General features: G+C 70.2%; 64 protein-coding genes (1 of these 64 running past the window's edge). 54 read left to right on the top strand and 10 right to left on the bottom strand.

Annotation, left to right across the window (positions count from 1 at the left end; genetic code table 11):
• From rpsJ to truA, 31 genes are all read left to right on the top strand, one after another.
• On the top strand, positions 1–56 hold the 3' end of the coding sequence (gene rpsJ / locus ACWGDX_RS25005) for a 30S ribosomal protein S10 (protein ID WP_003948644.1). The gene continues 253 nt to the left of window position 1, outside the view; 56 of the gene's 309 nt are visible here — the last part of the coding sequence; its start codon lies off the left edge, out of view; its stop codon occupies positions 54–56.
• Positions 57–70: 14 nt separating this feature from the next.
• Positions 71–715: a 50S ribosomal protein L3 gene (gene rplC / locus ACWGDX_RS25000; RefSeq protein ID WP_093600075.1), complete on the top strand. Its 645-nt coding sequence runs from the start codon at positions 71–73 to the stop codon at positions 713–715.
• Between the two features lie 7 nt (positions 716–722).
• Positions 723–1,397: a 50S ribosomal protein L4 gene (gene rplD, locus ACWGDX_RS24995; RefSeq protein ID WP_382856410.1), complete on the top strand. Its 675-nt coding sequence runs from the start codon at positions 723–725 to the stop codon at positions 1,395–1,397.
• Positions 1,397–1,714 (top strand): 50S ribosomal protein L23, encoded by a 318-nt coding sequence (gene rplW, locus ACWGDX_RS24990; RefSeq protein WP_066943608.1) that lies wholly within the window; start codon positions 1,397–1,399, stop codon positions 1,712–1,714. The genes rplD and rplW overlap by 1 nt, the downstream gene beginning before the upstream one ends.
• Positions 1,715–1,761: 47 nt before the next feature.
• Positions 1,762–2,598 carry a 50S ribosomal protein L2 gene (gene rplB, locus ACWGDX_RS24985; protein ID WP_093600081.1) on the top strand — a complete coding sequence of 279 codons (837 nt, stop codon included), beginning with the start codon at positions 1,762–1,764 and terminating at the stop codon, positions 2,596–2,598.
• A 14-nt stretch (positions 2,599–2,612) separates the two neighbouring features.
• Entirely contained in the window at positions 2,613–2,894 is a 282-nt protein-coding gene (gene rpsS, locus ACWGDX_RS24980) for a 30S ribosomal protein S19 (RefSeq protein ID WP_030351437.1), read from the top strand.
• A gap of 41 nt (positions 2,895–2,935) precedes the next feature.
• Positions 2,936–3,283 (top strand): 50S ribosomal protein L22, encoded by a 348-nt coding sequence (gene rplV / locus ACWGDX_RS24975; protein WP_004571827.1) that lies wholly within the window; start codon positions 2,936–2,938, stop codon positions 3,281–3,283.
• Positions 3,283–4,128, top strand: a complete 846-nt coding sequence (gene rpsC / locus ACWGDX_RS24970) for a 30S ribosomal protein S3 (protein WP_363080955.1) — start codon at positions 3,283–3,285, stop codon at positions 4,126–4,128. The genes rplV and rpsC overlap by 1 nt, the downstream gene beginning before the upstream one ends.
• A 5-nt stretch (positions 4,129–4,133) precedes the next feature.
• Positions 4,134–4,553, top strand: coding sequence for a 50S ribosomal protein L16 (gene rplP, locus ACWGDX_RS24965; RefSeq protein WP_046504633.1), 420 nt, complete (start codon positions 4,134–4,136; stop codon positions 4,551–4,553).
• On the top strand, positions 4,553–4,777 hold the full coding sequence (rpmC, locus tag ACWGDX_RS24960) for a 50S ribosomal protein L29 (protein WP_046504635.1): 225 nt from the start codon (positions 4,553–4,555) through the stop codon (positions 4,775–4,777). The genes rplP and rpmC overlap by 1 nt, the downstream gene beginning before the upstream one ends.
• Positions 4,777–5,061 carry a 30S ribosomal protein S17 gene (gene rpsQ / locus ACWGDX_RS24955; protein ID WP_453628919.1) on the top strand — a complete coding sequence of 95 codons (285 nt, stop codon included), beginning with the start codon at positions 4,777–4,779 and terminating at the stop codon, positions 5,059–5,061. Before rpmC ends, rpsQ begins: the two co-directional genes overlap by 1 nt.
• Positions 5,062–5,171: 110 nt before the next feature.
• The gene (gene rplN / locus ACWGDX_RS24950) at positions 5,172–5,540 is read left to right on the top strand and encodes a 50S ribosomal protein L14 (RefSeq protein ID WP_003974257.1); all 369 of its coding nucleotides are present in this window, start codon (positions 5,172–5,174) and stop codon (positions 5,538–5,540) included.
• Positions 5,541–5,542: 2 nt separating this feature from the next.
• Complete coding sequence (gene rplX / locus ACWGDX_RS24945) at positions 5,543–5,866, top strand: 50S ribosomal protein L24 (RefSeq protein ID WP_066943600.1); 324 nt, start codon at positions 5,543–5,545, stop codon at positions 5,864–5,866.
• Positions 5,866–6,426 (top strand): 50S ribosomal protein L5, encoded by a 561-nt coding sequence (gene rplE, locus ACWGDX_RS24940; protein WP_046504645.1) that lies wholly within the window; start codon positions 5,866–5,868, stop codon positions 6,424–6,426. Before rplX ends, rplE begins: the two co-directional genes overlap by 1 nt.
• A 2-nt stretch (positions 6,427–6,428) precedes the next feature.
• Complete coding sequence (locus ACWGDX_RS24935) at positions 6,429–6,614, top strand: type Z 30S ribosomal protein S14 (RefSeq protein ID WP_003948630.1); 186 nt, start codon at positions 6,429–6,431, stop codon at positions 6,612–6,614.
• Positions 6,615–6,851: 237 nt separating this feature from the next.
• Positions 6,852–7,250, top strand: a complete 399-nt coding sequence (rpsH, locus tag ACWGDX_RS24930) for a 30S ribosomal protein S8 (protein ID WP_382856419.1) — start codon at positions 6,852–6,854, stop codon at positions 7,248–7,250.
• A 21-nt stretch (positions 7,251–7,271) separates the two neighbouring features.
• Positions 7,272–7,811, top strand: a complete 540-nt coding sequence (rplF, locus tag ACWGDX_RS24925; RefSeq protein WP_382856422.1) for a 50S ribosomal protein L6 — start codon at positions 7,272–7,274, stop codon at positions 7,809–7,811.
• A 3-nt stretch (positions 7,812–7,814) separates the two neighbouring features.
• Positions 7,815–8,198, top strand: a complete 384-nt coding sequence (gene rplR / locus ACWGDX_RS24920) for a 50S ribosomal protein L18 (protein ID WP_453628916.1) — start codon at positions 7,815–7,817, stop codon at positions 8,196–8,198.
• Positions 8,199–8,244: 46 nt separating this feature from the next.
• Positions 8,245–8,850: a 30S ribosomal protein S5 gene (gene rpsE / locus ACWGDX_RS24915; protein ID WP_066943594.1), complete on the top strand. Its 606-nt coding sequence runs from the start codon at positions 8,245–8,247 to the stop codon at positions 8,848–8,850.
• Complete coding sequence (rpmD, locus tag ACWGDX_RS24910; protein WP_024491595.1) at positions 8,850–9,032, top strand: 50S ribosomal protein L30; 183 nt, start codon at positions 8,850–8,852, stop codon at positions 9,030–9,032. The genes rpsE and rpmD overlap by 1 nt, the downstream gene beginning before the upstream one ends.
• 1 nt (position 9,033) lies before the next feature.
• Entirely contained in the window at positions 9,034–9,489 is a 456-nt protein-coding gene (gene rplO / locus ACWGDX_RS24905) for a 50S ribosomal protein L15 (RefSeq protein WP_453628914.1), read from the top strand.
• Between the two features lie 180 nt (positions 9,490–9,669).
• Positions 9,670–10,989, top strand: a complete 1,320-nt coding sequence (gene secY, locus ACWGDX_RS24900) for a preprotein translocase subunit SecY (RefSeq protein WP_382856428.1) — start codon at positions 9,670–9,672, stop codon at positions 10,987–10,989.
• On the top strand, positions 10,989–11,648 hold the full coding sequence (locus ACWGDX_RS24895; protein WP_363080962.1) for an adenylate kinase: 660 nt from the start codon (positions 10,989–10,991) through the stop codon (positions 11,646–11,648). The genes secY and ACWGDX_RS24895 overlap by 1 nt, the downstream gene beginning before the upstream one ends.
• A 162-nt stretch (positions 11,649–11,810) precedes the next feature.
• Positions 11,811–12,647, top strand: coding sequence for a type I methionyl aminopeptidase (gene map / locus ACWGDX_RS24890; RefSeq protein WP_453628911.1), 837 nt, complete (start codon positions 11,811–11,813; stop codon positions 12,645–12,647).
• 212 nt (positions 12,648–12,859) lie between these two features.
• Positions 12,860–13,081, top strand: a complete 222-nt coding sequence (gene infA, locus ACWGDX_RS24885) for a translation initiation factor IF-1 (protein WP_003956442.1) — start codon at positions 12,860–12,862, stop codon at positions 13,079–13,081.
• Between the two features lie 67 nt (positions 13,082–13,148).
• Positions 13,149–13,262: a 50S ribosomal protein L36 gene (gene rpmJ / locus ACWGDX_RS24880; RefSeq protein ID WP_003956441.1), complete on the top strand. Its 114-nt coding sequence runs from the start codon at positions 13,149–13,151 to the stop codon at positions 13,260–13,262.
• Between the two features lie 199 nt (positions 13,263–13,461).
• On the top strand, positions 13,462–13,842 hold the full coding sequence (rpsM, locus tag ACWGDX_RS24875) for a 30S ribosomal protein S13 (protein ID WP_363080964.1): 381 nt from the start codon (positions 13,462–13,464) through the stop codon (positions 13,840–13,842).
• Positions 13,843–13,909: 67 nt separating this feature from the next.
• Positions 13,910–14,314, top strand: a complete 405-nt coding sequence (gene rpsK, locus ACWGDX_RS24870; protein WP_003956432.1) for a 30S ribosomal protein S11 — start codon at positions 13,910–13,912, stop codon at positions 14,312–14,314.
• A 159-nt stretch (positions 14,315–14,473) separates the two neighbouring features.
• Positions 14,474–15,496: a DNA-directed RNA polymerase subunit alpha gene (locus tag ACWGDX_RS24865; RefSeq protein WP_146481858.1), complete on the top strand. Its 1,023-nt coding sequence runs from the start codon at positions 14,474–14,476 to the stop codon at positions 15,494–15,496.
• 128 nt (positions 15,497–15,624) lie between these two features.
• Complete coding sequence (gene rplQ, locus ACWGDX_RS24860; protein WP_453628908.1) at positions 15,625–16,143, top strand: 50S ribosomal protein L17; 519 nt, start codon at positions 15,625–15,627, stop codon at positions 16,141–16,143.
• 82 nt (positions 16,144–16,225) lie between these two features.
• Positions 16,226–17,089, top strand: a complete 864-nt coding sequence (gene truA, locus ACWGDX_RS24855; protein WP_453628906.1) for a tRNA pseudouridine(38-40) synthase TruA — start codon at positions 16,226–16,228, stop codon at positions 17,087–17,089.
• Positions 17,090–17,180: 91 nt separating this feature from the next.
• Here truA and ACWGDX_RS24850 read toward each other — a convergent pair whose 3' ends face one another.
• Together ACWGDX_RS24850 and ACWGDX_RS24845 are read right to left on the bottom strand one after the other, a co-directional pair.
• Positions 17,181–20,264 (bottom strand): glycosyltransferase family 2 protein, encoded by a 3,084-nt coding sequence (locus ACWGDX_RS24850; RefSeq protein ID WP_453628905.1) that lies wholly within the window; start codon positions 20,262–20,264, stop codon positions 17,181–17,183.
• Positions 20,265–20,414: 150 nt separating this feature from the next.
• Entirely contained in the window at positions 20,415–21,311 is an 897-nt protein-coding gene (locus tag ACWGDX_RS24845) for a hypothetical protein (RefSeq protein ID WP_453628903.1), read from the bottom strand.
• 137 nt (positions 21,312–21,448) lie between these two features.
• Here ACWGDX_RS24845 and ACWGDX_RS24840 point away from each other — a divergent pair, with 137 nt between their 5' ends.
• The 4 genes from ACWGDX_RS24840 (at position 21,449) to glmM (ending at position 25,958) form a co-directional block, all read left to right on the top strand.
• Positions 21,449–23,068, top strand: a complete 1,620-nt coding sequence (locus ACWGDX_RS24840; protein ID WP_453628901.1) for an ABC-F family ATP-binding cassette domain-containing protein — start codon at positions 21,449–21,451, stop codon at positions 23,066–23,068.
• Positions 23,069–23,394: 326 nt separating this feature from the next.
• The gene (gene rplM / locus ACWGDX_RS24835; protein WP_363080971.1) at positions 23,395–23,838 is read left to right on the top strand and encodes a 50S ribosomal protein L13; all 444 of its coding nucleotides are present in this window, start codon (positions 23,395–23,397) and stop codon (positions 23,836–23,838) included.
• 42 nt (positions 23,839–23,880) lie between these two features.
• Complete coding sequence (rpsI, locus tag ACWGDX_RS24830; protein ID WP_363080972.1) at positions 23,881–24,408, top strand: 30S ribosomal protein S9; 528 nt, start codon at positions 23,881–23,883, stop codon at positions 24,406–24,408.
• Between the two features lie 191 nt (positions 24,409–24,599).
• Positions 24,600–25,958 (top strand): phosphoglucosamine mutase, encoded by a 1,359-nt coding sequence (gene glmM, locus ACWGDX_RS24825; protein ID WP_363080973.1) that lies wholly within the window; start codon positions 24,600–24,602, stop codon positions 25,956–25,958.
• Positions 25,959–26,142: 184 nt separating this feature from the next.
• Here glmM and ACWGDX_RS24820 read toward each other — a convergent pair whose 3' ends face one another.
• From ACWGDX_RS24820 to coaA, 3 genes are all read right to left on the bottom strand, one after another.
• On the bottom strand, positions 26,143–29,175 hold the full coding sequence (locus ACWGDX_RS24820) for an RING finger family 4 domain-containing protein (protein WP_453628898.1): 3,033 nt from the start codon (positions 29,173–29,175) through the stop codon (positions 26,143–26,145).
• A gap of 234 nt (positions 29,176–29,409) precedes the next feature.
• Positions 29,410–30,435, bottom strand: a complete 1,026-nt coding sequence (locus ACWGDX_RS24815) for a DUF389 domain-containing protein (protein ID WP_453628896.1) — start codon at positions 30,433–30,435, stop codon at positions 29,410–29,412.
• 97 nt (positions 30,436–30,532) lie between these two features.
• A complete protein-coding gene (gene coaA / locus ACWGDX_RS24810) occupies positions 30,533–31,528 on the bottom strand; it encodes a type I pantothenate kinase (protein ID WP_453628894.1) in 996 nt (331 codons plus the stop codon).
• A gap of 164 nt (positions 31,529–31,692) precedes the next feature.
• Here coaA and glmS point away from each other — a divergent pair, with 164 nt between their 5' ends.
• The 7 genes from glmS (at position 31,693) to ACWGDX_RS24775 (ending at position 39,789) form a co-directional block, all read left to right on the top strand.
• Positions 31,693–33,540, top strand: a complete 1,848-nt coding sequence (gene glmS, locus ACWGDX_RS24805; RefSeq protein ID WP_365903725.1) for a glutamine--fructose-6-phosphate transaminase (isomerizing) — start codon at positions 31,693–31,695, stop codon at positions 33,538–33,540.
• Between the two features lie 124 nt (positions 33,541–33,664).
• A complete protein-coding gene (locus ACWGDX_RS24800; RefSeq protein ID WP_363082536.1) occupies positions 33,665–34,033 on the top strand; it encodes a holo-ACP synthase in 369 nt (122 codons plus the stop codon).
• A gap of 4 nt (positions 34,034–34,037) precedes the next feature.
• Positions 34,038–35,600, top strand: coding sequence for an NAD(P)H-hydrate dehydratase (locus ACWGDX_RS24795; RefSeq protein ID WP_453628893.1), 1,563 nt, complete (start codon positions 34,038–34,040; stop codon positions 35,598–35,600).
• Positions 35,601–35,900: 300 nt separating this feature from the next.
• Positions 35,901–37,094, top strand: a complete 1,194-nt coding sequence (gene alr, locus ACWGDX_RS24790) for an alanine racemase (RefSeq protein ID WP_453628891.1) — start codon at positions 35,901–35,903, stop codon at positions 37,092–37,094.
• Positions 37,095–37,258: 164 nt separating this feature from the next.
• Positions 37,259–38,689 (top strand): alpha/beta fold hydrolase, encoded by a 1,431-nt coding sequence (locus ACWGDX_RS24785; RefSeq protein WP_453628960.1) that lies wholly within the window; start codon positions 37,259–37,261, stop codon positions 38,687–38,689.
• Positions 38,661–39,365: a tRNA (adenosine(37)-N6)-threonylcarbamoyltransferase complex ATPase subunit type 1 TsaE gene (gene tsaE / locus ACWGDX_RS24780; RefSeq protein ID WP_453628889.1), complete on the top strand. Its 705-nt coding sequence runs from the start codon at positions 38,661–38,663 to the stop codon at positions 39,363–39,365. Before ACWGDX_RS24785 ends, tsaE begins: the two co-directional genes overlap by 29 nt.
• Positions 39,366–39,657: 292 nt before the next feature.
• A complete protein-coding gene (locus ACWGDX_RS24775; RefSeq protein WP_453628887.1) occupies positions 39,658–39,789 on the top strand; it encodes a hypothetical protein in 132 nt (43 codons plus the stop codon).
• A gap of 107 nt (positions 39,790–39,896) precedes the next feature.
• Here the strand turns inward: ACWGDX_RS24775 and ACWGDX_RS24770 are convergent, their stop codons facing one another.
• Positions 39,897–40,460, bottom strand: a complete 564-nt coding sequence (locus ACWGDX_RS24770; protein ID WP_363082531.1) for a hypothetical protein — start codon at positions 40,458–40,460, stop codon at positions 39,897–39,899.
• A 103-nt stretch (positions 40,461–40,563) separates the two neighbouring features.
• Here ACWGDX_RS24770 and tsaB point away from each other — a divergent pair, with 103 nt between their 5' ends.
• The 5 genes from tsaB to ACWGDX_RS24745 all read left to right on the top strand — a co-directional run bounded on the left by tsaB (position 40,564) and on the right by ACWGDX_RS24745 (position 43,868).
• Positions 40,564–41,310: a tRNA (adenosine(37)-N6)-threonylcarbamoyltransferase complex dimerization subunit type 1 TsaB gene (gene tsaB, locus ACWGDX_RS24765; RefSeq protein WP_453628885.1), complete on the top strand. Its 747-nt coding sequence runs from the start codon at positions 40,564–40,566 to the stop codon at positions 41,308–41,310.
• A gap of 140 nt (positions 41,311–41,450) precedes the next feature.
• On the top strand, positions 41,451–41,945 hold the full coding sequence (rimI, locus tag ACWGDX_RS24760; RefSeq protein ID WP_453628958.1) for a ribosomal protein S18-alanine N-acetyltransferase: 495 nt from the start codon (positions 41,451–41,453) through the stop codon (positions 41,943–41,945).
• A complete protein-coding gene (gene tsaD / locus ACWGDX_RS24755) occupies positions 41,938–43,080 on the top strand; it encodes a tRNA (adenosine(37)-N6)-threonylcarbamoyltransferase complex transferase subunit TsaD (protein ID WP_453628883.1) in 1,143 nt (380 codons plus the stop codon). The genes rimI and tsaD overlap by 8 nt, the downstream gene beginning before the upstream one ends.
• A 7-nt stretch (positions 43,081–43,087) precedes the next feature.
• Positions 43,088–43,339, top strand: a complete 252-nt coding sequence (locus tag ACWGDX_RS24750) for a hypothetical protein (protein ID WP_363082528.1) — start codon at positions 43,088–43,090, stop codon at positions 43,337–43,339.
• Between the two features lie 172 nt (positions 43,340–43,511).
• Positions 43,512–43,868, top strand: a complete 357-nt coding sequence (locus ACWGDX_RS24745) for a YciI family protein (RefSeq protein WP_453628882.1) — start codon at positions 43,512–43,514, stop codon at positions 43,866–43,868.
• A gap of 32 nt (positions 43,869–43,900) precedes the next feature.
• On the opposite strand, the gene ACWGDX_RS24740 is transcribed toward ACWGDX_RS24745, so the two are convergent.
• Positions 43,901–44,611 (bottom strand): NADPH-dependent F420 reductase, encoded by a 711-nt coding sequence (locus ACWGDX_RS24740; protein ID WP_453628880.1) that lies wholly within the window; start codon positions 44,609–44,611, stop codon positions 43,901–43,903.
• 101 nt (positions 44,612–44,712) lie between these two features.
• On the opposite strand from ACWGDX_RS24740, the gene ACWGDX_RS24735 reads away from it, so the two are divergent.
• Complete coding sequence (locus ACWGDX_RS24735) at positions 44,713–45,123, top strand: winged helix-turn-helix transcriptional regulator (protein WP_453628878.1); 411 nt, start codon at positions 44,713–44,715, stop codon at positions 45,121–45,123.
• A 1,192-nt stretch (positions 45,124–46,315) separates the two neighbouring features.
• On the opposite strand, the gene ACWGDX_RS24730 is transcribed toward ACWGDX_RS24735, so the two are convergent.
• Positions 46,316–46,957: a pyridoxine/pyridoxamine 5'-phosphate oxidase gene (locus tag ACWGDX_RS24730; RefSeq protein ID WP_453628956.1), complete on the bottom strand. Its 642-nt coding sequence runs from the start codon at positions 46,955–46,957 to the stop codon at positions 46,316–46,318.
• 437 nt (positions 46,958–47,394) lie between these two features.
• Between ACWGDX_RS24730 and ACWGDX_RS24725 the strand changes: the two genes are divergently transcribed.
• Positions 47,395–48,429 (top strand): ArsR/SmtB family transcription factor, encoded by a 1,035-nt coding sequence (locus ACWGDX_RS24725; RefSeq protein ID WP_453628876.1) that lies wholly within the window; start codon positions 47,395–47,397, stop codon positions 48,427–48,429.
• 119 nt (positions 48,430–48,548) lie between these two features.
• On the opposite strand, the gene ACWGDX_RS24720 is transcribed toward ACWGDX_RS24725, so the two are convergent.
• Entirely contained in the window at positions 48,549–49,058 is a 510-nt protein-coding gene (locus ACWGDX_RS24720) for a potassium channel family protein (RefSeq protein ID WP_453628875.1), read from the bottom strand.
• On the opposite strand from ACWGDX_RS24720, the gene ACWGDX_RS24715 reads away from it, so the two are divergent.
• Together ACWGDX_RS24715 and ACWGDX_RS24710 are read left to right on the top strand one after the other, a co-directional pair.
• Positions 49,057–49,851, top strand: a complete 795-nt coding sequence (locus ACWGDX_RS24715; RefSeq protein WP_453628873.1) for a hypothetical protein — start codon at positions 49,057–49,059, stop codon at positions 49,849–49,851. The genes ACWGDX_RS24720 and ACWGDX_RS24715 overlap by 2 nt on opposite strands.
• 87 nt (positions 49,852–49,938) lie before the next feature.
• On the top strand, positions 49,939–50,304 hold the full coding sequence (locus ACWGDX_RS24710; RefSeq protein ID WP_363085065.1) for a hypothetical protein: 366 nt from the start codon (positions 49,939–49,941) through the stop codon (positions 50,302–50,304).
• 19 nt (positions 50,305–50,323) lie between these two features.
• Here the strand turns inward: ACWGDX_RS24710 and ACWGDX_RS24705 are convergent, their stop codons facing one another.
• Positions 50,324–51,622: a class I SAM-dependent methyltransferase gene (locus ACWGDX_RS24705; RefSeq protein WP_453628871.1), complete on the bottom strand. Its 1,299-nt coding sequence runs from the start codon at positions 51,620–51,622 to the stop codon at positions 50,324–50,326.
• A gap of 233 nt (positions 51,623–51,855) precedes the next feature.
• Between ACWGDX_RS24705 and ACWGDX_RS24700 the strand changes: the two genes are divergently transcribed.
• From ACWGDX_RS24700 to groES, 3 genes are all read left to right on the top strand, one after another.
• Positions 51,856–52,767 (top strand): polysaccharide deacetylase family protein, encoded by a 912-nt coding sequence (locus ACWGDX_RS24700; RefSeq protein ID WP_453628954.1) that lies wholly within the window; start codon positions 51,856–51,858, stop codon positions 52,765–52,767.
• 16 nt (positions 52,768–52,783) lie between these two features.
• On the top strand, positions 52,784–53,203 hold the full coding sequence (locus ACWGDX_RS24695; protein ID WP_453628869.1) for a hypothetical protein: 420 nt from the start codon (positions 52,784–52,786) through the stop codon (positions 53,201–53,203).
• Positions 53,204–53,672: 469 nt separating this feature from the next.
• Positions 53,673–53,981 carry a co-chaperone GroES gene (groES, locus tag ACWGDX_RS24690; protein ID WP_023539274.1) on the top strand — a complete coding sequence of 103 codons (309 nt, stop codon included), beginning with the start codon at positions 53,673–53,675 and terminating at the stop codon, positions 53,979–53,981.
• Positions 53,982–54,047: the final 66 nt, after the last annotated feature.

Below are 54,047 nucleotides of genomic sequence, written 5' to 3'. Positions count from 1 at the left end.
ACTCGTTGATGCGCCTGGACCTTCCGGCCGGCGTCGACATCGAGATCAAGCTCTGAGAGGCGCGGAAGAGATGGCAAAGCAGATCAAGGGTGTCCTGGGCGAGAAGCTCGGCATGACCCAGGTCTGGGACGAGAACAACCGTGTCGTCCCGGTGACCGTCGTCAAGGCCGGGCCCTGTGTCGTTACCCAGGTCCGTACGAATGACTCCGACGGCTACGAGTCGGTCCAGATCGCCTTCGGCGAGATCGACCCGCGCAAGGTGAACAAGCCCCTCAAGGGCCACTTCGCCAAGGCCGACGTGACCCCGCGCCGCCACCTGGTGGAGCTGCGCACCTCCGACGCCGGCGAGTACACGCTCGGCCAGGAGGTCACCGCCGCCGTGTTCGAGTCCGGCGTCAAGGTCGACGTCACGGGCAAGAGCAAGGGCAAGGGCTTCGCCGGTGTCATGAAGCGTCACAACTTCAAGGGCCTCGGCGCCGGTCACGGCACCCAGCGCAAGCACCGCTCTCCCGGCTCCATCGGTGGCTGCGCCACCCCGGGCCGTGTGTTCAAGGGCATGCGGATGGCCGGCCGTATGGGCAACGAGCGCGTGACCACCCAGAACCTGACCGTTCATGCCGTTGACGCGGAAAAGGGCCTGATCCTGATCAAGGGTGCGGTTCCTGGTCCGAACGGCGGCCTCGTCCTGGTCCGTACCGCGGCCAAGGGGGCCTGAGGTAACGATGAGCACCATTGACATCCTTTCGCCTGCGGGCGACAAGGCCGGGACCGTCGAGCTCCCCGCGGAGATCTTCGACGCCAAGGTCAGCATTCCGCTGATCCACCAGGTCGTCGTCGCCCAGCTGGCCGCTGCCCGACAGGGCACGCACAAGACCAAGACCCGCGGCGAAGTCCGTGGTGGTGGCAAGAAGCCGTACCGCCAGAAGGGCACCGGCCGCGCCCGTCAGGGCTCGACCCGCGCTCCGCAGTTCGCCGGCGGTGGCGTCGTTCACGGCCCCCAGCCGCGTGACTACTCGCAGCGGACCCCGAAGAAGATGAAGGCCGCCGCCCTGCGCGGTGCCCTCACCGACCGGGCCCGTCACTCCCGTATCCACGTCGTCTCCGGCGTGGTCGACGGCGATGTGTCCACGAAGGCCGCCAAGACGCTGTTCGGCAAGATCTCGGAGCGCAAGAACCTGCTCCTGGTCGTCGAGCGCGCCGACGAGGCCGCGTGGCTGTCCGCCCGCAACCTGCCCCAGGTCCACATCCTGGCGCCGGGCCAGCTGAACACGTACGACGTGCTCGTCTCCGACGACGTGGTCTTCACCCAGGCCGCCTTCGAGTCCTTCGTGTCCGGCCCCTCAAAGGCCGCAGCCGACGCCGACGGCGCCGACGACACCGAAGGGAGCGAAGCCTGATGGCCGAGGTCACCAGCAAGACCTACACGGACCCGCGCGACATCCTCGTCAAGCCCGTGGTCTCCGAGAAGAGCTACGCGCTGCTCGACGAGAACAAGTACACGTTCATCGTCGCGCCCCACGCCAACAAGACCCAGATCAAGCAGGCCGTGGAAGCGGTCTTCTCGGTCAAGGTCGCCGGGGTCAACACGATCAACCGCCAGGGCAAGCGCAAGCGCACCCGCACCGGTTTCGGCAAGCGTGCCAACACCAAGCGCGCCATCGTGACCCTCGCTGAGGGCGACCGTATCGACATCTTCGGCGGCCCGGCCTCCTGACGGAGGCTGGATCGTTCAGAAGTCCGGAATCTTCCGAGGACTGAGAAATGGGTATCCGCAAGTACAAGCCGACGACCCCGGGCCGTCGTGGCTCCAGCGTCGCCGACTTTGTCGAGATCACGCGGTCCACGCCGGAGAAGTCGCTGGTCCGCCCGCTGCACAGCAAGGGCGGCCGTAACAACGCCGGTCGTGTGACCGTTCGCCACCAGGGCGGTGGCCACAAGCGCGCCTACCGTGTGATCGACTTCCGTCGGCACGACAAGGACGGCGTGCCCGCCAAGGTCGCGCACATCGAGTACGACCCCAACCGCACCGCGCGCATCGCGCTGCTGCACTACGCCGACGGCGAGAAGCGCTACATCATCGCGCCGCGCGGCCTGGCGCAGGGCGCCCGTGTCGAGAACGGCCCGGCCGCCGACATCAAGCCCGGCAACAACCTGGCGCTGCGCAACATCCCGGTCGGTACGACCATCCACGCCATCGAGCTGCGGCCCGGCGGCGGCGCGAAGTTCGCCCGCTCCGCGGGTGCCTCCGTGCAGCTGCTGGCGAAGGAGGGCTCCATGGCCCACCTTCGTATGCCGTCCGGTGAGATCCGGCTGGTCGACGTCCGCTGCCGCGCCACCATCGGCGAGGTCGGCAACGCCGAGCAGTCGAACATCAACTGGGGCAAGGCCGGCCGTATGCGCTGGAAGGGCGTCCGCCCGACCGTCCGCGGTGTGGCCATGAACCCGGTCGACCACCCGCACGGTGGTGGTGAGGGCAAGACCTCCGGTGGTCGCCACCCGGTCAGCCCGTGGGGTCAGAAGGAGGGTCGTACTCGTTCTCCCAAGAAGGCGAGCAACAAGTACATCGTCCGCCGCCGCAAGACGAACAAGAAGCGCTAGGAGCGGGTTTTCAGATGCCGCGCAGTCTCAAGAAGGGGCCCTTCGTCGACGACCACCTGATCAAGAAGGTGGACGTCCAGAACGAAGCAGGCACCAAGAACGTCATCAAGACCTGGTCCCGTCGCTCGATGATCGTCCCGGCCATGCTGGGCCACACGATCGCGGTGCACAACGGCAAGATCCATGTCCCGGTGTTCGTCACCGAGTCCATGGTCGGCCACAAGCTCGGTGAGTTCTCGCCGACTCGCACCTTCCGCGGCCACGTCAAGGACGACCGGAAGTCGAAGCGCCGCTAACGCGGGGTGGAACGACTATGACTTACACCGAAGGGACAACCATGGAAGCCAGGGCCCAGGCGCGGTACATCCGCGTCACGCCCATGAAGGCCCGCCGCGTGGTGGACCTCATTCGTGGCATGGATGCCACGGAGGCTCAGGCGGTCCTGCGTTTCGCCCCGCAGGCCGCGAGCGTGCCGGTCGGCAAGGTGCTGGACAGCGCCATTGCCAACGCCGCGCACAACTACGACCACACCGACGCCTCTTCGCTGGTCATCAGCGAGGCGTACGTGGACGAAGGTCCGACCCTGAAGCGGTTCCGTCCGCGTGCCCAGGGCCGTGCCTACCGGATCCGTAAGCGGACCAGCCACATCACCGTGGTCGTCAGCAGCAAGGAAGGAACCCGGTAATGGGCCAGAAGGTTAACCCGCATGGGTTCCGGCTCGGTATCACCACGGACTTCAAGTCCCGTTGGTACGCCGACAAGCTGTACAAGGACTACGTCAAGGAAGACGTCGCCATTCGTCGCATGATGACGAAGGGCATGGAGCGGGCCGGTATCTCGAAGGTCGAGATCGAGCGCACCCGTGACCGCGTCCGCGTGGACATCCACACCGCTCGTCCGGGCATCGTCATCGGCCGCCGCGGCGCCGAGGCCGACCGTATCCGCGGCGAGCTGGAGAAGCTGACCGGCAAGCAGGTCCAGCTCAACATCCTTGAGGTCAAGAACCCCGAGGTGGACGCTCAGCTCGTGGCCCAGGCCGTGGCCGAGCAGCTCTCCTCGCGTGTCTCCTTCCGTCGCGCCATGCGCAAGAGCATGCAGTCGACGATGAAGGCCGGCGCCAAGGGCATCAAGATCCAGTGCGGTGGCCGTCTCGGCGGCGCCGAGATGTCCCGCTCGGAGTTCTACCGCGAGGGCCGTGTGCCCCTGCACACGCTCCGTGCGAACGTCGACTACGGCTTCTTCGAGGCCAAGACCACCTTCGGCCGTATCGGTGTGAAGGTCTGGATCTACAAGGGCGACGTCAAGAACATCGCCGAGGTGCGCGCCGAGAACGCCGCGGCCCGCGCCGGCAACCGTCCGGCCCGTGGCGGCGGCAACGACCGTCCCGCCGGCCGCGGTGGCCGTGGTGGCGAGCGTGGCGGCCGTGGCCGCAAGCCGCAGAACCCGGCAGGCGAGGCCCCCAAGGCCGACGCCACCGCCGCTCCGGCCGCTGAGGCGACGTCCTCTTCTACCGGTGGAACGGAGGCCTGACCGACATGCTGATCCCCCGTAGGGTCAAGCACCGCAAGCAGCACCACCCCAAGCGCAGTGGTATGTCCAAGGGCGGCACCCAGGTCTCGTTCGGCGAGTACGGCATCCAGGCGCTGACCCCGGCCTATGTGACGAACCGTCAGATCGAGGCCGCTCGTATCGCGATGACCCGCCACATCAAGCGTGGCGGCAAGGTCTGGATCAACATCTACCCGGACCGTCCGCTCACCAAGAAGCCCGCCGAGACCCGCATGGGTTCCGGTAAGGGTTCCCCCGAGTGGTGGATCGCGAACGTCAAGCCCGGCCGGGTGATGTTCGAGCTGTCCTACCCGAACGAGAAGATTGCGCGTGAGGCGCTTACCCGCGCTGCTCACAAGCTTCCGATGAAGTGCCGGATCGTTCGGCGCGAGGCAGGTGAGGCGTGATGGCGGCCGTGACCAAGGCGTCCGAACTGCGCGAGCTGGGCGACGAGGAGCTGGTCAACAAGCTCCGCGAGGCCAAGGAAGAGCTGTTCAATCTCCGCTTCCAGGCGGCGACCGGTCAGCTCGAGAATCACGGGCGGCTCAAGCTCGTCCGTAAGGACATCGCGCGGATCTACACCCTGATGCGTGAGCGCGAGCTGGGCATCGAGACGGTGGAGAGCGCCTGATGACTGAGAACAACATGAACGAGACCACGACCGACCGCGGATTCCGCAAGACCCGCGAGGGCCTGGTCGTCAGCGACAAGATGGACAAGACCGTCGTCGTCGCTGTCGAGGACCGCGTCAAGCACGCGCTGTACGGCAAGGTCATCCGCCGTACGAACAAGCTCAAGGCGCACGACGAGCAGAACGCCGCCGGCATCGGCGACCGCGTCCTCCTGATGGAGACCCGGCCGCTGTCCGCCACGAAGCGGTGGCGCATCGTCGAGATCCTCGAAAAGGCCAAGTAAACCCCTCCGAGGGGGAGTTCCCCCTCGGAACAGTTCCGCCAGGCTCGGTGGGGCTCCGCCAGTCACTCGCGGAGCCCCGCCGGGAACCGGCAGACGATCAGGAGATAGACGTGATCCAGCAGGAGTCGCGACTGCGTGTCGCCGACAACACGGGTGCGAAGGAAATTCTCACCATCCGTGTTCTCGGTGGCTCGGGTCGCCGCTACGCGGGCATCGGTGATGTCATCGTCGCCACCGTGAAGGACGCGATCCCCGGTGGCAACGTGAAGAAGGGTGACGTCGTCAAGGCGGTCATCGTTCGCACCGTCAAGGAGCGCCGCCGTCCGGACGGCTCGTACATCCGCTTCGACGAGAACGCCGCCGTCATTCTGAAGAACGACGGTGACCCTCGTGGCACCCGTATCTTCGGCCCGGTGGGCCGTGAGCTGCGCGAGAAGAAGTTCATGAAGATCATCTCGCTCGCTCCGGAGGTGCTGTAAGCATGAAGATCAAGAAGGGCGATCTGGTCCAGGTCATCACCGGCAAGGACAAGGGCAAGCAGGGCAAGGTCATCGTGGCCTACCCCCGCGAGGACCGTGTTCTGGTCGAGGGTGTCAACCGGGTCAAGAAGCACACCAAGGCCGGTCAGACGGCCCGCGGTTCGCAGACCGGCGGCATCGTCACCACCGAGGCCCCCGTCCATGTCAGCAATGTGCAGCTCGTCGTGGAGAAGGACGGCAAGAAGGTCGTCACCCGCGTCGGCTACCGCTTTGACGACGAGGGCAACAAGATCCGCGTTGCCAAGCGGACCGGTGAGGACATCTGATGACTGCGACCACTACCGCGCCGCGTCTGAAGCTGCGCTACCGCGAGCAGATCGCCGGCAAGCTGCGTGAGGAGTTCTCGTACGAGAACGTCATGCAGATCCCTGGCCTCGTCAAGATCGTGGTCAACATGGGTGTGGGCGACGCCGCCCGCGACTCCAAGCTGATCGAGGGTGCCATCAAGGACCTCACCACGATCACCGGCCAGAAGCCGTCGGTCACCAAGGCGCGCAAGTCCATCGCGCAGTTCAAGCTGCGTGAGGGCCAGCCGATCGGCTGCCACGTCACCCTCCGCGGTGACCGCATGTGGGAGTTCCTGGACCGTACGCTGTCGCTCGCGCTGCCGCGTATCCGTGACTTCCGCGGTCTGTCGCCGAAGCAGTTCGACGGCCGTGGCAACTACACCTTCGGTCTCACGGAGCAGGTCATGTTCCACGAGATCGACCAGGACAAGATCGACCGGGTCCGGGGCATGGACATCACCGTGGTCACCACGGCGACCAACGACGACGAGGGTCGTGCCCTCCTTCGTCACCTCGGCTTCCCGTTCAAGGAGAACTGACCGTGGCGAAGAAGGCTCTGATCGCTAAGGCCGCCCGCAAGCCGAAGTTCGGCGTGCGCGGTTACACCCGCTGCCAGCGCTGCGGCCGTCCCCACTCCGTCTACCGCAAGTTCGGCCTGTGCCGCGTGTGCCTTCGTGAGATGGCCCACCGCGGCGAGCTGCCGGGCGTGACCAAGAGCTCCTGGTAGTTCCCGTACGGGCACTGCCCTGAAGCTCTCGGTAAGCAGTTGGCCGGTGAGCGCCCTCCCCGAAATGCCGTAGGCTTGCGGGGTTGGGCGCCCGCTGTCCATCAGTTGCACGCGGGCCGAGCCCGCTCAGTAATGCTTACTACGCCGTAGGTCCCCGCACCGCACCCGTCCCGGCTCGACCGGGGAGAGGGATGGCGCATACAGGAAACCCCGGCGAGAGAGGCCGAAGGCCAATTCATGACCATGACTGATCCCATCGCAGACATGCTCACGCGTCTGCGCAACGCGAACTCGGCGTACCACGACGATGTCGTGATGCCGCACAGCAAGATCAAGTCGCATATCGCGGAGATCCTCCAGCAGGAGGGCTTCATCACCGGCTGGAAGGTCGAGGACGCCGAGGTCGGCAAGAGCCTCGTCCTGGAGCTGAAGTTCGGCCCGAACCGCGAGCGCTCGATCGCCGGCATCAAGCGCATCTCCAAGCCGGGTCTGCGTGTGTACGCGAAGTCCACCAATCTGCCGAAGGTCCTGGGCGGCCTGGGCGTGGCGATCATCTCCACGTCCCACGGTCTCCTGACCGGCCAGCAGGCCAGCAAGAAGGGCGTGGGTGGGGAAGTCCTCGCCTACGTCTGGTAGTCGGGAACGGAGGAAAAGCTCATGTCGCGAATCGGCAAGCTCCCCATCCAGGTTCCCGCTGGTGTGGACGTCACCATCGATGGCCGTACGGTCGCGGTGAAGGGCCCCAAGGGCTCCCTCTCGCACACCGTTGCCGCGCCGATCGAGGTCACCAAGGGCGAGGACGGCATCCTCACGGTGCTGCGCCCGAACGACGAGCGTCAGAACAAGGCCCTGCACGGCCTGTCCCGCACGCTGGTGGCGAACATGATCACCGGCGTGACCCAGGGATACGTCAAGGCGCTCGAAATCAGCGGTGTCGGTTACCGCGTCCAGGCGAAGGGCTCCAACCTGGAGTTCGCCCTGGGCTACAGCCACCCGATCCTCATCGAGGCGCCCGAAGGCATCACCTTCAAGGTCGAGTCGCCCACGAAGTTCTCCGTCGAGGGCATCGACAAGCAGAAGGTCGGCGAGGTCGCGGCGAACATCCGCAAGCTGCGGAAGCCCGACCCGTACAAGGCCAAGGGCGTCAAGTACGCCGGCGAGGTCATCCGCCGCAAGGTCGGAAAGGCTGGTAAGTAAGCCATGGCATACGGTGTGAAGATCGCCAAGGGCAAGGCCTACAAGGCCGCTGCCATCAAGCGCCGCCACATTCGCGTCCGCAAGAAGGTCTCGGGCACGCAGGAGCGCCCGCGCCTCGTCGTGACGCGTTCCAACCGCCACATGGTGGCTCAGGTCATCGACGACATCGCGGGCCACACGCTCGCGTCGGCGTCGACCCTGGACACCTCGATCCGTGGCGCCGAAGGTGACAAGAGCGCCCAGGCCAAGCAGGTCGGGTCGCTGGTCGCCGAGCGCGCCAAGGCGGCCGGTGTCGAGGCCGTCGTGTTCGACCGTGGTGGCAACCAGTACGCCGGGCGGATTGCCGCTCTGGCTGACGCCGCCCGCGAGGCCGGGCTGAAGTTCTAGGCCCCGGTTCCGGAGCTAGCGGACGTAACAGAGAGAGGTATATCCAATGGCTGGACCCCAGCGCCGCGGAAGCGGTGCCGGTGGCGGCGAGCGGCGGGACCGGAAGGGCCGTGACGGCGGTTCGGCTGCCGCCGAGAAGACCGCGTACGTCGAGCGTGTCGTCGCGATCAACCGCGTCGCCAAGGTCGTGAAGGGTGGTCGTCGCTTCAGCTTCACCGCGCTGGTCGTGGTGGGCGACGGTGACGGCACCGTGGGTGTCGGTTACGGCAAGGCCAAGGAGGTGCCGGCCGCCATCGCCAAGGGTGTTGAGGAGGCCAAGAAGCACTTCTTCAAGGTCCCCCGTATCCAGGGCACCATCCCGCACCCGATCCAGGGCGAGAAGGCCGCGGGCGTCGTCCTGCTCAAGCCGGCTTCCCCCGGTACCGGCGTGATCGCCGGTGGCCCGGTGCGTGCCGTGCTGGAGTGCGCGGGCGTCCACGACATCCTGTCGAAGTCGCTCGGCTCCGACAACGCGATCAACATCGTGCACGCGACGGTGGCGGCCCTCCAGGGCCTCCAGCGCCCCGAGGAGATCGCGGCCCGCCGCGGTCTGCCCCTTGAGGACGTCGCCCCCGCGGCTCTGCTGCGTGCGCGTGCGGGAGCGGGTGCGTAATGGCCCGTCTCAAGATCACGCAGACGAAGTCGTACATCGGCAGCAAGCAGAACCACCGCGACACCCTGCGTTCGCTCGGGCTCAAGCGCCTGCACGACGTGGTTGTCAAGGAGGACCGCCCCGAGTTCCGCGGCATGGCCAACACCGTGCGGCACCTCGTGACGGTTGAGGAGGTCGACTGACATGGCGGAGAACAACCCGCTGAAGGTCCACAACCTCCGTCCTGCCCCGGGTGCCAAGACCGCCAAGACCCGTGTGGGTCGTGGTGAGGCGTCCAAGGGTAAGACCGCTGGTCGTGGTACCAAGGGCACCAAGGCCCGTTACCAGGTTCCGGAGCGCTTCGAGGGCGGGCAGATGCCCCTCCACATGCGTCTTCCGAAACTCAAGGGCTTCAAGAACCCGTTCCGCACCGAGTACCAGGTCGTGAACCTGGACAAGCTCTCCGCGCTCTATCCCGAGGGCGGCGAGGTCACGGTGGCCGATCTGGTCTCCAAGGGCGCGGTTCGCAAGAACAGCCTGGTCAAGGTACTTGGCCAGGGCGAGATCGACGTGGCGCTCACGGTGACGGTGGACGCCGTCTCCGGGTCCGCCAAGGAGAAGATCGCCGCCGCTGGCGGCACCGTCACCGAGCTCGTCTGAGAGAACTCGATGGCCTGAACACCCGACCGGGGATGTCTCTCACACGAGGCATCCCCGGTTGGTCGTTCCTAGGGGGGCACAGTCGCCGGTAAGGTGGCGTGCATTGTTGCTTGTTCCTTATCCGTCGATCCTCAAGACCGTCACCCTTGACGCAGTAGCGCGGGGGTCGCAGGAGGCACCGTGCTCACCGCGTTCGCCCGGGCGTTCAAGACGCCCGACCTGCGCAAGAAGCTGCTCTTCACGCTCGGCATCATCGTGCTGTACCGGCTCGGGGCGCACATTCCCGTACCCGGTGTCAGCTACGAGAATGTCCAGACCTGTGTCGATGCGGCCCAGAAGGGCAATAACAGCCTGTTCGGCCTCGTGAACATGTTCAGTGGCGGGGCGCTGCTGCAGATTACGATCTTCGCGCTCGGCATCATGCCGTACATCACCGCGAGCATCATCCTCCAACTCCTGACCGTGGTGATCCCCAGGCTGGAGGCCCTCAAGAAGGAGGGCCAGTCCGGCCAGGCCAAGATCACCCAGTACACCCGTTATCTGACGGTCGCCCTCGCCGTGCTCCAGGGCACGGGTCTGGTCGCCACCGCGCGCAGCGGTGCGCTCTTCAGCGGCTGCCCGGTCGCCTCGGAGATCGTTCCCGACCAGTCGATCTTCGTGACCGTCACGATGGTGATCACCATGACCGCGGGCACCGCGGCCGTCATGTGGCTCGGTGAGCTCATCACCGACCGCGGCATCGGCAACGGCATGTCCATCCTGATGTTCATCTCGATCGCGGCCGGCTTCCCGGGCGCGCTCTGGGCCATCAAGCAGAGCGGCACGCTCGCCAAGGGCTGGATCGAGTTCAGCACGGTCATCCTGATCGGCTTCGTGATGGTGGGCCTGGTCGTCTTCGTCGAGCAGGCGCAGCGCCGGATCCCCGTGCAGTACGCGAAGCGCATGATCGGCCGCAGGTCGTACGGCGGCACGTCGACGTACATCCCGCTCAAGGTCAACCAGGCGGGTGTGATCCCGGTCATCTTCGCTTCGTCGCTGCTCTACATCCCGGCGCTGGTCGCGCAGTTCTCCAGCTCGCAGGCGGGATGGAAGACCTGGATCGAGGCGCACTTCGTCAAGGGCGATCATCCCTACTACATCGCGACGTACTTCCTGCTGATCGTGTTCTTCGCCTTCTTCTACGTGGCGATCTCCTTCAACCCCGAAGAAGTCGCGGACAACATGAAGAAGTATGGTGGCTTCATCCCGGGTATCCGGGCAGGTCGCCCGACCGCCGAGTATCTGAGTTACGTGCTCAACAGGATCACTTGGCCGGGCTCGCTGTACCTGGGCCTGATCGCTCTTGTCCCGACGATGGCGTTGGCGGGCTTCGGAGGCGCGAACCAGAACTTCCCGTTCGGCGGGACGAGCATCCTGATCATCGTGGGTGTGGGTCTGGAGACCGTGAAGCAGATCGAGAGCCAGCTTCAGCAGCGCAATTACGAAGGGTTCCTCCGCTGATGCGAATCGTCCTCGTCGGACCGCCCGGTGCCGGCAAGGGAACGCAGGCCGCGTACCTTGCCAAGAACCTCTCGGTGCCGCACATCTCCACGGGCGACCTCTTCCGGGCCAACATCAGCCAGGGCACCGAACTCGGCAAGCAGGCGAAGGCGTACATGGACGCCGGAAACCTGGTGCCCGACGAGGTGACCATCGCGATGGCCCTGGAGCGGATGTCCCAGCCGGACGCCACGAACGGCTTCCTGCTGGACGGCTTCCCGCGGAATGTGTCGCAGGCGGAGGCGCTGGACGAGGCGCTCAAGCGCGAGAGTCTGAAACTGGACGCGGTACTGGACCTGGAGGTCCCCGAGGACGAGGTCGTGAAGCGGATCGCCGGTCGGCGTATCTGCCGCAACGACAGCTCGCATGTCTTCCATGTCACCTACAGCCCGCCGGAGACGGCGGGTGTCTGTGACACCTGCGGCGGCGAGCTGTACCAGCGGGACGACGACTCCGAGGAGACGGTGCGGACCCGGCTGGAGGTCTACCACACACAGACCGAGCCGATCATCGACTACTACCGGGCCCAGGGCCTCGTGGTCACGATCTCCGCGCTGGGCAAGGTCACCGAGGTGACCGAGCGGGCGATGCGGGCACTCCAGGGGGAGCAGGCCGCGTAGGCGCGGTCCTCCTGGTGGCAAGAAGGCGGTACACGTACGGCCGTGGCGTCCCTCGGGCACCACGGCCGTAGTGTTGAGCGGGTGTTGTGCGGGGCGCGGCACTCTCGGACGAAACGTATCGGTACGGGTCCGGAACCGGATGTCAGGGCGGAAGGCAGAACGATGGTGGAGATCAAGACTCCCGAGCAGATCGCGAAGATGCGCGAGGCGGGACTGGTCGTCGCCGCCGTGCACGCGGCCACCCGCGCGGCCGCGGTACCGGGCGCCACCACCAGGGATCTGGACGAGGTCGCCCGCGAGGTGCTCTCCGAGCACGGCGCGAAGTCGAACTTCCTCGGGTACGGCGGGTTCCCCGCGACGATCTGCACCTCGGTCAACGAGGTCGTCGTCCATGGCATCCCGGACGACAAGACCGTGCTCAAGGACGGCGACATCATCTCCGTGGACGCCGGGGCGATCATCGACGGCTGGCACGGCGACGCGGCCTTCACCACCTTTGTGGGCTCCGGTCACGCTCCGGAGCTGATCGAGCTCTCCCGGGTGACCGAGGAGTCGATGTGGGCCGGTATCGCGGCGATGCGGAACGGCGGCAGACTGGTGGACGTGTCCCGCGCGATCGAGACGTACATCCGGCGCCAGCCCCGTCCCGGCGGCGGCAAGTACGGGATCATCGAGGAGTACGGCGGGCACGGCATCGGCTCGCAGATGCATATGGACCCGCATCTGCTGAACTATGTCTCCCGTAAGCGCGGCAAGGGCCCCAAGCTGGTCCCCGGCTTCTGTCTGGCGATCGAGCCGATGGTCTCGCTCGGCACGCCCGCCACGGAGGTGCTGGCGGACGAGTGGACGGTCATCACGACGGACGGCACCTGGTCCGCCCACTGGGAGCACTCGGTGGCCCTCACCGAGCAGGGGCCCCTGGTGCTGACCTCCCCGGACTGCGGCAGGGCGAAGCTCGCGGAGCTGGGCGTCACGGCGGCGCCGGACCCGCTGGCCTGACCGGACCGCCCGGCCCCGCCCCTGCTCGGCCCGGCCGGCCCCGCTCCCGCTCGGCGGCCCGGCTCTCGGTTAAGGATCTCCAGGGCGGGCAAACTTCACGGATTCGTCTTTCCGGGTGTGCTGCCGTAGACTGACGCGTCGGCTCTGGTGTACCCGTGTGTCCGCATGCGGCTGCCAGAATCGACCAAGGTAGCCGATTCGAAGGGCGAAGCGTGGCCAAGAAGCAAGGTGCCATCGAAATTGAGGGCACCGTGATCGAGTCCCTCCCGAACGCGATGTTCAAGGTGGAGCTCCAGAACGGTCACAAGGTCCTCGCGCACATCAGCGGCAAGATGCGGATGCACTACATCCGGATCCTTCCCGATGACCGGGTCGTGGTGGAGCTGTCTCCGTACGACCTGACGCGTGGCCGGATCGTCTACCGATACAAGTAGATCTTGCTGGACATCCCGGCCACACCGTGGACGGGCTGTTCGCACTGACCCGGAGAACCTCAATCCCATGAAGGTCAAGCCGAGCGTCAAGAAGATCTGCGACAAGTGCAAGGTGATCCGCCGTCACGGCCGGGTCATGGTCATCTGCGACAACCTGCGCCACAAGCAGCGCCAGGGCTGACGCACGACCGCCTGCCTCTCGCAGTACTTCGCGCGACGCGAGCAAACTCGTAATTACGCAGTGTCCGGTTCCCGTACGCGGGGGACCGACACCTCCGGCGGAGGCCGGGGACCCGGACCGGGTGCCTCTCGTGCAGACGAGGGGCCGGCCGACGGGAGTGTCACTGCGGAAGACCTCCGAACATCAACAGGAGCCATGAATGGCACGCCTCGCAGGCGTTGACCTCCCGCGCGAAAAGCGCGTCGAGGTCGCCCTCACCTATGTCTTCGGTATCGGGCGCACCCGGTCCAAGGAGACCCTCGCCGCCACCGGCGTCGACCCCAACGTCCGTGTCCGCGATCTCGCCGAGGAAGACCTCGTCAAGATCCGCGAGTACGTGGACGCGCACCTCAAGACCGAGGGTGACCTCCGTCGCGAGATCGCCGCCGACATCCGCCGCAAGGTCGAGATCGGCTGCTACCAGGGTCTGCGTCACCGTCGTGGCCTGCCGGTGCACGGTCAGCGCACCAGCACGAACGCCCGTACCCGCAAGGGCCCGCGTCGCGCCATCGCCGGCAAGAAGAAGCCGGGCAAGAAGTAGTCCTCAGCGGACGCTCATCAGCGGTCTTCGCTGTAGGACCGATCACCTCCTCGCAGGAAGTCAAAACATGCCTCCTAAGGGCCGACAGGGTGCAGCCAAGAAGGTGCGCCGCAAGGAAAAGAAGAACGTCGCTCATGGGCACGCCCACATCAAGAGCACGTTCAACAACACGATCGTCTCGATCACTGACCCCTCGGGCAATGTGATCTCGTGGGCCTCGGCCGGCCACGTCGGCTTCAAGGGCTCGCGCAAGTCCACCCCCTTCGCCGCGCAGATGGCCGCCGAGTCGGCCGCCCGCCGCGCGCAGGAGCACGGCATGCGCAAGGTCGACGTCTTCGTGAAGGGTCCGGGCTCCGGCCGTGAGACCGCGATCCGCTCGCTCCAGGCCACCGGCCTTGAGGTGGGTTCGATCCAGGACGTCACCCCCACCCCGCACAACGGCTGCCGCCCGCCCAAGCGGAGGCGCGTCTGACCTCAGGTGCGCGTGACGCACTTGTGGCTTGATGTGCGGTATGGGCGGCTCGGCGCTTTCGCGTCGTGCCGCCCGTACTCTTGAACCCGGCAGTACCGAGAAGTGAGCAGTACCGAAGGACGTCAAATAGCGGGCGTCCCCAACTGAAGGATTTCACGCATGCTTATCGCTCAGCGTCCGTCGCTGACCGAAGAGGTCGTCGACGAATACCGTTCGCGGTTCGTCATCGAGCCGCTGGAGCCGGGCTTCGGCTACACGCTCGGCAACTCGCTCCGCCGTACGCTCCTCTCCTCGATCCCGGGCGCCGCTGTCACCAGCATCCGGGTCGACGGTGTCCTGCACGAGTTCACCACCGTGCCGGGCGTCAAGGAGGACGTCACCGACCTCATCCTCAACATCAAGCAGCTCGTCGTCTCCTCGGAGCACGACGAGCCGGTCGTCATGTACCTGCGCAAGCAGGGCCCCGGCCTGGTGACCGCCGCCGACATCGCGCCGCCGGCCGGTGTCGAGGTCCACAACCCGGACCTCGTGCTGGCGACGCTGAACGGCAAGGGCAAGCTGGAGATGGAGCTGACCGTCGAGCGCGGTCGCGGCTATGTCTCCGCCGTGCAGAACAAGCAGGTGGGCCAGGAGATCGGCCGGATCCCGGTCGACTCGATCTACTCGCCCGTGCTCAAGGTCACCTACAAGGTCGAGGCGACCCGAGTCGAGCAGCGCACCGACTTCGACAAGCTGATCGTCGACGTCGAGACCAAGCAGGCCATGCGGCCGCGTGACGCCATGGCGTCCGCGGGCAAGACGCTGGTCGAGCTGTTCGGTCTGGCGCGCGAGCTGAACATCGACGCCGAGGGCATCGACATGGGCCCCTCGCCCACGGACGCCGCGCTCGCCGCCGATCTCGCCCTGCCGATCGAGGAGCTGGAGCTCACCGTTCGGTCGTACAACTGCCTCAAGCGCGAGGGCATCCACTCCGTGGGTGAACTGGTGGCGCGCTCCGAGGCCGACCTGCTCGACATCCGCAACTTCGGCGCCAAGTCGATCGACGAGGTCAAGGCGAAGCTCGCGGGCATGGGCCTGGCGCTCAAGGACAGCCCGCCCGGATTCGACCCGACCGCCGCCGCGGACGCGTTCGGCGCGGACGACGACGCGGACGCCGGTTTCGTGGAGACCGAGCAGTACTGAGCCCCGCCCGGCGGCCTGGGGCTTCGTCCCCGGCCGCCGGACAGGCCTGAATCTTCCGCGGGGCGGCCGCCTCGTGGGAACTGACACCGGTACCTGATACGGCCGGTGCAGACACAAGGAGACACACCATGCCGAAGCCCGCCAAGGGCGCCCGTCTGGGCGGCAGCGCAGCGCACGAGAAGCTGCTTCTCGCGAACCTCGCGAAGTCGCTCTTCGAGCACGGCCGTATCACCACGACCGAGGCCAAGGCCCGCCGCCTGCGTCCGATCGCGGAGCGTTTCATCACCAAGGCGAAGAAGGGCGACATCCACAACCGTCGTCTGGTTCTTCAGTCGATCACGGACAAGGGCGTCGTCCACACGCTCTTCACCGAGATCGCGCCGCGGTACGAGAACCGCCCCGGTGGCTACACCCGTATCACCAAGATCGGCAACCGTCGTGGCGACAACGCCCCGATGGCGGTCATCGAGCTGGTCGAGGCCCTGACCGTGGCGCAGCAGGCGACCGGTGAGGCCGAGGCCGCGACCAAGCGCGCGGTCAAGGAGGACGCCCTCAAGAAGGACGAGGCTCCGGCCGAGACCGTCGAGGACGCCAAGCCGGCCGACGCCGAGGCCAAGGCCGACGAGACCGAGTCCAAGGACGCCTGAGCGTACGGACGACGACGGCTGACGGACGGGTCCGCTCCCTGAGGGGGGCGGGCCCGTTCTGCTGTGAAGGGGAGCGGGCAGGTTGAACGAGGACATCGAGGGGGCGGCGCCCGGTTTCGTACGGGTGCGGCTGGATCTCTCGTACGACGGCAGGGACTTCTCCGGCTGGGCGAAGCAGTCGGACCGGCGCACCGTCCAGGGGGAGATCGAGGACGCGCTGCGTACGGTGACACGGTCCGCGCAGACATACGAGCTGACCGTCGCGGGGCGTACGGACGCGGGGGTGCACGCGCGCGGGCAGGTCGCGCATGTCGATCTGCCGGAGTCCGTCTGGGCCGAACACCGGGAGAGGCTGCTGCGGCGGCTCGCGGGGCGGCTGGCCCATGACGTACGGGTGTGGCGGGTCGCGGAGGCGCCCGCGGGGTTCAACGCGCGCTTCTCCGCGCTCTGGCGGCGGTACGCGTACCGCGTGGTGGACCATCCCGGCGGTGTCGATCCGCTGCTGCGCGGTCATGTGCTCTGGCACGACTGGCCGTTGGACGTCGCGGCGATGAACGCGGCGTCGGCCGGGCTGCTCGGTGAGCACGACTTCGCGGCGTACTGCAAGAAGCGCGAGGGCGCGACGACCATCCGTACGCTCCAGCGGCTGGAGTGGGAGCGGGACGCGCACGGGGTGATCACCGCGACCGTGCGCGCCGATGCCTTCTGTCACAACATGGTGCGTTCGCTGGTGGGCGCGCTGCTGTTCGTGGGGGACGGGCACCGGCCCGTGGAGTGGCCGGCGAAGGTGCTGGCGGCGGGGGTACGGGACTCGGCGGTCCATGTCGTACGGCCGCACGGACTCACGCTGGAGGAAGTCGGTTATCCGGCCGACGGGTTGCTGGCCTCCCGCAGCCGGGAGGCGCGCAACAAGCGGACGCTGGGCGGCGGCGCGGGCTGCTGCTGACACGGCCGCTGTCCCGCCGCGCGCCGTGGCGCGCCACGGTGAGCCGGACCGGCCGCGGGGCTTTTCCCGTACGCGCGGCCTTCTCCCCTGCTCAGGGGCGCCGCAGGCGCCGGCCCACCCGGCGCAGCAGCCCCGGTGTCCTGGGCTCGGGCGGCTTGGGGGCGGCCACGCGCAGGGAGAGATCCGTCTGCGGATTGGTCCAGTACGGCGTGATACGGCGGTCCGGCGCGGTGGGGTGCGGTACGGGCGTGAGCCGCTCGGGGACGTCCGGGCCGCGCAGCGCTCCGAGCCGGGCGGTCTTCGTCCAGCCGAGCGCGGTGAGCCGTACGTACAGGTCCCAGACGCCGTCCTTGAGCGGTGAGCCGTCCACGGCGGTGGCGGGATCGAGCAGCGCGGTCCCGGTGACACTCAGGGTGCCGTCGTCATGGCGGACGGTGAGGTCCGTGGGCAGCCGGTGTTCGGCGCCGCCCGCGCGCTCGCGCAGGACGAGCACGGCGGTGGCCCTGCCGGGAGAGGCGCCGCCGATGAGCGGCTCGCCCGCGAAGCGCTCCCGCAGGGCGGGGGAGAGGCCGGGCGGGACGAGGGCCGGTTCGCCCTCGCCCGTGGTGGTGAGGCCCAGGGGGGCTCCGTCGGCCAGGGGTTCCGCGGTGAAGGCGATCCGGAGCCGCCCGCCGTCCTGCCACGAGAGCGCGTCCAGCCGGGCGCGGCAGGCCACGGAGGCCTCCCAGCGGGTGAGCGCCAGGAGATCGTCCGGGCGGTCGTCGGTGATCAGTCCGACGGCCAGCCGGCGCGCGGTGGGCAGTCCCGCCACGGCCGTGGGGGAGACGCCGTGCACGACGACCTCGCGGATCTCGTGGAACAGCTCGCGCCGCGCGTCCTCGTCCAGATCGAGCAGCCGCTTGCCGCTCAGCCGGTCCAGGATCTCCACGCGCAGCCACCGCCGGTGCAGCCGGTCGCGCGCGGCACCGGGCCCGGTGAGCGCGTCGGTCAGCTTCAGAAGCCCGCTCAGCGCCCCGTAGAAAGCCGCCGGGGGCACGGGCTGCCGCGCGGGGCGCGCGGGCCCGTACTGGTAGCAGACATGGCTGCCCAGCACGGCCGTACGGCCCGCCCGCAGGGTCGCCTCGGCCGTGAACGCCTGACCGGCCAGGGGGCGGTCCTCGGTGAAGCGGATCCCGTGCTCGGTGAGGAAGGCGCGGTCGAAGAGCTTGTCGGGGGTGAGGCTGTCGGCCAGCGGGTCCTTGGCGAGGGTGGCCCGGGGCCGGTCCCGTACGAACAGCTCGCGGGGCACGGGTCTGCCCTTGGCCGCCGGCTTGCCCGCGACGATGTCGGCGTCGTGCTCGATGCCGTACGCGTACATCCGCTCCAGGGCGTCCGCGGTGAGCCGGTCGCCGGGTTCCATGAAGATCACATACGAGCCGGTGGCGGTGTCGGCGCCCGCGTCGCGCGGCTCGGTGCCCGGCGTGGCCCCCGCCACCTGGATCACCTCGACATCGCGGGCCGGCAGGGTCTGCGCGGTCAGCGAGGCGAGGGTGGACTCGACGGCCGCCGGATCCGCTCCGGCCGTGGGCAGGACGACGCTGATCTTCGGCGGACGGGGGCGGGGCGCCGCGTCGGTCGCGCGTACGGTCAGGGCCAGCCCTTCCCCGTCGAGCGCGGCGGTGATCCTCCGGCCGCCGAGGACCTCGGGACCGGGCAGGTCCACCTCGTCGGGCGCGGTGCTCTCGCCGAGGCGCGCGTACCGGTCGAATCCGGCGCCCATCAGCCGGATCCGCACCTCCCACACCCCCTCGGCCAGCGGTGCGCCGCCGGCGGCGCGCAGCGGGTCCACGGCGAAGGTGCCGCGTACGACGGGACGGACCAGCACGGCGCCGTCACCCGCGGCGTCCCCGGTCCCCGGCGCCGGCTCCTCTTCGAGTACGAGGGACGTCTCGCGCGGCAGCACCCACTCGTGGGCGGTCTTCCCGTGGCGCAGCAGCACATCGGCCTTGAAGCTCTTCAGCTCGTCGGTCACGTCGACGGGCTCGGCGAGGACACCGTCCGTCAGGGCCGGTGCGAGGAAGTACCGCTCGCCGCGCCTGGCCAGCAGCAGCCCCGAGCCGCCGGGGCCGGGATCCCCCTCGAAGCGCGCGGTGAAGGAGGCCTTGAACCGGTCGCGGTTCCAGACCGGCCGCCCCACCGCGCACCGGGCCACCAGATCGCTCTGGCGCCGGGTGAACTCGGTGAGGTCCTCGCGTCGGTCCGCCCGGAGCAGGACCGATCTGGTGCGCTGTACGGCGGCCAGCCCCCGGTGCACCCCGTCCGTCATGAACTCCTCGGCCAGCTCGCGCACGACCTCGTACGGGTCGTCGCGGAACGGCGGGTCGATCAGCAGCCCCCGGGGCGGCACCCCGACCCGGTGCAGCATCTCCACCCGGTAGAAGCGGCGCAGCAGCCGGTCGCGCTCGGCGCCCGGCTCGGTGCCCGCGACGACCGTCGCCATGACCTGGCGCAGATTCCCGTAGTACCACCGGGGATCCATGGCCGCGGTGCCCGCGTTCTCGGCGTCCTCGCGGGCCCAGTACGTGTAGCAGACGTAGTCGCCGAGCACGGAGACGACGGACGCCTTGAGATAGGCGCGGACCATGAAGAGCTGGTCCTCCAGGATCCACGGCCCCTCGGGGTGCACGATGCCGTGCTCGCGCAGGAACGCCGTACGGAACATCTTGTGCGGGGTGAGGCTGTCGATGAGCGGCGCGTTCCACACCGTGGAGCTCTCGCGGGTCCGGCTCATCAGACCGTACGGGACGCCCCGGCTGCGGAAGTTGCTCGCGACCTTGCCGATCACGATGTCGGAGCTGTTGCGCCGCCCCATCTCGTACAGCCGCTCCAGCGCCTCCGGCGCCATCCGGTCGTCGTGGTCGACGAACTGCACATACGCGCCGTTCGCCTGCGCCACCCCGACATTGCGCGGCTTCCCCGGCCAGCCCGAGTTGGGGATACGGGTCATACGGAAGTGGTCGTGGGCGGCGACCAGTGCCTCCAGATGGCCGGGCGTACCGTCGGTCGAGCCGTCGTCGACGAAGAGCACCTCGAACTCGGAGCTGGGCAGTGACTGCCGCAGCATCGACTCGACCAACGGCTCGATGTGGCTTCCCGAGTTGTACGTCGGGACCACCACAGTGACTTTGACCGCCATCCGCCCCACACCTTCTCGACGCCCACCGTTACCACGCATGTCGCACAGACTTTACGCGGACCGCATGCGGGGTACGCCGGAGCAGGCCACGGCCAGGAGTGCGATCAGGAGTGTGGTCGGGATCGCGGCCGGATCACCGTCGGATCGCGGTCAGGCCGCGGGAGCGGTGGCCGCCGCCGAGGCCTGGGCACGGCCACGGCCGAAGATCTGACGGAAGGTGAACTCCGCTATGTCGTCACCGGTGGTGTAGACGTCCCTGTCGGACTCCTTGACGTCCTTGCCGCTGGTGAAGCCGCCGACCGTGAAGTAGGCGTACCGGCCTATGGAGTTGGTGACCTTGCGGCAGACCGAGGGGGCCCGGCAGAAGGTCCCGACACCGTTCCCGGAGAGCGAGGCGATCCCGCCCTTCGCCTCGGCCTTGGCCTTGAGCGCCTGTGCCTCCTGCTCGAAGACCGCGACACCGACGGTCACCGCCACGCCGTCCTTGCTGTAGGTGGCGCGGATGACCTGGTCGCAGCCGTTGGCGGCGAGGATGGAGCCGAGAGAGCCCTGGGCCGCCGCGGCGCAGTTGGTCGTACGGGTGGTGGCGCCCTTCTGGTACACGCGGTCGCCCATGGTCAGCTTCGTGCCGGGGAAGAGGGTGTCGGCGCTCAGCGGCGCCTTGTCCTTGTCCGCGCTGGAGATGAAGTCCTTCGGGTTCGGCGGGGGCAGCGGATCGACCGAGGAGAAGGTCGGCTCCGGCGCCGGGCTCTCGGTCGGCAGCTCGGGGGGCGCGGGCAGCTCGGTGGCGTTCGTCTCCGAGGCCCGGTCGTCGCCCTTGTCCAGGGAGACGACGGCGGTCGCCACGATCGCGCCGACCGCGGCGGTCGCCAGCACCCCGCCGCCGATCATCAGCCAGCGCTTACGGCGCGCACGCGCGGCGGAGGCGTCCGCCAGCGCGGCCCAGTCCGGCGTCTGCGTTCCGTACGGGTCCTGTCCAGGAGGTCCGTACGGGTCCTGTCCGGGTGACCCGGGGCCGCCCCAGGGTCCCCCTTGCCCAAAGCTCATGCCGCGCAGTTTAAGGCCGCCCGCCCGAGCGTTGTGCCCCGGAGGGCGAAGAGGGAAAGGGGCGGGCGGAAGAAGACGGAAAAGGGCGGGCGGAAAAGGATTGGGTTCCGGCGGCGCCTGCCCCGACAATGCGGACCATGGGACATCTTGAGGCCGCGCATCTGGAGTACTACCTCCCCGACGGACGGGTGCTGCTCGGCGACGCCTCGTTCCGTGTCGGCGAGGGGGCCGTCGTCGCCCTCGTCGGGGCCAACGGCGCGGGCAAGACCACACTGCTCCGGCTGATCGCGGGGGATCTGCAACCGCACGGGGGCACCGTGACCGTCAGCGGCGGACTCGGTGTGATGTCGCAGTTCGTGGGCTCGGTGCGCGACGAGCGTACGGTCCGCGACCTGCTGGTCTCGGTCGCGCAACCGCGTATCCGGGAGGCCGCGGCCGCGGTCGACGACGCCGAGCACGGGATCATGACCGTCGACGACGAGGCCGCGCAGATGCGGTACGCGCAGGCGCTCAGCGACTGGGCCGAGGCGCGTGGCTACGAGGCCGAGACCGTCTGGGACATGTGCACCACGGCCGCGCTCGGCGTCCCGTACGAGAAGGCGCAGTGGCGCGAGCTGCGCACCCTCAGCGGCGGCGAGCAGAAGCGGCTGGTGCTGGAGGCGCTGCTGCGCGGGCCCGACGAGGTGCTGCTCCTGGACGAGCCGGACAACTATCTGGACGTGCCCGGCAAGCGCTGGCTGGAGGAACGCCTCAAGGAGACCCGTAAGACGGTTCTCTTCGTCTCCCACGACCGGGAGCTGCTGGCCACCGCGGCCGAGAAGATCGTGAGCGTGGAGCCCGGCCCGGCCGGCTCCGACGTATGGGTGCACGGCGCCGGGTTCGGCACGTACCACGCGGCGCGCAAGGAGCGCTTCGCCCGCTTCGAGGAGCTGAAGCGGCGCTGGGACGAGGAGCACGCCCGGCTGAAGGCGCTGGTGCACCGGCTGCGGCAGCAGGCGGCGATCAGCCCCGACATGGCCTCGCGCTACCGGGCGATGCAGACGCGCTTCAAGAAGTTCGAGGACGCCGGGCCGCCCCCGGAGCCGCCGCGCGAGCAGGAGATCACCATGCGGCTGCGCGGCGGGCGCACCGGCGTACGTGCCCTGACCTGCGAGGGTCTGGAGCTGACCGGGCTGATGAAGCCGTTCTCGCTGGAGGTCTACTACGGGGAGCGGGTGGCGGTCCTCGGCTCGAACGGCTCCGGCAAGTCGCACTTCCTGCGGCTGCTGGCCGGGGAGGACGTCCGTCACGAGGGCAAGTGGAAGCTGGGCGCCCGGGTGGTGCCGGGCCACTTCGCGCAGACCCACGCCCACCCGGAGCTGCTGGGACGCACGCTGGTCGACATCCTGTGGACGGAGCACGCCAGGGACCGGGGCGGCGCGATGAGCGTGCTGCGCCGGTACGAGCTGGAGCGCCAGGGCGACCAGGCCTTCGAGAAGCTCTCGGGCGGTCAGCAGGCGCGCTTCCAGATCCTGCTGCTGGAGCTGCGGGGCACGACGGCGCTGCTGCTGGACGAGCCGACGGACAACCTGGACCTGGAGTCGGCGGAGGCCCTTCAGGAGGGCCTGGAGGCGTACGAGGGCACGGTGCTCGCGGTCACCCACGACCGCTGGTTCGCGCGCTCCTTCGACCGGTATCTGGTGTTCGGCTCGGACGGTGTCGTACGGGAGACCCCGGAGCCGGTGTGGGACGAGCGCAGGGTGGTCCGGGCGCGGTAGCCGCCGGCGTCCGGGGACGGCGTCCGGGGACGGCGTCCGGGGACGGGGTCCGGGGGCCGGGCCCCGGGTCCGCACCCCCCGTTTTGACCAGTGCGAGGCACCGACGGTATTCTTCTGGTTCGTTATGCGTATTGGCTTGGTCGTTCTCACGCGAGGGGCCCTTACGCCGGTCCACCGGGCCGATGACCAGCGGCAGGCAACGGGTTGCGTCCCCGTGTGCAGGCCAAGGCTGTCGTGATCGTCCGGGTGGCCTTGTACAGGACCCGTCCCCCAGGCCCTCGCGGGCCCGCGGAGACCCCATCACTGAAGAAGCGAAGGCTACGACCGTGCGTACGTACAGCCCCAAGCCCGGCGATGTGACGCGCCAGTGGCACATCATCGACGCGCAGGACATCGTCCTGGGCCGTCTGGCGACCACCGCCGCCACCCTTCTCCGGGGCAAGCACAAGCCCATCTACGCGCCGCACGTTGACACCGGTGACTTCGTCATCATCATCAACGCGGACAAGGTGCACCTGTCCGGCAACAAGCGGACCCAGAAGATGGCGTACCGCCACTCCGGCTACCCGGGTGGTCTGCGTTCCGTCCGCTATGACGAGCTGCTCGCCAAGAACCCCGAGAAGGCCGTCGAGAAGGCCGTCAAGGGCATGCTCCCCAAGAACACCCTGGGCCGTCAGATGCTCTCGAAGCTGAAGGTCTACGCGGGCGACCAGCACCCGCACACCGCTCAGCAGCCGGTCCCGTTCGAGATCACCCAGGTCGCGCAGTAGTTCCGGCCACCCCCTAAGACGAAAAGAAATCTGAGGAGCATCGTGGCCGAGACCACTGTTGAGAACCCCGTCGAAAGCGCGGAGGCCGAAGAGACCTTCGACGCGGTGACGACCTTCGAGTCGGAGGTCCCCGTCGAGGGTGAGTACACCTCCGAGTCCCTGGCATCCCGCTTCGGCGACCCGCAGCCGGCCGCCGGCCTGGGCCGTCGCAAGAACGCCATCGCCCGCGTCCGGATCGTCCCGGGCAGCGGAAAGTGGAAGATCAACGGTCGCACCCTTGAGGACTACTTCCCCAACAAGGTGCACCAGCAGGAAGTCAACGAGCCCTTCAAGGTGCTCGAACTGGACAACCGCTACGACGTCATCGCCCGTATCTCGGGTGGCGGCGTCTCCGGCCAGGCCGGCGCGCTGCGCCTCGGTGTGGCCCGTGCGCTGAACGAGGCGGACGTGGACAACAACCGCGCCCCGCTGAAGAAGGCCGGCTTCCTGAGCCGCGACGACCGCGCCGTCGAGCGCAAGAAGGCCGGTCTCAAGAAGGCCCGTAAGGCCCCGCAGTACAGCAAGCGCTAATCGCTCGCTGGCCGGTCCAGGCATTACGCCTCTACGGCATTCGTTCGCCCCGGCGGCACTCCGTGCTGCCGGGGCGTTCGTTTTCTTGGCGATCTCGGGCGTATAACAGCATCAGGCGCTCAATAGTTTGCATTTTCGGAGCATTTTCGCTCGGAGCGGTGACGGCTCGGAGTGTTCTCGGAGGGAGAGCTGTGGGACGACTCTTCGGTACGGACGGCGTGCGCGGTGTCGCCAACGCCGATCTGACGGCGGAGCTGGCGCTCGGTCTGTCGGTCGCGGCGGCACATGTGCTCGCCGAGGTGGGGACGTTCGACGGGCATCGGCCCACGGCGGTGGTCGGGCGTGATCCACGCGCCTCCGGTGAGTTCCTGGAGGCCGCGGTCGTGGCCGGACTCGCGAGCGCGGGCGTGGACGTCCTGCGCGTCGGTGTGCTGCCCACCCCCGCGGTGGCGTATCTCACCGGCGCGTTGGGCGCCGACCTCGGCGTGATGCTGTCCGCGAGCCACAACGCCATGCCGGACAACGGCGTCAAGTTCTTCGCGCGCGGCGGGCACAAGCTCGCGGACGAGCTGGAGGACCGGATCGAGGCGCTGTACGAACTCCACCGCACCGGCGCGCCGTGGGAGCGCCCGACGGGCTCCGGCGTGGGCCGGGTCCGTACGTACGACGAGGGCTTCGACCGGTATGTGGCGCATCTCATCGGGGTGCTGCCGAACCGGCTCGACGGGCTCAAGGTCGTCCTCGACGAGGCACACGGCGCGGCGGCCAGGGTCTCACCCGAGGCCTTCACCCGGGCCGGGGCCGAAGTGATCACGATCGGCGCGGAGCCGGACGGGCTCAACATCAACGACGGCTGCGGCTCCACGCATCTCGCCCCGCTGAAGGCCGCGGTCGTGGAGCACGGCGCGCACTTCGGCATCGCGCACGACGGCGACGCGGACCGCTGTCTCGCGGTGGACGCGGCGGGCGAGGAGGTCGACGGCGACCAGATCCTCGCGGTGCTGGCCCTGGCGATGCGCGAGGCGGGCACACTGCGCGGAGACGCGGTGGTCGGCACGGTGATGGCCAACCTCGGCTTCAAGATCGCGATGGAGCGCGAGGGCATCCATCTCGTGGAGACGGCGGTCGGCGACCGGTATGTGCTGGAGTCGATGAAGGAGCACGGCTACGCCCTCGGCGGCGAGCAGTCGGGCCATGTCATCGTCCTCGACCACGCGACGACCGGCGACGGCACGCTGACCGGTCTGCTGCTGGCGGCCCGGGTCGCGGCGACCGGCCGTACGCTCGCGGATCTCGCGGGTGTGATGCGGCGGCTGCCGCAGGTGCTGGTCAATGTGCCCGATGTCGACAAATCGCGGGTGCACACCTCGGCGGAGCTGGCGGCGGCGGTGTCCGAGGCGGAATCCGAGCTCGGCACCACGGGCCGGGTCCTGCTCCGCCCCTCGGGTACGGAACCGCTGGTACGGGTCATGGTCGAGGCGCCGGACATCGACCAGGCGAGCTCGGTGGCGAGCCGCTTGGCGGACGTGGTGAAGTCGGCGCTGGGCTGACGGACGGTCCGCGCTCGGCGGACGGGTGGTGCGCCTTCGGATCGCCCGGCCATGACTGAGAAGGAACGATCCGGCGGCTGTCGGCGGCCGGGTTTCGAACGGTGTGCGGGGGCCGGGTTTCGAACGGTGTGCGGGGGCGGCCGGGTCCGGCCGTCCCCGCACACCGTTCGCTGTCGGTCCGGGCTTACGTGACAGCCAGCGTGTTGACCACGTCGGTGGCCGTCAGCAGACGTACCGCGTCGGCGTTCAGCCCGGCCGGATGCAGGGCGTACACCTGGGAGCCCCCGGTCAGGGCGATGTCCCCGCGTACGAGGAAGGCCAGCTCGGCCCCGGTCAGGTCGAGGCCCAGGCCCAGGCCCAGATCCAGGCCCAGGCCCAGATCCGGGTCCGGGCTCAGGTCCGGGTCCGCGCCCAGGTCCGGGCTCAGGTCCGGATCGAGGTCGTCCACGGGATCCTGGTCCGGGGTCCCGATACGGGCCGCGAAGGCCGGGGCGTCCTCGCCCTCGTGCCTGCGGTACGTACTCGCCGAACCGTCGGTGTGGCGGACGACGACCGTGCGGGCACGCGCGGCAGCCTGCCAGACCGCCAGTTCGCCGAGGCCGACGCGTGCGCCCGACGCGAACAGGTCGTTGAGACTCCGGCCGAGCAGCGCGATCCCGTCCACATACCGGTGTACCGCGTGGTGGGTGCCGGACACACCCTGGACGACATCCAGCCAGCGCATCGTCCGGCCCGGTATGTCCAGGAGCAGCGGTACACACGCCCGGGACGTACCGGTCAGATCGAAGCGCTGCTCGACCGTACGCGGATCGAAGATCTTGCCGTGGCCGGGCGGTTCGTCCCGGACCATGAACCCGGCGAAGGCCTCGCCCAGTTCGGCGAACGGCACGTTGTTGTAGGAGAGGCAGAGCGCGACCGCGTACCGCGCGCCGGCCTTCTCCAGCCGGGCGAGGTCCAGATCGATGAACTCGCTCGCCCCGCGCGGGGGAGGCGCGCTCGTCAGATCGCCGGAGTGCACCGCTCCGGTGCCGGCGAAGCGCAGCTCCGTGTAGTCGCAGGTGCCGATGTGCTCCCACCGCTCGTCGAACAGGGCGAGGGAGAGGTCCAGGTCGGTACGGCCCGAGGTGTCGCTCTCCATCCAGTGGAGGAACAGCCTGAGGGTCTTCCCGGCGGTGCCGGTGCTGTTCCCGGCGGGAACAGCACCCGGGCCGCCGTGTGTCTCCGGCAGAGGCAGCTCGCTGCCGCGCGGGAGTGTCACCAGCGCCCGGGACGCGGTCCGTTCCGTGAACGGCGCGATCACCCCGTCCAGCCCGGCGTCCACGACGGCCAGACCGACCGGGCCCCGCGCGGCGGCGCGTCGTACCACTTCGGCGGTGAGCGCGCGGACGGCGTCCTCGGCCGGGCCCGCGGGCAGCGGTGCCCGGGTGTCCTCGCTCACATACACCCGCGCGCCGCCGCCCTTCGGGAAGAAGACGCGGAGGAGATCCCGGGGCCCGAGGCGGCTGCGTACCGCGCCCAGCGTGGAGAGCAGCACGGCCGGGGACACGCGCGGCAGCGCGGCGGCGAGCGCGTCCACGACGATGCCGCCGCCGTCGGGCCCGGCCAGCCGCAGCAGATGGTCGAGCCGGCGCAGCAGCTCGCCCGGCCGCTGGGAGAGCAGGGCGGTGGCGGCGGGGATGTCGCGGTCGGTGAGAGCGATCTCGACACGGCGGCCCCAGGCGTTCAGGGTGACCTTGGCGCCGGACGCACCGACCGTGCGGGATGTGCCGGCCGCGCCGGACGCACCGACCGTACCGGCCCTACCGGTCGTGTCGCCGCCGGTCGTGACATCGCCGCCGGTTGTGCCGGGACCGCCGGTTGTGCCGGGACCGCTGGTCGGGCCACCGTCGCTGGTCGTGCCGGGGCCGCCGGTCGGGGCATCGCCGTCCGTCGTGCCGGGGCCTGCGGACACCTCGACGTCGGCGGTCGTCTCCGCGGCCGTACGCAGCGTGGCCCCCAGGCGGTCGTCCGACAGTTCGGTCCCGCGCAGCGCCGCCACGGCGAGAGCGGCGCGCGGGTGGCGGGCCGCGTGCTCGAAGGGGTGCAGCGCGTGGGCCGCACGGATCCACAGGGGCCGGTAGCGGCGCATGTCGGCGACGGCGCGCGCCGGGTCGAGCGCGTCGAGGGCGGCGAGCAGGGCCCGGCGCACCGGGCGCGGGACGGGCGCGATACGGGGCATTCCCGCCGGCAGGGGCTCGCCGCCCGACAGGACGGCGAGCAGCCGCAGGATGTCGGTGGCCGTGTCCAGACGGGCGGTGACGGCGGGCAGTACGGCGGCCCGGGTCTCCGGCGCGTGCAGCAGCCAGGCCAGGACCCGCGCCTTGGTCTCCCGGCCCGGAAGGGTGGCGGGCAGCCAGTCCAGCTCGGTGCGGGTACGGGTGCCGAGGAGGACGGCGAGATCGCTCGTCTCCTGCGGGGAGAGCGCGACGGTACGGGCGAGAAGCCCGCGCAGTTCCTCCCCGGCGGCCTCGGTGCGCGCGGCGAGGTCGCCTCCGTACGAGAGGACCCGCGCCCGCTCCGGGAGGGCCTGGCTCCGCCGGAAGGTGAGACGCGGCCGGGAAGGCCGCAGGAACGGGTCGCCGGTGCGGAGGGTGCGGTGGCAGACGGGGCAGGCGGAGAAGTCCGATCCGTCGAAGCAGTTCCGGCAGACCAGATGCGCGCAGGGCGAGACGGCGTGGACGGTGTCGACAGCCCCGCACAGGACGCACGGCTGATGCGGGTGCTGGAAGAGCAGGGTCAGCACCCGGTTGACGAAGTACCCGCGCGTGTCACGCGGTGTGCTGTCCGGGAAACGGCGGAACAGGGGCGTGTGATCACGGTCCGAGCCGATCGCCCCGTCGATGTCCGTGAGCAGCGCGCGCCCGGCGGCGGCCAGTGCCCCGGCGGTCCGCGCGGCCAACGCCTGACGCAGAGGTGCGGAGAGCAGGAAGCCGCGCTCAAGGAGATCGGCCTCCAGCAGCGCGACGCCCGCGTGGCTCCCCGGTACGGCAGTCGGGCTCCCCGGCATGGCAGTCGGGCTCTCCGGCGCGGCAGCCGGGCTCTCCGGCGCGGGGGCGATGCCGGCCGCGGGCAGATACACGGCGCCCCGGCGGAGCAGCAGCGTACCGGCGAGGCCGCGTGCGCCGGCGTCGTTCGCGTCGTCCGTGCCCGTACCGTCCGGGCGCGTGGTGGTGGTCATATCCGTCGGTCCCCCCCGGGTGCCCGGCGGGCCGCCGGGCGCAAGACGCCGCGTCGCCCTGTACTTCCGTACGGGCGACGCGGCGCTGAAGTAGGTGCGCGGGGCGGAAGGTTGACGCGCTCGGGTTTCATTTGCAGTGAAAGAGAAGGAAGCACGTCCGGGAGCCGCCCGGCGCTCGCTGAAGGTATCAATGAGGCGAGGCTCGGCGCACCTGGGATTCCGCGCGGCTCTTCGTCACACCGGCGGCGTGCCTCCGGTCCCGAGACCGGTCCCGGTCCCGGCCCCGGTGCGGCGCTCGCGCCCGGTGCGCCTCTTGTCGCCGCCGCGCGCTGTCCGTCGCCGCTGAGCCAGCGCCCACAGTCCCTTCTGGGCGAACAGCGTGAGCGTGCCCGCGACCAGGATGCCCGCCAGATTCACCAGGAGCTGGCCGCTGGAGCCCCAGACCTGGTCGAAGTCGCCGTACCCGAGCGCGACCGCCGCGTTGGCGGCGGCGGGGACGGTCGTCACCGAGATCGCGACCCCGACCAGCGCGCCCGACCGGGCGGAGGTCAGCGAGAGCATCCCGGCGACGCCCGCGAGCACGGCGACGACCAGCGAGAACGGATCGGGATTCCAGATGAAGGAGGTGTTCGCGCGCTCGGCCGCCAGCATGGCGGGCGTGAAGAGCCCGAAGGCGTCCATCAGCACACTGAACGCCGTCGTCAGCGCCATCGCCACCGCGAAACCGCCGACGACCGCGACCAGCGAGCGCCACGCCAGCCGCGGGGCGCGCTGCACCAGCGCCGTACAGACCCCGGCCAGCGGGCCGAACTCCGGGCCGACCGCCATCGCGCCCACGATCAGGATCGCGTTGTCCAGCACCACACCGCAGGCCGCGATCATCGTCGCGAGGGAGAGGAACGCGAGATAGGTGAGGGAAAGCGTGGACTCCTCGTGGGTCACGTCCTCCAACTGCTCCCACAGCACGGCGTCGGCGCCCTCGCCCGGAGCTTCCTCCTCCGCCTCCTCCGCCCGCCTGGAGAGCGTCAGATCGATGTTCTCGACGCTGATCGAGCCGGTCTCGTCGATGCCGAGGGCGCGCAGGCGCGATATCAGCTCGTCGCCCGCCTCGCGCGCCACGTCGCACATGACCAGATCGCCCCGCGGATCGCGTGCCGCACCGGGCACGACGGCGAGATGGGCCGTACCGACCGTGCTCTCGACGGTCCGTACGACCTCGTCGGTACGGCCGGCGGGCACCAGCAGACGCAGATGCAGCAAGCGAACGGCTCCTCGGGGTTCGGGTCCTCGGGGTTCGGACGGTCGGGCGGTCGGGGGTCGGGCGGTCGGGCTTCCGGGCGGCCGGGCTTCCGGGCGCTCAGAGCTTACGGAGCGAGAGCCGCTGGACCTTGTGGTCGGGACCCTTGCGCAGCACCAGCGTGGCACGGCTGCGGGTGGGGGCGACGTTCTCCAGCAGATTGGGCCGGTTGATGGTCCGCCACATGGTGCGGGCGTACTCCAGGGCCTCGTCCTCGGAGACCCGGGTGTACTTCGTGAAGTACGAGGCCGGGTTCTGGAACGCCGTCTCGCGGAGCTTGCGGAACCGGTTCAGATACCAGCTCTCGATGTCCTCGGCGCGGGCGTCCACGTACACACTGAAGTCGAAGTAGTCCGCGAGCCCGACCTGCGTCCTGCCGTCCTTGCCGGGCAGCGCCGGCTGGAGGACGTTGAGCCCCTCGACGATCAGGATGTCGGGACGCCGTACCGTCAGCAGCTCGCCCGGCACGATGTCGTAGATGAGATGCGAGTAGACGGGCGCGGTGACCTCGTCCCTGCCCGCCTTGATGTCGGCGACGAACCGGGTCAGGGCCCGCCGGTCGTACGACTCGGGGAAGCCCTTCCTCGACATCAGCCCGCGCGCCTTCAGCTCCTCCATCGGCAGCAGAAAGCCGTCGGTGGTGACGCGCTCGACCCGCGGATGCTCGGGCCACCGCGCGAGCAGCGCCTGCAACAGCCGGGCCACCGTCGACTTCCCCACGGCCACACTCCCGGCGACCCCTATGACGAACGGCGTACCGCGCTGCGCGCCGTGCCCGTTGCCCGCGTCCCCGAGAAAGGTGTTGAGCGCACCCCGCAGCCCGGCCGTGGCCTGGACATAGAGATTCAGCAGCCGCGACAACGGCAGATAGACGTCCCGCACCTCGTCGAGATCGATGACATCCCCCAGCCCCCGCAACCGCTCCACCTCCCCGGCGGTCAGCGGCAACGGAGTCTTCTCCCGCAACGCGCTCCACTCGTCCCGGCTCAGATCCACATACGGGGTCGGCCCATGCTCCCCCCGGCGGAGGACACTTCGTGGCGACGAATTGATCACGCCTCATTGTCGTCTCCGACCGCCACTCCCGGAGGGTGTGCTCGGTCACGTACCGGGCGCCGGGCGGGGCGGCCGGGGCCGGACGAGGTACTCGGGGGGTGGGACGGGGGTGGGGGGGTTCGCGGTTACGGGAGGGGCGGGGGTGGGCGCCGTAGGCTGCCGACATGTGCGGAATCGTGGGTTACGTCGGCGGACAGTCGGCGCTTGATGTGGTCATCGCGGGCCTCAAGCGGCTCGAATACCGCGGGTACGACTCGGCCGGGGTCGCCGTGCTCGCCGATGGGGGGCTGGCCGCCGCGAAGAAGGCGGGCAAGCTCGTCAATCTGGAGAAGGAGCTGGTGGAACGGCCGCTGCCGGCCGGACTCACCGGCATCGGACACACCCGGTGGGCCACGCACGGCGGGCCGACCGACGCCAACGCCCATCCCCATCTCGACAACGCCGGGCGCGTCGCCGTCGTCCACAACGGGATCATCGAGAACTTCGCCGCCCTCCGGGCCGAGCTGGCCGACCGCGGCCACGATCTCGGGTCGGAGACCGACACCGAGGTCGTCTCGCACCTCCTCGCCGAGGCCTTCTCCTCGTGCGGCGATCTCGCCGAGTCGATGCGCCAGGTCTGCCGTCGGCTGGAAGGCGCCTTCACCCTGGTCGCCGTGCACGCGGACGAGCCGGACGTGGTGGTCGGGGCACGCCGCAACTCACCGCTGGTGGTCGGGGTCGGACAGGGCGAGTCGTTCCTCGCCTCGGACGTCGCCGCGTTCATCGCCCATACGCGCTCCGCGATCGAGCTGGGCCAGGACCAGGTCGTCGAACTGCGCCGCGACGGTGTGACGGTGACGGACTTCGCGGGCGACCCCGCCGAGGTCCGCTCGTACCACGTGGACTGGGACGCGTCGGCCGCCGAGAAGGGCGGTTACGACTACTTCATGCTCAAGGAGATCGCCGAGCAGCCCAAGGCCGTCGCCGACACCCTCCTCGGCCGGATCGACGCCCAGGGCGCGCTGACCATAGACGAACTGCGTATCCCGCAGGAGGTGCTGCGCGAGGCCGACAAGGTCGTCATCGTGGCGTGCGGCACGGCCTTCCACGCCGGACTGATCGCGAAGTACGCCATCGAGCACTGGACGCGGATGCCCTGCGAGGTGGAGCTGGCCAGCGAGTTCCGCTACCGCGACCCCATCCTGGACCGGCGCACCCTGGTGATCGCCATCTCGCAGTCCGGCGAGACCATGGACACCCTGATGGCCCTGCGCCACGCCCGTGAGCAGGGCGCGAAGGTGCTGGCCATCTGCAACACGAACGGTTCGACCATCCCGAGGGAGTCGGACGCGGTCCTCTACACCCACGCGGGCCCCGAGGTCGCCGTCGCCTCGACCAAGGCGTTCCTCACCCAGCTCGTCGCCTGCTATCTGCTGGCGCTCTATCTCGGCCAGCGGCGCGGTACGAAGTGGGGCGACGAGATCCGGGCCGTCATCAAGGACCTGTCGCAGATCGCGGGCGAGGTGGAGCGCGTACTGGAGACGATGGAGCCGGTACGGGCGCTGGCGCGCTCGCTCGCGGACAAGCGGACGGTGCTGTTCCTGGGCCGGCACGTCGGCTACCCGGTCGCCCTGGAGGGCGCGCTCAAGCTCAAGGAACTGGCGTACATGCACGCCGAGGGATTCGCGGCCGGTGAGCTGAAGCACGGCCCGATCGCGCTCATCGAGGAGGACCTGCCGGTGGTGGTCGTCGTACCGTCGCCGCGCGGGCGCTCGGTGCTGCACGACAAGATCGTGTCGAACATCCAGGAGATCAGGGCCAGGGGTGCCCGGACCATCGTGATCGCGGAGGAGGGCGACGAGGCGGTGGTGCCGTACGCCGACCATCTCATCAGGATCCCGGCGACGCCGACGCTCCTTCAGCCGCTGGTCGCCACCGTGCCGTTGCAGGTGTTCGCGTGCGAGCTGGCGACGGCGCGCGGCAACGAGGTCGACCAGCCGAGGAATCTGGCGAAGTCCGTCACGGTGGAGTGAGGTGGAGTGGGGCGGGATCATGGATCCGGCTCGTGTTCGGCTTACGGCTCGTCCACGGCTCACGGCTCGTCCACGGCTCACGGTCCGGCGATCGTCGAGCGACGTTGATTGAAGGGATGGCGGAGTGATCATCGGGGTGGGGATTGACGTCGCGGAGATCGACCGGTTCGCGGAGTCCTTGGCGCGGACTCCGAAACTGAGCGAACGCCTCTTCTCCGAGCGGGAGTTGTACCTCCCGAGCGGCGAGCGGCGCGGTATGGCCTCCTTGGCGGCACGCTTCGCCGCCAAGGAAGCCGTGGCCAAAGCCCTTGGCGCGCCCGGCGGACTGCGCTGGACCGACGCCGAGGTGTGCGTGGAGGACAGCGGGCAGCCGCGGCTGAGGGTGCTCGGTACGGTCGCGGCGCGCGCCGCCGAACTGGGCGTACGGAGCTGGCATGTCTCGCTCAGTCACGATGCGGGAGTGGCGTCGGCCGTGGTGATCGCGGAGGGTTGACCGTATGCGTATCGCTTACAGCGTGGAGACCGTCAGAAACGCCGAACGGGAGCTGATGGCGCGGCTGCCCGACGACGCGCTCATGCAGCGCGCCGCGGGCGGCCTCGCCGTCGCCTGCGCCGGTCTGCTGCGAGACCTGCTGGGCCGGGTGTACGGGGCGCGGGTCGTCGTACTCGCCGGGAGCGGGGACAACGGCGGTGACGCCCTGTACGCCGGGGCACGCCTCGCCCGCAGAGGCGCCGGTGTCGCGGCGGTCCTGCTCGCGCCCGACCGGGCGCACGCGGGCGGGCTCGCCGCGCTGCTCCGCGCCGGCGGCCGGGTCGCGGAGGGCCGGGTCGCGGACGGCGCGGACGGTACCGGCGGAAGGGGCGCCGGCGGCGCGGACGGTACAGGAGCGGACGGTACAGGCGGCGCTACCGTCCGCCCCGGCGGCCCCTTCGCCGTACTGGCCGCCGCCGATCTCGTCCTGGACGGCATCACCGGTATCGGCGGGCACGGCGGGCTGCGTCCCGACGCGGTGCCGCTGGTACGGGCGGCCCGGGATTCGGGCGCGGTGGTCGTGGCCGTCGATCTGCCCAGTGGCGTGGAGGCGGACAGCGGCGAGGTGGCGGGCGAGGCGGTGCGCGCGGATGTGACGGTCACGTTCGGTACGTACAAGCCGGGCCTGCTGATCGATCCCGCGCGCGAGCACGCGAGCGCGGTACGGCTCGTGGACATCGGGCTACGGCCCTATCTGCCGGCCGTCGCCGAGTTCGAGGCGCTCCAGCACGCGGACGTCGCGCGGCTGCTGCCGGTGCCGACGGCCGAGAGCGACAAGTACCGGCGCGGCGTCGTCGGGATCGTCGCGGGCTCCGCGCGCTATCCGGGCGCGGCGGTGCTCGCGGTGGCGGGCGCGCTGCACGGCGGGGCCGGAGCCGTACGGTACGTGGGCCCCGGCGCCGACGCGGTGATCGCCCGTTTCCCGGAGACGCTGGTGCACGAGGGCCCGCCGTCGAAGGCGGGCCGGGTCCAGGCGTGGGCGATCGGGCCGGGCCTGGGCGAGGGCCCGGACGTCGGCGAGGGACACGGGGTGGCGGAGGTACTGGCCTCGGACGTACCGGTCCTGGTGGACGCGGACGGCCTGCGGCTGCTGGACGCGGCGACGGTACGGAAACGCACCGCTCCGACCCTGCTCACCCCGCACGCGGGCGAGGCGGCGGCGCTGCTGGGTGTGCCGCGGGAGGAAGTCGAGTCGGCCCGGCTGACGGCCGTACGGGAACTCGCGTCCCGCTACGGCGCCACGGTCCTGCTCAAGGGCTCCACGACGCTGATCGCCGATCCGGACAAGGACGTTCCGGTTCGCGTCAACCCGACCGGCACGCCCTGGCTCGCCACGGCGGGCAGCGGCGACATCCTCTCGGGCCTCTCCGGCGCGCTCCTGGCCACGGGCCTCCCGCCCCGCGACGCGGCGTCTGCGGCGGCCTACCTCCACGGCCTCTCGGCCCGCCTCGCCTCGAAGGGCGCCCCGGTCTCGGCCCTGGACGTGGCGGCCCACCTGCCGGATGCGTGGCGGAATGTGAAGGGGTGAGGGGCAGAGTGCCAGGGCGGGCCGTACGGGCCGTACGGGCCTGAGGCGGGTCGCGGACCGGGCCTGGGCCCGGGGCGTGGACCGGTGCCTGGGCTCGGGGCGTGGACCAGGTCCCGGCTCGGGTCGTGGCCCGGCTTCGCATCGGGCCTTGGCTCGGGGCTGGGACCGGGCCTTGGCTCGGGTCTCGGACCGGGCCCGTGTCATTCCAGTGTCCTTCGTCATTCCTGTGACCCCTGGACCGCCCCGGGTCGGGACCGTACCGGACCGGGGCAGTCCGGGAGCTCTGAGAGACTGGCCGTGATGACCGGAATGATGCAGACCTCGACCCATCTCAGGGCCCGCGCCGAGGTGGATCTCGGCGCCCTGCGGGGCAATGTGCGTGCCCTGCGCGCTCGTGTGGGCACCGGCACCGCGGTGATGGGTGTCGTGAAGTCCGACGCGTACGGCCACGGCATGGTGCCCGTCGCGCGTGCCGCCCTTGCCGCCGGGGCCACCTGGCTGGGGACCGCCACCCCCCACGAGGCGCTCGCCCTGCGGGCCGCGGGCATCCGGAGCCGGGTGCTCTGCTGGCTGTGGACACCCGGCGACCCCTGGCGGGAAGCCATCGAGGCCGATCTCGACATGTCCGTCAGCGGGATGTGGGCCCTGCGCGAACTGACCGCCGCCGCCCGCGAGGCCGGCCGCCCCGCCCGTATCCAGCTCAAGGCCGACACCGGTCTCGGCCGTAACGGCTGCCAGCCCGCCGACTGGCCGGAACTCGTCGGTGCCGCGCTCGCCGCGCAGACCGCCGGCCAGGTCAGGATCACCGGCCTCTGGTCGCACTTCGCCTGCGCCGACGAGCCCGGCCACCCCTCCATCGCCGCCCAACTGGACACGTTCCACGCGATGGTCGCCTACGCCGAGAAGGAAGGCGTCGAGCCCGAGGTCCGGCACATCGCCAACTCGCCCGCCACGCTCACCGTCCCCGAGTCGCACTTCGATCTCGTACGGACCGGTATCGCGATGTACGGCATCTCACCCAGCCCGGCGCTCGGCACCTCCCGGGACTTCGGGCTGCGGCCCGTCATGACGCTCTCCGCCTCGGTCGCCCTGGTGAAGCAGGTTCCCCCGGGCCATGGCGTCAGCTACGGCCACCACTACCTCACCCCGCGCGAGACGACCCTCGGGCTCGTCCCCCTCGGATACGCGGACGGCATCCCCCGGCATGCCTCGGGCCGTGGTCCCGTCCTCGTCGGCGGGGTCACCCGGCGGGTGGCCGGGCGGGTCGCCATGGACCAGTTCGTCGTGGACCTCGGGGGCGACACCCCCGAACCGGGCGCAACCGCCGTTCTGTTCGGCCCCGGCGACCAGGGCGAGCCGACGGCCGAGGACTGGGCCGAGGCCGCCGACACCATCGCGTACGAGATCGTCACCCGTATCGGTTCTCGCGTCCCCCGTGTCTATGTGAACGAGTCGAACGACGCGAACGACGCGAACGGGCACGAAAACTTGTGAACGCCTGTGAATGCCTGCGAACGCGTGTGAACGCGTGTGAACGCCCGTGATGCGTGAACGCGCAACCGGAGTGATCTCTCCGGGGTGAAGCGCGGCGCGGTGGGGAAGGCAAGGCTGGACGACGAGGAGCGATCGTGAGCGAGAAGAGCCCGGCGGGGGACGCGGTGGCCACGACGGCCGCCGCGGTGGCTACGGCATCGGCAGCCTCGGCAGCGATCAGCGGCAACTGGCGCAAGGCAGGCGTCGCGGGCGCCGCGATAGGCGTGATCGCCGCCGGAGCCGCCGCCGGTGTGGCGATCGAGAGGCTGACCGTCGGCCGCGGCATGCGCAGAAGGGCACGGCTCGCACTCGACGCGTCGGGACCGTACGGAGCGTTGCGCGGCGCCCCGGGCAAGGCGCTCGCGGACGACGGTACGGAGCTGTACTACGAGGTCGACGAGGCCGACGCGACCGGTCCGCGGGGCGCTCCGGGTGTCCTGGGGATTCCGGGCTCTCCGGTCATTCCAGGCACCCTGGGGATTCCAGGCGCGCGGTCGGCGACCGGGTCTGGGTCCGGGCCCGGGTCCGGGTCCGTAGCAGGCTCCGTCGCCGGAGTCGGGCCGACTGCCGGGGCCGGGCCGACTGCCGGGGCCGGGTCGGGCGCCGCGGCACCGTCGCCGGGCGGCTCCCGCCGTCGGCGTCTCTTCGGTCGCAAGGCCCCCGTACCCGTGACCGTCGTCTTCAGCCACGGCTACTGCCTCAACCAGGACTCCTGGCACTTCCAGCGCGCCGCCCTGCGCGGACTCGTCCGTACCGTCCACTGGGACCAGCGCAGCCACGGCCGCTCCGCGCGCGGTGTCGGCCAGAGCGGCTCCGGCGCCGTCCCCGTCACCATCGAGCAGCTCGGCCGCGACCTCAAGGCCGTGATCGACGCGGCGGCGCCCGAAGGACCGCTGGTGCTGGTCGGCCACTCGATGGGCGGGATGACGATGATGGCCCTGGCGGACCAGTTCCCCGAGCTGGTACGGGAACGGGTCGTCGGTGTCGCCCTCGTCGGTACGTCCAGCGGAAAGCTCGGCGAGGTCAACTACGGGCTGCCGGTCGCGGGCGTGAACGCCGTACGCCGTGTCCTGCCCGGTGTGCTCAAGGCCCTCGGCTCCCAGGCCGAGCTGGTCGAGCGTGGGCGGCGGGCCACCGCCGATCTCTTCGCCGGGCTGATCAAGCGGTACTCCTTCAGCTCGAAGGACGTGGACCCCGCCGTCGTACGGTTCGCCGAGCGGCTCATCGAGGGCACCCCGATCGATGTGGTCGCGGAGTTCTACCCGGCCTTCACCGACCACGACAAGGCGCAGGCGCTCTCGGTCTTCCTGGAGGTACCGGCGCTGATCCTGGCCGGGGAGGGCGATCTGATCACCCCCAGCTCGCACAGCGAGGCCATCGCCGATCTGCTGCCGGACGCGGAGCTGGTGCTCGTACCGGACGCCGGGCATCTCGTGATGCTGGAGCACCCCGAGGCCGTCACGGACCGGCTCGCCGACCTGCTCGCAAGAGTGGGTGCGGTGCCCGCGGAGGCTAACGTTGGCAGACATGGAAGCACCGCACAGCCCGGCGGCTGAGACAGCCCTCGGGGCAGCCCGTACCAGCGAGCCGGCCGAGACCGCCGCCCTTCCCGGGACGACCGGCGCCCTCCCGGAGACGACCGGCGCCGTCCCGGAGACGTCTGACGCCCTCCCGGAGACGGCTGACGCCCTGCCTGGCACGACCGTCGCCGTCGATTCCCCCGAGCGGATGCGGGAACTGGGCCGGGGGCTCGCCACCCTCCTCCGGCCCGGTGATCTGGTGATGCTCACCGGCGAACTCGGCGCGGGGAAGACGACCCTGGCCCGTGGCCTCGGCGAGGGCCTCGGCGTCCGTGGCGCCGTCACCTCGCCCACCTTTGTGATCGCCCGCGTCCACCCGTCCCTGGTCGGCGGTCCCGCGCTGGTCCATGTGGACGCGTACCGGCTCGGTGGGGGACTGGACGAGATGGAGGACCTCGATCTGGATGTCTCGCTGCCGGACTCCGTGGTGGTCGTGGAGTGGGGCGACGGCAAGGTCGAGGAACTGTCGGACGCCCGGCTGCACGTGGTGATCCACCGGGTGGTGGGCGGTGCCGGGGGTGGGAACGAGACCACGGAGAACGGCGAGGCCACGGAGAACGGCGAGATGGAGTACGACGACCGGCGCACCGTCACGGTGACAGGGATCGGCAGCCGCTGGTCGGGGACCGATTTCGGGATTCTCGCCCGCTGATCCTGGGTCAGGGCCCGCGTACCCCGATTCGGCGAACGTTTCCACGGCCTTTTCGGCCAGCCGTTCCGTACGTTCCGACAAGACGTCGGCAAAATGTTGCGCGTGCCATGCCGCGCATGGTCACATGGTAGTGAGACAAGGTTAGGTCTGCCTAACTACCTGACCACGCCTGCCCCCGGAGCCTCAGGAGGCATCCATGTCGGCGTCAGAGCGCGAAACGCGTCCGGAGTCGCAGTCGCAGTCCTCATCGCCCCGGTCACCGTCGCCGTCACCGTCACCGTCGTCCGTGTCCATGAGCGTGCTGCTCGCGTCGTGCGCGGCGGCCTCGGCCGTGTCCACTCCGCCGCGGGAGCCTTCGGCGGTCGCGACGGCGCAGGCCGCCGCCGCGGCGAGGGAGCTCGAACGGCAGCGCGACGCCGCCTGAATCCGAGACGACGGGCCGGCGGGTTACGGAACCGTCCGGAACGGTCCGGAACCGTTCGTCGGGTTACGGGACCGGTCGGCGGGCTGTTGGGCCGGCGGGCTGTCGGGCTAGGGAACGACGACCACGACAGAGCCGACCGTCGCGAACGTCCATACCGCGTTTCCGTCCGCCACCTTCATCCTGACCCCGCCCGTCTTCAGCGTCGGGTCGGGGCTGGACACCGTGCCGTCCACGGCCGCGCTGAAGCCGATCGACACATCGTTGACGGTCGTGAACCGTACGACGTGCTCGACCCGGACCCCGTCCGAGCCCGTGACCGCGCCGGAACGCGAGGTCACGCGGTAGGAGCCGGGCAGTGGGCTGACCGTGCTCGGCATGACGGCGAAGCTGCGCGTCGCCTGCTCGTTCTGGTTGACCAGCCACACCCGGCGCTGGGCCAGCGCGTACACGACCCGTGCGCCGGTGCCCGAGTCCGCGGGGATCGCCAGCGAGTTCTTCTTCTTCTGCGCGGGGGCGCCGCCCGAGGCGGGAGGAGAGGCGGACGGCGCGGTGGCGGGCTTCCCGAGGGTCTCGTCGGGAACGTTCGCGGACGCCTGGTAGGCGAGGAAGCCGACCACGGCGATGGCCGCCGCGGTGAGCCCGGCCACGATTCCCGAGCTGCTCCTGGACACCTTGATCCACCTCTCGTACGTATGACTCCGTGGTGACGGTAGCAGCAGCAGGGTGACGGGACGGGGCGCCGTGCCTTGGGCGTCGGAGCCGTAGGCTGTTTGCGTGCTTCTGCTCGCCGTTGATACCGCCACGCCCGCCGTCACCGTCGCTCTCCACGACGGCACCTCCGTCCTGGCCGCGGAGAGTCAGGTCGACGCGCGCCGCCACGGGGAACTGCTTCTCCCCGCCGTCGACCGCGTCCTCGCTGAGGCCGGGCTGAAACTGGACGCCGTGACGGATGTGGTCGTGGGGGTGGGGCCGGGACCGTACACAGGACTGCGTGTCGGGCTGGTCACGGCCCTGACCTTCGGCTCGGCGCTCGGGGTGCCGGTGCACGGGCTCTGCACCCTGGACGGGCTCGCGTACGCCTCCGGGCTGGAAGAGCCGTTCGTGGTGGTGACGGACGCGCGCCGCAAGGAGGTCTACTGGGCGCGGTACGCGGACGCCCGTACGCGGCTGACCGATCCGGCCGTCGACCGGCCCGCCGATATCGTCGGTCATGAGCATGTCGTGGGAGTGCCGGCCGTGGGCGCCGGGGCGCTGCTCTATCCCGATGTGTTCCCGGACGCGCGGGGTCCCGAGCACCAGTCGGCCGCCGCGCTGGCGTCGCTGGCGGCGGAAAGACTCGCGGCGGAGGCCACTGATGCTTCCGGGGCTTCCGGGACTCCTGGGGTAACTGGGGCTTCCGGTGGCGCCGGGGTCGCTGGGGTTGCCGGCGCCGCCGCGGGCTTCCTTCCGGCCCTTCCCTTGTACTTGCGCCGCCCGGACGCGCAGGTGCCCAAGAACTACAAGGTGGTCACCCCGAAGTGACCGATGCGACGGACGCGGCGGCCGAGCACGAGGGCGCGGAAGCCGGGAACGACAAGGCCACGGACGCGACCGAGGAAGCGACGGCGGTCGGCGAAGCGACGGCCGCCGGGGAGACGGCTTCCTCCGTCGTCCTGCGCGAGATGCGCTGGTGGGACATCGAGCCGGTGCTCGCCCTCGAACACGAGCTCTTCCCCGAGGACGCGTGGTCCCCGGCCATGTTCTGGTCGGAACTGGCCCACGCGCGCGGTCCGCGGGCCACCCGCCACTATGTGGTGGCGACCGGGCCGGACGCGACCGGGCCGGACGGGGACGGCGGCCGGATCGTCGGCTACGCCGGACTCGCCGCCGCCGGCGGCCTCGGTGACGTACAGACCATCGCCGCGGCCCGCGACCAGTGGGGCATCGGCCTGGGCTCCCGGCTGCTCACCGATCTGCTCCAGCACGCCACCGCCTTCGAGTGCGAGGAGGTACTGCTGGAAGTGCGGGTCGACAATCTCCGGGCGCAGCGGCTGTACGAGCGGTTCGGCTTCGAGCCGATCGGCTTCCGGCGCGGTTACTACCAGCCGGGCAACGTCGACGCGCTCGTCATGCGCCTCCACATGAAGACCCATCAAGGAACTGAGATCCATGGCTGACGAACCCCTCGTCCTCGGTATCGAGACCTCCTGTGACGAGACGGGGGTCGGCATCGTCCGGGGGACGACGCTCCTCGCCGACGCCGTCGCGTCGAGCGTCGACGAGCACGCGCGCTTCGGCGGCGTGGTGCCGGAGGTCGCCTCCCGCGCGCATCTTGAGGCGATGGTGCCGACGATCGAGCGCGCGCTGAAGGAGGCGGGTGTCTCCGCCCGCGACCTGGACGGCATCGCGGTGACCGCGGGGCCGGGGCTGGCCGGTGCGCTGCTGGTGGGTGTCTCGGCGGCGAAGTCGTACGCGTACGCGCTCGGCAAGCCGCTGTACGGCGTGAACCATCTGGCCTCCCACATCTGTGTCGACCAGTTGGAGCACGGCCCGCTGCCCGAGCCGACGATGGCGCTGCTGGTGAGCGGCGGCCACTCCTCGCTGCTGCTGGCGCCGGACATCACCAGCGATGTACGGCCCCTGGGGGCGACGATCGACGACGCGGCGGGCGAGGCGTTCGACAAGATCGCGCGCGTGCTGCACCTCGGTTTCCCCGGCGGTCCCGTGATCGACCGGCTCGCCAAGGAGGGCGATCCGGCCGCGATCGCGTTTCCGCGCGGGCTGACCGGTCCGCGTGACGCGGCGTACGACTTCTCCTTCTCCGGTCTGAAGACATCGGTGGCCCGCTGGATCGAGGCGAAGCGGAACGCGGGCGAGGAGGTGCCGGTACGGGATGTGGCGGCGTCCTTCCAGGAGGCGGTGGTCGACGTACTGACCCGGAAGGCGGTCCGCGCCTGCCGGGACGAGGGCGTGGACCATCTCATGATCGGCGGCGGGGTCGCGGCCAACTCGCGGCTGCGGGCACTCGCGGCCGAGCGCTGCGAGCGGGCGGGTATCAGACTGCGGGTGCCGCGCCCCGGGCTCTGCACGGACAACGGCGCGATGGTGGCGGCGCTGGGCGCGGAGATGGTGGCGCGCGGCCGGCCGGCGTCGGACTGGGAGCTGTCGGCGGACTCGTCGCTGCCGGTGACGGACCCGCACGTACCGGGCGCGGGCCACGGTGGCAACGGTCACGGCGCCGGTGGTCACCACGGTGGCGGCCATCACCACGATCATCTGCATGAGCTGAGCAAGGACAACCTGTACACGTGAGGCACTCATGACCGTGGCGCTGATGTGGGAGGCGAAGGCGGCCTCCGGCCGGGGCGCGGAGCTGCTGGAATGGGCACGCGCGCAGGACCTCCCGTACGCCCCCCTGCGACGGGAACTCTTCCGCGCCCCCCAGGACCGCGTCCTGGTCATCACCTGGTGGGACGGTCCGTACGACGCCGACGTCCCCGAACTCCCGGATCCCCCCGCGGACTTGACCGCCCGCCCGGTACACCGCTGGCGCTTCGAGTCCGTGACGTAGCACCGGCATGGGCGGAGGACGAGGACGCGCCGGGGATGAGCCGGGAAGGCTTCTCGGAAGAAGATCCCGGCGTGTGTCGATCCAGGCGTCTTCCGTTCGACGTAAAGGTGAGAGGCGGGAACAAGCCCCCGCCGCCCACCGATACCGACGGTACCGAGACCGAGGAGTCACCATGCCGCGCTTTCTGTCCATCATCAGCACCGACGAGAAGAACGCGCCCGCGGGCGGGCCGAGCCCTGAGCTGATGCGGCGGATGGGTCAGCTGATCGAGGAGATGACCAAGGCGGGGGTGCTGCTCGACACCGCCGGGCTGACGCCGTCCGCGGGCGGTGTGCGCTTCCGCCAGACCGGAGGGAGGCTCGCGGTCACCGACGGTCCGTTCACCGAGGCCAAGGAGGTCATCGGTGGGTACGCGATCGTGCAGGCGAAGGACAAGGAACAGGCCATGGAGTGGACCCGGCGCTTCGTGGACATCCACGAGGAGGAGTACGACCTCACCGTCGAGCTCCGCGAGATCGCCGAGCCGTAGGCCCGGTCCGTGTCCGGCCGCATCGCCGCGTCTCACCGGGCGACGGCCATACCGAAGGGCACCGGGCCCAGGGTACGGACGAGGCCGCCGACCATCAGCACGAACGCCTCGGGTCCCCGGGCGGTCTCCACACCGCCGAGGTCGATGATCCACCCCGTCGGCCAGCCCAGTTCGGCGAGCAGCGCGCCGGCGGTCTTCTTGGCGCCGGCGTCGTTCCCGGACAGGAAGGCAGCGGGCGGAACGGCCAGTTCCGCCGGATCGGCCATGACCGATGAGTGCATCGTGTTGAGGGTCTTCACCACGTGTACGAGGGGCAGCGCGCGCTGAATCTCCTCGGCGAGGCTGCCGCCCGGATACAGGAGCGCCGACGCGAAGCCGTCGGAGTCGAACGCGGTGGCGTTGGCGACGTCGACCAGGACCTTGCCCGTCAGCTCCGCCGTGAGGCCGGTGAGCACCTTCACCGAGGCGTGGCCGGGTGTGGCGTTGACGACCACCTCGGCGGAGTCGGCCGCATTCGCCGGATCGGTGACACGTATCCCGGGGCGTACGCCGGGACGTGTCGCGGGGCGTATCCCGGGACGCATCCCGGGAGCCGCGCCGGGACGCGTCCCGAAGGCGTTCCAGTCGGTGGCGGTCCGCTGCGGGGCGCGGGAGCCCACGATGACCTCGTTGCCCGCGTCCCGCAGTTTGACCGCGAGGGCTCGGGCCACATTGCCGGAGCCGAGGATGGCGATCTTCGTCATGGTCTGTTCCGCTCCTTGTTCGCTCATGAGCGAAGTTAGGCGGCGCTACCGTTGAGCGGCAGTACGCACTTCAAGGTGGCCGGCGCACGCGAAGGGATGCCATGACGACTCGTACCGCCGCTCAACGACACGCGGAGGCCCGCGTCTCGCACCGAGCCCGGTTCGCCGACTGCCCGACCAACCGGCTGCTCGACCGCATCGGCGAGAAGTGGGTCGCTCTCATCCTCAAGGAACTGGCCGGCGGCCCGCGACGCTACGGCGAGCTGGCCCGTACGATCGCGGGGGCGAGCCAGAAGATGCTCACGCAGACCCTGCGCCGCCTGGAACGGGACGGCCTGCTCACCCGCACCGTCACCCCGGCCGTACCGGCACGCGTGGACTACGCGCTCACCCCACTGGGACAGAGCCTGATGCCCGTCATGCAAGCCATGACGCGATGGGCCGAGCAGAACATGAACCAGATAGACGCCGCGCGCGAGGAGTACGACGCGTACGACACTCAGCGGCGCTGAACTCCTCGTTTGGGTGTGCCGAGGGTGCGGTTGAAGGTGGGGGAGGGGTGGGGGACGGGTGAAGGTGGGGGTGTTGGGTGCGGGTCAGGGCCGAGGGGTAGTCGGGGTGGGCCGGGTGGTTTCGTGCCACGTGGGGCCGCCCCTCTGGGTTTGATTGTGGCGGGGGCGGGCCGGGCGTCAAGGGCGCTCCTTCGTCGCGTCGGCTGCGCCGATTCCGCTGCGCTCCACCCTTGACCCCCGTCCCGCCCCCGCTGGTACTGCTGGTGGGAGGGGCGGCCGGGGGGAGGGGTCCCCGGGGGGCTGAGTTGGGGGTGCTGGTTTCTTTCCCGGCCTGCGGCCCGGTGGGTGGTCTGCGCGGTAGTGGTGTGGGGCGGCCCGGCACCGGCTCAGCGACTGACCGTCCGTTGTCTGCTGGGGTTCAGTCCCATGTCTGGGATTCGTGATCAGGTGGCACCCCAAGCGCCAGCCGGACGGGCCCGCGCCCAGTCGGTCCTTTTCTGCGGTCGCGGACCTGTTGGGACGCTTCTCGCGTCACCAGGACGCAGGAGACCTCCGAAGGACGTCGCCGGACCCGTCGCCGTCCAGTTCTGCGGTAAATGGGCTCAACAAGCCCCATAGATGTCCCATATGAACCTATTTGGAAGGGGGTTGGGGAGTGCTGTGGGGCGGTCGTGTGTCCTCAGGTGCGTTAGGCGGGTCCCTGAGCGCAAAGAGGCCTTCAACTGGCCCATCAGCGCCCGTCACGGACACACCCACCCCACCAACCGCCCAGCCCAGGCATGGGACTGAACCCCAACAGGCAGCGGACGGTCTGTCGCTGAGCCGGTGTCGTCACCGCCCCATTCCACTGCCGCGTACTACCACCCACCGGGCCGCAGGCCGGGGAGGAAACCAGCACCCCCAACTCAGCCCCCCGGGGACCCCTTCCCCCGGGCCGCCCCTCCCACTGATCCGCACTTGCGATGGAGGGACGGGGGTCAAGGGTGGAGCGGAGCGGAATCGGCTTGCCGACGCGACGGAGGAGCGCCCTTGACGCCCGGCCCGGAGTCGCGAAACTCAAAGCCAGAGGGGCGGCCCCCGCGTGGCACGGGACCTACCGGTCCACCCCGACTACCCCTCGGTCCGTACCGGAAGACAGCCCCCCGGCACATCGCGAAGGCCGTCTTGCCGTCTTGCCGTGTGCCATGGCCGTCTACGGCCACAGCATCTGCTTCGTCCATCCATCGGCGCCGGTGGAGGCCCGGTAGACGAGGCGGGTGTGGCGCCGTTGCTTGTCGCCCTGCCAGAACTCGACCGACTCCGGGCGCAGCGAGTACAGCGTCCAGCTCGGGGACACGAGAGTGGGCTGGTTCTCGATCCGGGCGAGTGACTCCTTGACGGCGGTGTCGCGTTCGGCCAGGTCGCCCAGTGGCTGCGACTGGCGGCCGAGCAGGGCTTCCGCGCGGGCACCCGCTCCCCGGGCCAGGAAGTCCACGGCGGACCGTTCCGGGGTCGCGCGCTCCACCGGGCCGCGTACCCGTATCTGACGGGCGAGCGGTGCCCAGTAGAAGGTCAGGGCCGCGTAGGGACGCGCGGTGAGGTCACGGCCCTTGGCACTGCCGGAGTCCGAGGCGAACTGCCAGCCCGCCGGGCTCACGTCCTTGAGGATGAGGACGCGGGCGGTCGGGTCGCCGCTCGCGTCCGCCGTCGCCAGCGTCATGGCGTGCGGCTCGCGCACCCCCGCCCGTATCGCGTCGAGCAGCCACTCGGTGAAGAGTTCGACCGGACTCTCCGGTGCCTCCGAGGGATCGAATCCGGGCAGCTCACCCGTGAAGACCTCGATGTCCCGCAGCATTTGTCGCACGTCGACACCACCGGTCACTGTTCCACTCCTTCAGCCGTGATCGCCCTGGGTGGAACCCATCGCCACGGCAGTGGCAACCATACGTACCGGAGCTGGCTCCGCGCCACGGTCGGCAGGTCCGTCGCCCTCGCCTCGATGGGCAGGGCGCTGTCGCGGCTCGGTGCGCCCAGGGGGTGTCTCTCGGGTCGCTGGACGTCTGTGGTCGCCCGCGCCGAAAGGCACCCCCTGGCCCCCGTATCCCCCCTCAAGTTCCGTTCGGGTTCGCCCGGAACCTGTGTGAACAGCTTGCTGGCGGGGGCGCGGGGGCGGCAAATCATTTCGGCCTCGGCCGAAGTGCCTGTCGTGAAGCGGACTTGTCGTGGTGCGGGTGGGACTGAAGAGTTGGACGCCCTGGTCATTGTGGGACCGGGGGTACAGGGAGGCCTCGCGTGCTGCGGATTCACTTCACGTCCGAAGATCTCGTCAGAACACGGATCTCGACCACGTGGGGGCCTCTGGGCGAGACCTTCTTCGGTCTGATGACCTTGCAGCAGCCCAACGCCGGCGCGATGTTCGGGGGATGGCGCCGGCGGGCGGAACACGAATCCGTCGCCCCCGCCCACCCCGCCTCGGAGCTCTTCCGCGAAGCGGCTCTCGATCTGTTCACCGTCACCGGGCAGGCGGAGTCGGTGGACGCCGGACTGGAAGCGCTGCGCGCGGCCAGTCCCGATCACGTTCAGGCCGAGCTGGTCAGCGCCGTCGAGAGCCGTGCCCACTACTGGGACCGTACGACCCCCTGGGCCGGTACGGCCTGGGGCGATCCCGCGCATGACCGCGACGACCGGCGGGAGCTGGTCGACTTCCTCGCGGATTTCCACCGCGTCGCCGTGGCCCCCTACTGGCCACGGATCGAGGCGCGTCTGCGGGCCGAGCACACCGGCCATGCCCGTACCTTCGCCGAACACGGCGTGGAGGCGATGCTCGCGGGACTGCCGCCCGGCTTCCGCTGGCGTTCCCCCGTACTGGAGATCGGTCGCGGACCGGTGGTCGGGGACGTCAAGCTGGACGGCCGTGGGCTGCTGCTGGTGCCTTCCGCGTTCTGCCGGACCAGAGCCATGACGTACAACAGCCTGGTCGACGACCAGAGCCCCGTGATCCTGTTCATGCCCGTGGTACGTACGGTCTCCGACGCCGCCGCGCTGCTGACCGTACCGGGGAGCGGGACCCTGAAGAGGCTCGTGGCCCTCCTCGGGCGCACCCGTGCCCACGCCCTCGACGCCATCAGCCACGGTCCGTGCACCACCGGGAAGCTCGCCGAGCGGCTCGCCGCCTCTCCGGCGACTGCCAGTGAGCACGCGACGGTCCTGCGCGAGGCCGGGCTCATCGCCACCACCCGTCACGGCAGCGCCGTCCTCCACGCACTGACGCCGCTCGGCGAAGCACTGCTGAACGGTGAGAGCGCAACCTCAGGGCGCGGTGTTTGAGCACGCCGTCTGAGCACGCCGTCTGAGCTGTGAGCTGTGAGCTGTGAGCTTTGCGCTTTGAGCTGTGAGCTTGGGGACTCGGGACTCGGGACACGAGCCCTTCACCCCTTCATCGGTCGCTATCGGTCGCTCTTTCCCGTCGGCGGTCCGCCGGGGTTCCTCAGCAGGCGTTCCATGTGGTCGAAGCGTTCGCGCAGTGCGCGCAGGTCTTCCGAGACCTCCGCCTTGCCCTCGTGTTCGGCGTGCTCCAGGGTCTGGGCGAGGTGGCGCATGCGGTGGACGGCGCTGCTGACGAACCAGGTGGCCAGGGACGCGGTGACGATGCTGAAGACGGAGATTCCGACGAGCATCACCACACAGGCGATGACCCGCCCCCACGGGGTGACCGGATACATGTCCCCGTAACCGACGGTGGTGGCGGTCTCGACGGACCACCACAGGGCGCGGGGGAAGGACGTGATCGTCGCGCGGGAGGCCGATGCCTCGACCGGGACGATGATCCATGAGCCGACCAGCAGGACGAGCACCAGCAGCAGGGTGGCCCAGACGGCGGCCTTCACATGGAGCCGCTGCCAGGGTTCACCTCTCAGCAGCCGTTTCAGCAGGTATGTGAAGGAGATCGGCGGCATGGTCCCGAAGCTACTGGCGGCCGGCGGGTGCGCCCTCCCCGACACTCGCAGGGCCCGGCCCGGACGCTCCGCGCACGCGCACCCCGCCGCGTCGTCCAAGCCCCGCCCCGTTACTCTCGGCCGGGTGATCAGCAAGGTCAGCGTGGCCGACCGTACGCGCGTGCCCCCGCCCCCGCCGCCCCCGCATCTGCGTTCCTGGCCCGACCGTGAGGCCCTGCTCGCCGACCGCGCCGACGCCATGGCCGCGCTCACCGGACGGCGGCTCGGGATGGGGCGGCTGGTGCTGCTCTGGCTGACCGGGGCGGTCGCCGCGCTTGGCTGGGCCTCCGTGGGGCTGGCGGTCCAGAACTTCGAGCAGGGCGGGCTCGGCGCGATGACCGGGCTGCTGGCGCTCGCCCTCGGGTCGGTCCTGCTGATACCCGCCGGGGTCGCGCTCGGGTTCTGGCTGGATCGCGGCCGTACGGTACGGGAGCGGCTGGAGGCCTGGGCCGAACTCGATCGGGACCCCGCCTCGGACATACGGGTACGGGCGCACCGACGGAGCGTGACGTGGCTGCTGCCGTCCGTGGTCCTCTGTGCGGTGGGGGTGTGGGCGACGGGCGTCGCCTGGGCCGGAATGGCGCCGGGACCCGGGTCCCGCACCGTGGGTGAGACGGTCTACGCGCTGGGTCTCTCGGTCACGGTCCTGGTGACGGGGATTCTGGGCGCTGTCCAGTCGTACGGGCATCAGGCCTGGTCAGGGCGATTGACGAGCCCGCTACCGGTACGCAGAGGCGGGGGCGTCCATCGCTGAGACCGTTCTTGCGGTGTCCGTCCTATGCTGAAGAGAGAACGTGCTGAAGAGAGAACGCGTGCGCCATTCAGGGTGAAGGGGCGGCGGATGGAATGGCTCTGGTGGATTTTCGTCTTCTTCATCGTCGGCGGCTTCGGATGGATCGCCGACACAGGCCGTACCGCGCTCAGGACCCGGCACGAGCGCAGACTTGAGCTCTACGAGCTGGAGGAGAAGGAACGGCTGGCCCTGGAGCAGGCCCACAAGCCCCCGGAGCCCGTCTGCGGCTGTACGCACCATCTCGCCAAGCATGACAAGCGGGGCAAGTGCCACGAGGACGTCGAGGTGGCGACGGAGTGGGACGAGAACAGGAAGCCCCTGCGGTACGAGCGCAGGCAGTGCAACTGCCAGCAGTACGTCGGCCCGCAGCCGCTCTCGCAGATCTACGCGGATGAACTGACCGACCTCCAGTAGCTCTAGGCCTCCAGTAGCTTTACGGTCGCCACGCGTCCACCGGATGCCCGAGCAGCATGGTCGGGGCGCCCGCGACCCGGGTCAGGAAGACCGTCGCCGCGTGCGGGCCTTTGAGTTTCAGACGCCGGCGCAGTTCCTCCGGCTCCACCGCCGAGCCGCGCTTCTTCACCGTCAGGACGCCGACTTCGCGTTCGCGCAGCAGGGCCTTGAGTTTCTTGAGGCCGAAGGGGAGTTCATCGGTGATCTCGTAGGCGGTGGCGTACGGGGTGGGGCGCGCTTCGTCGGCCGTGATGTACGCGATCGTCTCGTCGAGCAGTCCGCCGTCCAGCTCCTCGGCCACCTCGGCGACCAGATGGGCGCGGATGACGGCGCCGTCGGGCTCGTACAGGAAACGGCCGGTCCCGCGGACGGGCGGGTCGGGCAGCCCGCGGCCGGTGAGGGTCACCGCGGTGGGCGGGCCGGGGGAACGGCCGGGGGGACGGCCGGGCGTGAGCAGGGTGGCGCGGCGGCTGCCGGGGGTGACGGAACCGGGCGTTCCGCCGTGCCAGAGCACCGCCTCCTTGACATCACCGCCGTCCGAGATCCACTCGGCCTCGAAGTCGTCGGGGATGAGCTCGTGCGGAATGCCGGGCGCGATCTTGACCGCGCCCGTGCCGGCGCCGCGTACCGCGTCGACGGCCCACGACAGGGGCGGTGAGTACGCCTCCGGGTCGAAGATCCTGCCCCGGCCGCCGCGCCGTGCGGGGTCGATGAACAGCGTCCGCGCCCCCGTCAGGTCGTACTCCAGGACATCCGCCCGTGTCACCGTCATCGGCGGGGCGGCCGGGGCCAGCGTGCGCACATTCTCGGCGGCGATCTCGCAGGTCAGCGGGTCGAGATCGACGGCGGTCACGGTGAAGCCCGCGCGCGCCAGCTCGATCGCGTCACCGCCGACGCCGCAGCACAGGTCCGTGATCCGGAGTCCGGGCGCGAGCGCGCGGAACCGCCCGGCGCGGTACGCGGCGACGGTGCCGCGCGTGGCCTGCTCGATCCCGTTCGGCGTGAAGTACATGCGGTACGCGTCCGCGGCGCCGAACTTCGCCACCCCGCGCTGACGCAGCCGCGCCTGGGCCAGCGCCGCCGAGACCAGCTCCGCCGGGTGCTCGCGGCGCAGCCGGGTGGCGAGGGCGAGTTCCGCGGCCGGGTCGTGGTCGCGCAGCTCGGCGAGGAGCGCCTGGCCGTCGGCGGAGAGCAGCGGCCCGAGAAGGGGGAGCGGGGGCGGGGCGGGGGCGGGTGAGGGAGCGGGACGGGAAGGCGCGCGGTCGGTCACCTGATCCATTGTGAGCCAGCCGGGGGATGGTGCGCGCCGGGGCGGCGGTGTCGGCCGGGCGCGGGGGCCGCGCGCTGACAGGATGCGACACCATGCAACTAGTACGACAAAAAGAAGAAATGATGGCAAAGGCGATGACTACGGCGAAGGGGGACGGGAGCGGCAGGGGCGGGAGTGACGGGGGCGGGGGCGGCGCCGACGGGAGCGTCAGGAGGAGCGGGCGCGGACGGCGCGGACGCGCGGTGGCGGCGGCGCTGCTCGTCGGCGTGATCGGTTCGGGATGCGCCGGCGGCGCCGGTGAGGTGCCGAAACCCGCGGCCGGGTACCCGGGCGGGCCGGGTCTGCCGGGCGGGCCGGGGCACGGTGCCCCGGGGGAGGCCCAGAAGGAGGCCCCGGCCGGGATGATCGCCGGTTACGCCGACAACCTCCGCCGCAACCAGGCGGCCCGTGCGATCGCGGCCAAGAAGTGGGGGCTCAGTGCCACCCCGCTGCCCGCGCCCCGGCCGCCGGCCGTGAAGCCGGCCATCACCACCCGCGAGGGCTTCGAGGTCCAGGACAGCGAGGATCTGCCGCCGATCTTCACCACCGTCCCGACCAAGGACAAGGTCGTCTTCCTGACCATCGACGACGGTGTGGAGAAGGACCCCGAGCTGCTGCGGATGATGAGCGAGCTGAAGATCCCGTACACCGCGTTCCTCAGCGACTACGTCATCAACAGCGACTACGACTACTTCAGGAAGATGCGGGACAACGGGGTGACGCTGAACAATCACACCCTCAACCACCCCTATATGCCCGGGTTGTCCTACGACGAGCAGAGGCGGGAGATCTGCGGCCAGCAGGACAAGCTCCAGCAGCGCTACGGACACCGGCCCACGCTCTTCCGGCCGCCGTTCGGCAACTACAACCGCGACACGCTGGTCGCCGCCAAGGAGTGCGGTGTGAAGGCCGCGCCCCTCTGGGCGTCGGAGGCGTTTCCCGACCATATGGAGTGGCGTGAGTGGGACAAGGACATGCACCCCGGGGACATCATCCTCACCCACTTCCGCGGTCCCGAGGAGTGGGCGGGCTCCATGCCCGACATGATCCGCCAGGTGATGAAGGTGATCACGGACAAGGGTTACGCCGTGGGCAAGCTGGAGGACTACGTATGACACCGGGGGAGTACCTATGAGGCTCGGGGAGGACGCGTGCGGACCGGTCGCCCCGGTCGCCCCGGCCCCGGCCGCCCCGTCGGGCGGGGCGCGTACGCGCGGGGCCGCGGGGGGCCGTATGAGAGCCGAGTACCGGCTGCTGGCCGGTGCGCTGGCGGCCGGCGCGCTCATCACCGCCACCGCCGGCTGCGCGCAGTCGTCCGATCCGGTGGACCCGATCGAACGGCTCGGCCGCAAGGCGGCGCAGAAGGTCGGCCCGCACGCCCCGCCCGCGGCGTCGGGGGTGGACGGCGGGCCCGGCGCCGTACGGCTCGCTCCGCAGCCCCGGGAGATGTGCCCGGGGGAGGAGCGGCCCGCCCGGGACCTGGAGCCGGGCGGCGGTCCCGGCGGCGGTCCGGGCGGCGGCCTCGGCGTGAACGCGCGAGCCCAGCTGTGAGTCCGGGCCTGGCGGTGAGCACCGGACTCTGACCTGGCTGTGAGCGCCGGACTCTGACCTGGCTGTGAGCGCCGGACCCCGCGCGAGCTCTGGGGTCCGGCCGCCTGCGCTGGGGTTCCGGCCTGGGGTCCGGCCGCGTGCGCCGGCGCTCGGGCGTGCGCGGCGGGCCCCCGGCGGATGCCCGTCCGGCCGCGCGCGCCGTCCACAGGCGTGTGCGCTGTTCGTACAGTCGTACGGAATTCAGAGCCCGGCACGCCCGTTTCCGTATCGAGACGGAACCGCCACGCCGGGCCGTATTGGCACTCCGCTTGACCGAGTGCTAATCGCGGTCATAGTCTCGGGTCTGGCACTCCCCACTGGAGAGTGCCAAAGCGCGACTGGCAGGTCCGGCACCCGCGACGACGGATCGACCTGGTCGCCACCCTCAGACAGTTAACCCCGTGAGATCTCCGAAGGGGGAGGTCGGATCGTGACGACCGCCAGCACCAAGGTTGCCATCAAGCCGCTCGAGGACCGCATTGTGGTCCAGCCGCTCGACGCCGAGCAGACCACGGCCTCTGGCCTGGTTATCCCGGACACCGCCAAGGAGAAGCCCCAGGAGGGCGTCGTCCTGGCTGTCGGTCCGGGCCGTTTCGAGAACGGCGAGCGGCTCCCGCTCGACGTTTCCGTCGGCGACGTCGTTCTGTACAGCAAGTACGGCGGCACCGAGGTGAAGTACAGCGGCGAGGAGTACCTCGTCCTCTCGGCTCGCGACGTGCTCGCGATCATCGAGAAGTAATCACCCACGTTCGAGTTTGCTTGTGAACCGCGCCCCTGGCCGCCCTGCGATTGCCGGGCGGACAGG

It is taken from the genome of Streptomyces sp. NPDC055025, assembly GCF_053608565.1.
Note: the sequence above shows the minus strand (reverse complement) of the source record. Positions and strands in the feature narration are given on the sequence as shown.

What these genes read in the sequence shown, in the direction of transcription:
- rplQ (WP_453628908.1), top strand. Translation starts at nt 15,625, where the DNA reads ATGCCGAAGCCCGCCAAGGGCGCCCGTCTGGGCGGCAGCGCAGCGCAC.
- ACWGDX_RS24730 (WP_453628956.1), bottom strand. Translation starts at nt 46,957, where the DNA reads ATGCTGCGGGACATCGAGGTCTTCACGGGTGAGCTGCCCGGATTCGAT.
- rplC (WP_093600075.1), top strand. Translation starts at nt 71, where the DNA reads ATGGCAAAGCAGATCAAGGGTGTCCTGGGCGAGAAGCTCGGCATGACC.
- rplF (WP_382856422.1), top strand. Translation starts at nt 7,272, where the DNA reads ATGTCGCGAATCGGCAAGCTCCCCATCCAGGTTCCCGCTGGTGTGGAC.
- rplW (WP_066943608.1), top strand. Translation starts at nt 1,397, where the DNA reads ATGGCCGAGGTCACCAGCAAGACCTACACGGACCCGCGCGACATCCTC.
- ACWGDX_RS24750 (WP_363082528.1), top strand. Translation starts at nt 43,088, where the DNA reads ATGACCGTGGCGCTGATGTGGGAGGCGAAGGCGGCCTCCGGCCGGGGC.
- rpmD (WP_024491595.1), top strand. Translation starts at nt 8,850, where the DNA reads ATGGCCCGTCTCAAGATCACGCAGACGAAGTCGTACATCGGCAGCAAG.
- rplD (WP_382856410.1), top strand. Translation starts at nt 723, where the DNA reads ATGAGCACCATTGACATCCTTTCGCCTGCGGGCGACAAGGCCGGGACC.
- ACWGDX_RS24720 (WP_453628875.1), bottom strand. Translation starts at nt 49,058, where the DNA reads ATGCCGCCGATCTCCTTCACATACCTGCTGAAACGGCTGCTGAGAGGT.
- ACWGDX_RS24740 (WP_453628880.1), bottom strand. Translation starts at nt 44,611, where the DNA reads ATGACGAAGATCGCCATCCTCGGCTCCGGCAATGTGGCCCGAGCCCTC.
- rpsS (WP_030351437.1), top strand. Translation starts at nt 2,613, where the DNA reads ATGCCGCGCAGTCTCAAGAAGGGGCCCTTCGTCGACGACCACCTGATC.
- rplV (WP_004571827.1), top strand. Translation starts at nt 2,936, where the DNA reads ATGGAAGCCAGGGCCCAGGCGCGGTACATCCGCGTCACGCCCATGAAG.
- ACWGDX_RS24710 (WP_363085065.1), top strand. Translation starts at nt 49,939, where the DNA reads ATGGAATGGCTCTGGTGGATTTTCGTCTTCTTCATCGTCGGCGGCTTC.
- ACWGDX_RS24695 (WP_453628869.1), top strand. Translation starts at nt 52,784, where the DNA reads ATGAGGCTCGGGGAGGACGCGTGCGGACCGGTCGCCCCGGTCGCCCCG.
- ACWGDX_RS24850 (WP_453628905.1), bottom strand. Translation starts at nt 20,264, where the DNA reads ATGGCGGTCAAAGTCACTGTGGTGGTCCCGACGTACAACTCGGGAAGC.
- glmS (WP_365903725.1), top strand. Translation starts at nt 31,693, where the DNA reads ATGTGCGGAATCGTGGGTTACGTCGGCGGACAGTCGGCGCTTGATGTG.
- rplO (WP_453628914.1), top strand. Translation starts at nt 9,034, where the DNA reads ATGGCGGAGAACAACCCGCTGAAGGTCCACAACCTCCGTCCTGCCCCG.
- ACWGDX_RS24820 (WP_453628898.1), bottom strand. Translation starts at nt 29,175, where the DNA reads ATGACCACCACCACGCGCCCGGACGGTACGGGCACGGACGACGCGAAC.
- rplX (WP_066943600.1), top strand. Translation starts at nt 5,543, where the DNA reads ATGAAGATCAAGAAGGGCGATCTGGTCCAGGTCATCACCGGCAAGGAC.
- rimI (WP_453628958.1), top strand. Translation starts at nt 41,451, where the DNA reads ATGCGCTGGTGGGACATCGAGCCGGTGCTCGCCCTCGAACACGAGCTC.
- map (WP_453628911.1), top strand. Translation starts at nt 11,811, where the DNA reads ATGGTGGAGATCAAGACTCCCGAGCAGATCGCGAAGATGCGCGAGGCG.
- rpsQ (WP_453628919.1), top strand. Translation starts at nt 4,777, where the DNA reads ATGACTGAGAACAACATGAACGAGACCACGACCGACCGCGGATTCCGC.
- rpsM (WP_363080964.1), top strand. Translation starts at nt 13,462, where the DNA reads ATGGCACGCCTCGCAGGCGTTGACCTCCCGCGCGAAAAGCGCGTCGAG.
- ACWGDX_RS24865 (WP_146481858.1), top strand. Translation starts at nt 14,474, where the DNA reads ATGCTTATCGCTCAGCGTCCGTCGCTGACCGAAGAGGTCGTCGACGAA.
- ACWGDX_RS24840 (WP_453628901.1), top strand. Translation starts at nt 21,449, where the DNA reads ATGGGACATCTTGAGGCCGCGCATCTGGAGTACTACCTCCCCGACGGA.
- rplB (WP_093600081.1), top strand. Translation starts at nt 1,762, where the DNA reads ATGGGTATCCGCAAGTACAAGCCGACGACCCCGGGCCGTCGTGGCTCC.
- ACWGDX_RS24845 (WP_453628903.1), bottom strand. Translation starts at nt 21,311, where the DNA reads ATGAGCTTTGGGCAAGGGGGACCCTGGGGCGGCCCCGGGTCACCCGGA.
- rpsC (WP_363080955.1), top strand. Translation starts at nt 3,283, where the DNA reads ATGGGCCAGAAGGTTAACCCGCATGGGTTCCGGCTCGGTATCACCACG.
- rpsK (WP_003956432.1), top strand. Translation starts at nt 13,910, where the DNA reads ATGCCTCCTAAGGGCCGACAGGGTGCAGCCAAGAAGGTGCGCCGCAAG.
- rpsH (WP_382856419.1), top strand. Translation starts at nt 6,852, where the DNA reads ATGACCATGACTGATCCCATCGCAGACATGCTCACGCGTCTGCGCAAC.
- ACWGDX_RS24735 (WP_453628878.1), top strand. Translation starts at nt 44,713, where the DNA reads ATGACGACTCGTACCGCCGCTCAACGACACGCGGAGGCCCGCGTCTCG.
- tsaE (WP_453628889.1), top strand. Translation starts at nt 38,661, where the DNA reads ATGGAAGCACCGCACAGCCCGGCGGCTGAGACAGCCCTCGGGGCAGCC.
- rpmJ (WP_003956441.1), top strand. Translation starts at nt 13,149, where the DNA reads ATGAAGGTCAAGCCGAGCGTCAAGAAGATCTGCGACAAGTGCAAGGTG.
- rpsE (WP_066943594.1), top strand. Translation starts at nt 8,245, where the DNA reads ATGGCTGGACCCCAGCGCCGCGGAAGCGGTGCCGGTGGCGGCGAGCGG.
- ACWGDX_RS24715 (WP_453628873.1), top strand. Translation starts at nt 49,057, where the DNA reads ATGGTCCCGAAGCTACTGGCGGCCGGCGGGTGCGCCCTCCCCGACACT.
- tsaD (WP_453628883.1), top strand. Translation starts at nt 41,938, where the DNA reads ATGGCTGACGAACCCCTCGTCCTCGGTATCGAGACCTCCTGTGACGAG.
- alr (WP_453628891.1), top strand. Translation starts at nt 35,901, where the DNA reads ATGACCGGAATGATGCAGACCTCGACCCATCTCAGGGCCCGCGCCGAG.
- rplP (WP_046504633.1), top strand. Translation starts at nt 4,134, where the DNA reads ATGCTGATCCCCCGTAGGGTCAAGCACCGCAAGCAGCACCACCCCAAG.
- rplR (WP_453628916.1), top strand. Translation starts at nt 7,815, where the DNA reads ATGGCATACGGTGTGAAGATCGCCAAGGGCAAGGCCTACAAGGCCGCT.
- ACWGDX_RS24775 (WP_453628887.1), top strand. Translation starts at nt 39,658, where the DNA reads ATGAGCGTGCTGCTCGCGTCGTGCGCGGCGGCCTCGGCCGTGTCCACT.
- ACWGDX_RS24895 (WP_363080962.1), top strand. Translation starts at nt 10,989, where the DNA reads ATGCGAATCGTCCTCGTCGGACCGCCCGGTGCCGGCAAGGGAACGCAG.
- rplE (WP_046504645.1), top strand. Translation starts at nt 5,866, where the DNA reads ATGACTGCGACCACTACCGCGCCGCGTCTGAAGCTGCGCTACCGCGAG.
- ACWGDX_RS24745 (WP_453628882.1), top strand. Translation starts at nt 43,512, where the DNA reads ATGCCGCGCTTTCTGTCCATCATCAGCACCGACGAGAAGAACGCGCCC.
- ACWGDX_RS24795 (WP_453628893.1), top strand. Translation starts at nt 34,038, where the DNA reads ATGCGTATCGCTTACAGCGTGGAGACCGTCAGAAACGCCGAACGGGAG.
- rpmC (WP_046504635.1), top strand. Translation starts at nt 4,553, where the DNA reads ATGGCGGCCGTGACCAAGGCGTCCGAACTGCGCGAGCTGGGCGACGAG.
- ACWGDX_RS24705 (WP_453628871.1), bottom strand. Translation starts at nt 51,622, where the DNA reads ATGGATCAGGTGACCGACCGCGCGCCTTCCCGTCCCGCTCCCTCACCC.